This window comes from Roseibium sp. HPY-6 (assembly GCF_040530035.1).
Classification (GTDB): Bacteria; Pseudomonadota; Alphaproteobacteria; order Rhizobiales; family Stappiaceae; genus Roseibium.
Genome location: NZ_JBEWCD010000001.1, coordinates 1,423,375 through 1,479,360 on the forward strand (window position 1 = coordinate 1,423,375; position 55,986 = coordinate 1,479,360).

At 57.2% G+C, this 55,986-nt stretch carries 55 protein-coding genes (2 of these 55 cut by a window edge); 25 read left to right on the forward strand and 30 right to left on the reverse strand.

The features are described from left to right. The 8 genes from ABVF61_RS06765 to ABVF61_RS06800 all read left to right on the forward strand — a co-directional run. A protein-coding gene (locus ABVF61_RS06765; protein ID WP_353992755.1) for a MarR family winged helix-turn-helix transcriptional regulator crosses the window boundary here: on the forward strand, positions 1-16 show its 3' end. The gene continues 539 nt to the left of window position 1, outside the view; only the last 16 of its 555 coding nucleotides appear in the window; its start codon lies off the left edge, out of view; it ends in the stop codon at positions 14-16. A 13-nt stretch (positions 17-29) separates the two neighbouring features. Beyond that, positions 30-716, forward strand: a complete 687-nt coding sequence (locus ABVF61_RS06770) for an MOSC domain-containing protein (RefSeq protein WP_353992756.1) — start codon at positions 30-32, stop codon at positions 714-716. A gap of 185 nt (positions 717-901) precedes the next feature. Further along, complete coding sequence (locus tag ABVF61_RS06775; RefSeq protein ID WP_353992757.1) at positions 902-1,537, forward strand: 50S ribosomal protein L25/general stress protein Ctc; 636 nt, start codon at positions 902-904, stop codon at positions 1,535-1,537. Between the two features lie 106 nt (positions 1,538-1,643). Then, a complete protein-coding gene (gene pth / locus ABVF61_RS06780; protein ID WP_353992758.1) occupies positions 1,644-2,384 on the forward strand; it encodes an aminoacyl-tRNA hydrolase in 741 nt (246 codons plus the stop codon). Between the two features lie 134 nt (positions 2,385-2,518). After that, on the forward strand, positions 2,519-3,538 hold the full coding sequence (locus ABVF61_RS06785; protein WP_353992759.1) for a ribonuclease T2 family protein: 1,020 nt from the start codon (positions 2,519-2,521) through the stop codon (positions 3,536-3,538). 137 nt (positions 3,539-3,675) lie between these two features. Beyond that, positions 3,676-4,776 carry a redox-regulated ATPase YchF gene (ychF, locus tag ABVF61_RS06790; protein ID WP_353992760.1) on the forward strand — a complete coding sequence of 367 codons (1,101 nt, stop codon included), beginning with the start codon at positions 3,676-3,678 and terminating at the stop codon, positions 4,774-4,776. 289 nt (positions 4,777-5,065) lie between these two features. After that, complete coding sequence (locus tag ABVF61_RS06795) at positions 5,066-5,551, forward strand: hypothetical protein (protein WP_353992761.1); 486 nt, start codon at positions 5,066-5,068, stop codon at positions 5,549-5,551. A 14-nt stretch (positions 5,552-5,565) separates the two neighbouring features. Beyond that, positions 5,566-6,249: a fumarylacetoacetate hydrolase family protein gene (locus ABVF61_RS06800; protein WP_353992762.1), complete on the forward strand. Its 684-nt coding sequence runs from the start codon at positions 5,566-5,568 to the stop codon at positions 6,247-6,249. Between the two features lie 469 nt (positions 6,250-6,718). Here the strand turns inward: ABVF61_RS06800 and ABVF61_RS06805 are convergent, their stop codons facing one another. Further along, entirely contained in the window at positions 6,719-6,886 is a 168-nt protein-coding gene (locus ABVF61_RS06805; RefSeq protein WP_353992763.1) for a hypothetical protein, read from the reverse strand. A gap of 152 nt (positions 6,887-7,038) precedes the next feature. Here ABVF61_RS06805 and ABVF61_RS06810 point away from each other — a divergent pair, with 152 nt between their 5' ends. Next, positions 7,039-8,814, forward strand: a complete 1,776-nt coding sequence (locus tag ABVF61_RS06810) for an SLC13 family permease (RefSeq protein WP_353992764.1) — start codon at positions 7,039-7,041, stop codon at positions 8,812-8,814. Between the two features lie 16 nt (positions 8,815-8,830). On the opposite strand, the gene ABVF61_RS06815 is transcribed toward ABVF61_RS06810, so the two are convergent. After that, positions 8,831-9,730, reverse strand: a complete 900-nt coding sequence (locus ABVF61_RS06815) for an AraC family transcriptional regulator (RefSeq protein WP_353992765.1) — start codon at positions 9,728-9,730, stop codon at positions 8,831-8,833. A 143-nt stretch (positions 9,731-9,873) separates the two neighbouring features. Between ABVF61_RS06815 and ABVF61_RS06820 the strand changes: the two genes are divergently transcribed. From ABVF61_RS06820 to ABVF61_RS06835, 4 genes are all read left to right on the forward strand, one after another. Beyond that, complete coding sequence (locus ABVF61_RS06820) at positions 9,874-10,773, forward strand: NAD-dependent epimerase/dehydratase family protein (protein WP_353992766.1); 900 nt, start codon at positions 9,874-9,876, stop codon at positions 10,771-10,773. Between the two features lie 143 nt (positions 10,774-10,916). Beyond that, positions 10,917-11,375: a MaoC family dehydratase gene (locus ABVF61_RS06825; RefSeq protein WP_353992767.1), complete on the forward strand. Its 459-nt coding sequence runs from the start codon at positions 10,917-10,919 to the stop codon at positions 11,373-11,375. Next, on the forward strand, positions 11,372-11,848 hold the full coding sequence (locus tag ABVF61_RS06830; protein ID WP_353992768.1) for a MaoC family dehydratase: 477 nt from the start codon (positions 11,372-11,374) through the stop codon (positions 11,846-11,848). Before ABVF61_RS06825 ends, ABVF61_RS06830 begins: the two co-directional genes overlap by 4 nt. A gap of 114 nt (positions 11,849-11,962) precedes the next feature. Then, on the forward strand, positions 11,963-12,373 hold the full coding sequence (locus ABVF61_RS06835; protein ID WP_353992769.1) for a DUF6636 domain-containing protein: 411 nt from the start codon (positions 11,963-11,965) through the stop codon (positions 12,371-12,373). 63 nt (positions 12,374-12,436) lie between these two features. On the opposite strand, the gene ABVF61_RS06840 is transcribed toward ABVF61_RS06835, so the two are convergent. From ABVF61_RS06840 to ABVF61_RS06895, 12 genes are all read right to left on the reverse strand, one after another. Continuing rightward, positions 12,437-12,916 carry a GNAT family N-acetyltransferase gene (locus ABVF61_RS06840; RefSeq protein WP_353992770.1) on the reverse strand — a complete coding sequence of 160 codons (480 nt, stop codon included), beginning with the start codon at positions 12,914-12,916 and terminating at the stop codon, positions 12,437-12,439. Between the two features lie 10 nt (positions 12,917-12,926). Then, positions 12,927-13,589: a 5,6-dimethylbenzimidazole synthase gene (bluB, locus tag ABVF61_RS06845; protein WP_353992771.1), complete on the reverse strand. Its 663-nt coding sequence runs from the start codon at positions 13,587-13,589 to the stop codon at positions 12,927-12,929. A 6-nt stretch (positions 13,590-13,595) separates the two neighbouring features. Next, positions 13,596-14,144: an adenine phosphoribosyltransferase gene (locus tag ABVF61_RS06850; RefSeq protein ID WP_353992772.1), complete on the reverse strand. Its 549-nt coding sequence runs from the start codon at positions 14,142-14,144 to the stop codon at positions 13,596-13,598. Between the two features lie 124 nt (positions 14,145-14,268). Further along, positions 14,269-15,150: an S-methyl-5'-thioadenosine phosphorylase gene (locus ABVF61_RS06855; RefSeq protein WP_353993680.1), complete on the reverse strand. Its 882-nt coding sequence runs from the start codon at positions 15,148-15,150 to the stop codon at positions 14,269-14,271. Positions 15,151-15,450: 300 nt separating this feature from the next. After that, the gene (locus ABVF61_RS06860; protein ID WP_353992773.1) at positions 15,451-16,290 is read right to left on the reverse strand and encodes a cytochrome c1; all 840 of its coding nucleotides are present in this window, start codon (positions 16,288-16,290) and stop codon (positions 15,451-15,453) included. Between the two features lie 30 nt (positions 16,291-16,320). Then, entirely contained in the window at positions 16,321-17,586 is a 1,266-nt protein-coding gene (locus ABVF61_RS06865) for a cytochrome b (protein ID WP_353992774.1), read from the reverse strand. A 25-nt stretch (positions 17,587-17,611) separates the two neighbouring features. Next, entirely contained in the window at positions 17,612-18,175 is a 564-nt protein-coding gene (petA, locus tag ABVF61_RS06870; RefSeq protein ID WP_353992775.1) for a ubiquinol-cytochrome c reductase iron-sulfur subunit, read from the reverse strand. A gap of 303 nt (positions 18,176-18,478) precedes the next feature. After that, the gene (locus tag ABVF61_RS06875) at positions 18,479-20,317 is read right to left on the reverse strand and encodes an ABC transporter ATP-binding protein (protein WP_353992776.1); all 1,839 of its coding nucleotides are present in this window, start codon (positions 20,315-20,317) and stop codon (positions 18,479-18,481) included. A 2-nt stretch (positions 20,318-20,319) separates the two neighbouring features. Beyond that, complete coding sequence (locus tag ABVF61_RS06880; RefSeq protein WP_353992777.1) at positions 20,320-20,748, reverse strand: hypothetical protein; 429 nt, start codon at positions 20,746-20,748, stop codon at positions 20,320-20,322. Between the two features lie 383 nt (positions 20,749-21,131). Next, a complete protein-coding gene (locus ABVF61_RS06885) occupies positions 21,132-22,994 on the reverse strand; it encodes an EAL domain-containing protein (RefSeq protein WP_353992778.1) in 1,863 nt (620 codons plus the stop codon). A 269-nt stretch (positions 22,995-23,263) separates the two neighbouring features. Beyond that, positions 23,264-23,671, reverse strand: coding sequence for a DUF2177 family protein (locus ABVF61_RS06890; protein WP_353992779.1), 408 nt, complete (start codon positions 23,669-23,671; stop codon positions 23,264-23,266). A gap of 89 nt (positions 23,672-23,760) precedes the next feature. Beyond that, complete coding sequence (locus ABVF61_RS06895) at positions 23,761-25,554, reverse strand: ABC transporter ATP-binding protein (protein WP_353993681.1); 1,794 nt, start codon at positions 25,552-25,554, stop codon at positions 23,761-23,763. 219 nt (positions 25,555-25,773) lie between these two features. On the opposite strand from ABVF61_RS06895, the gene ABVF61_RS06900 reads away from it, so the two are divergent. Next, positions 25,774-26,244, forward strand: coding sequence for a tRNA (cytidine(34)-2'-O)-methyltransferase (locus ABVF61_RS06900; RefSeq protein WP_353992780.1), 471 nt, complete (start codon positions 25,774-25,776; stop codon positions 26,242-26,244). A gap of 47 nt (positions 26,245-26,291) precedes the next feature. After that, entirely contained in the window at positions 26,292-27,218 is a 927-nt protein-coding gene (gene hemF, locus ABVF61_RS06905; protein WP_353992781.1) for an oxygen-dependent coproporphyrinogen oxidase, read from the forward strand. Between the two features lie 19 nt (positions 27,219-27,237). Here the strand turns inward: hemF and ABVF61_RS06910 are convergent, their stop codons facing one another. From ABVF61_RS06910 to ABVF61_RS06930, 5 genes are all read right to left on the reverse strand, one after another. Next, the gene (locus ABVF61_RS06910; RefSeq protein ID WP_353992782.1) at positions 27,238-28,332 is read right to left on the reverse strand and encodes an HD-GYP domain-containing protein; all 1,095 of its coding nucleotides are present in this window, start codon (positions 28,330-28,332) and stop codon (positions 27,238-27,240) included. A 106-nt stretch (positions 28,333-28,438) separates the two neighbouring features. Further along, positions 28,439-29,683: a CCA tRNA nucleotidyltransferase gene (locus ABVF61_RS06915; protein ID WP_353992783.1), complete on the reverse strand. Its 1,245-nt coding sequence runs from the start codon at positions 29,681-29,683 to the stop codon at positions 28,439-28,441. A 3-nt stretch (positions 29,684-29,686) separates the two neighbouring features. Beyond that, the gene (locus ABVF61_RS06920; RefSeq protein ID WP_353992784.1) at positions 29,687-29,947 is read right to left on the reverse strand and encodes a DUF6111 family protein; all 261 of its coding nucleotides are present in this window, start codon (positions 29,945-29,947) and stop codon (positions 29,687-29,689) included. Further along, positions 29,947-30,543, reverse strand: a complete 597-nt coding sequence (locus tag ABVF61_RS06925; protein ID WP_353993682.1) for a CoA pyrophosphatase — start codon at positions 30,541-30,543, stop codon at positions 29,947-29,949. Before ABVF61_RS06925 ends, ABVF61_RS06920 begins: the two co-directional genes overlap by 1 nt. A 108-nt stretch (positions 30,544-30,651) precedes the next feature. Then, positions 30,652-31,251, reverse strand: coding sequence for a DUF1285 domain-containing protein (locus tag ABVF61_RS06930; protein ID WP_353992785.1), 600 nt, complete (start codon positions 31,249-31,251; stop codon positions 30,652-30,654). Between the two features lie 270 nt (positions 31,252-31,521). Here ABVF61_RS06930 and ABVF61_RS06935 point away from each other — a divergent pair, with 270 nt between their 5' ends. The 4 genes from ABVF61_RS06935 to ABVF61_RS06950 are packed head-to-tail and all read left to right on the forward strand — an operon-like array spanning position 31,522 to position 38,404. Next, the gene (locus tag ABVF61_RS06935; RefSeq protein WP_353992786.1) at positions 31,522-32,541 is read left to right on the forward strand and encodes an AAA family ATPase; all 1,020 of its coding nucleotides are present in this window, start codon (positions 31,522-31,524) and stop codon (positions 32,539-32,541) included. A 31-nt stretch (positions 32,542-32,572) separates the two neighbouring features. Next, on the forward strand, positions 32,573-33,496 hold the full coding sequence (locus tag ABVF61_RS06940) for a DUF58 domain-containing protein (RefSeq protein ID WP_353992787.1): 924 nt from the start codon (positions 32,573-32,575) through the stop codon (positions 33,494-33,496). Positions 33,497-33,500: 4 nt separating this feature from the next. Next, positions 33,501-36,320, forward strand: a complete 2,820-nt coding sequence (locus ABVF61_RS06945) for a DUF4159 domain-containing protein (protein ID WP_353992788.1) — start codon at positions 33,501-33,503, stop codon at positions 36,318-36,320. A gap of 8 nt (positions 36,321-36,328) precedes the next feature. Further along, positions 36,329-38,404: a hypothetical protein gene (locus ABVF61_RS06950; RefSeq protein ID WP_353992789.1), complete on the forward strand. Its 2,076-nt coding sequence runs from the start codon at positions 36,329-36,331 to the stop codon at positions 38,402-38,404. A 121-nt stretch (positions 38,405-38,525) separates the two neighbouring features. On the opposite strand, the gene ABVF61_RS06955 is transcribed toward ABVF61_RS06950, so the two are convergent. Then, complete coding sequence (locus ABVF61_RS06955) at positions 38,526-40,907, reverse strand: bifunctional diguanylate cyclase/phosphodiesterase (protein WP_353992790.1); 2,382 nt, start codon at positions 40,905-40,907, stop codon at positions 38,526-38,528. 391 nt (positions 40,908-41,298) lie between these two features. Then, entirely contained in the window at positions 41,299-41,793 is a 495-nt protein-coding gene (locus tag ABVF61_RS06960; RefSeq protein ID WP_353992791.1) for a GNAT family N-acetyltransferase, read from the reverse strand. Between the two features lie 372 nt (positions 41,794-42,165). Here ABVF61_RS06960 and ABVF61_RS06965 point away from each other — a divergent pair, with 372 nt between their 5' ends. After that, positions 42,166-43,140, forward strand: a complete 975-nt coding sequence (locus ABVF61_RS06965) for a glutathione S-transferase family protein (protein ID WP_353992792.1) — start codon at positions 42,166-42,168, stop codon at positions 43,138-43,140. A gap of 22 nt (positions 43,141-43,162) precedes the next feature. Here ABVF61_RS06965 and ABVF61_RS06970 read toward each other — a convergent pair whose 3' ends face one another. Beyond that, positions 43,163-43,648 carry an NUDIX domain-containing protein gene (locus tag ABVF61_RS06970; RefSeq protein ID WP_353992793.1) on the reverse strand — a complete coding sequence of 162 codons (486 nt, stop codon included), beginning with the start codon at positions 43,646-43,648 and terminating at the stop codon, positions 43,163-43,165. Positions 43,649-43,990: 342 nt separating this feature from the next. On the opposite strand from ABVF61_RS06970, the gene ABVF61_RS06975 reads away from it, so the two are divergent. Further along, positions 43,991-44,116, forward strand: coding sequence for a hypothetical protein (locus ABVF61_RS06975; RefSeq protein WP_353992794.1), 126 nt, complete (start codon positions 43,991-43,993; stop codon positions 44,114-44,116). A gap of 81 nt (positions 44,117-44,197) precedes the next feature. Further along, on the forward strand, positions 44,198-45,127 hold the full coding sequence (locus ABVF61_RS06980) for a metallophosphoesterase family protein (RefSeq protein ID WP_353992795.1): 930 nt from the start codon (positions 44,198-44,200) through the stop codon (positions 45,125-45,127). A gap of 178 nt (positions 45,128-45,305) precedes the next feature. On the opposite strand, the gene ABVF61_RS06985 is transcribed toward ABVF61_RS06980, so the two are convergent. Then, entirely contained in the window at positions 45,306-45,887 is a 582-nt protein-coding gene (locus ABVF61_RS06985) for a hypothetical protein (protein ID WP_299472740.1), read from the reverse strand. Positions 45,888-46,124: 237 nt separating this feature from the next. On the opposite strand from ABVF61_RS06985, the gene mtnA reads away from it, so the two are divergent. Continuing rightward, positions 46,125-47,231, forward strand: coding sequence for an S-methyl-5-thioribose-1-phosphate isomerase (gene mtnA, locus ABVF61_RS06990; protein WP_353992796.1), 1,107 nt, complete (start codon positions 46,125-46,127; stop codon positions 47,229-47,231). A 115-nt stretch (positions 47,232-47,346) separates the two neighbouring features. Here the strand turns inward: mtnA and ABVF61_RS06995 are convergent, their stop codons facing one another. After that, positions 47,347-47,961 (reverse strand): GNAT family N-acetyltransferase, encoded by a 615-nt coding sequence (locus tag ABVF61_RS06995; protein WP_353992797.1) that lies wholly within the window; start codon positions 47,959-47,961, stop codon positions 47,347-47,349. Between the two features lie 146 nt (positions 47,962-48,107). Between ABVF61_RS06995 and ABVF61_RS07000 the strand changes: the two genes are divergently transcribed. Next, entirely contained in the window at positions 48,108-48,383 is a 276-nt protein-coding gene (locus ABVF61_RS07000; protein ID WP_353992798.1) for a flagellar biosynthesis protein, read from the forward strand. 527 nt (positions 48,384-48,910) lie between these two features. Here the strand turns inward: ABVF61_RS07000 and ABVF61_RS07005 are convergent. Further along, positions 48,911-49,540: a hypothetical protein gene (locus ABVF61_RS07005; RefSeq protein WP_353992799.1), complete on the reverse strand. Its 630-nt coding sequence runs from the start codon at positions 49,538-49,540 to the stop codon at positions 48,911-48,913. Between the two features lie 363 nt (positions 49,541-49,903). Between ABVF61_RS07005 and ABVF61_RS07010 the strand changes: the two genes are divergently transcribed. Continuing rightward, the gene (locus tag ABVF61_RS07010; RefSeq protein ID WP_353992800.1) at positions 49,904-50,305 is read left to right on the forward strand and encodes a nuclear transport factor 2 family protein; all 402 of its coding nucleotides are present in this window, start codon (positions 49,904-49,906) and stop codon (positions 50,303-50,305) included. A 52-nt stretch (positions 50,306-50,357) separates the two neighbouring features. Here ABVF61_RS07010 and flhA read toward each other — a convergent pair whose 3' ends face one another. The 5 genes from flhA to fliG all read right to left on the reverse strand — a co-directional run. Beyond that, on the reverse strand, positions 50,358-52,541 hold the full coding sequence (gene flhA, locus ABVF61_RS07015) for a flagellar biosynthesis protein FlhA (protein ID WP_353992801.1): 2,184 nt from the start codon (positions 52,539-52,541) through the stop codon (positions 50,358-50,360). A 73-nt stretch (positions 52,542-52,614) separates the two neighbouring features. Continuing rightward, the gene (gene flbD, locus ABVF61_RS07020; protein ID WP_353992802.1) at positions 52,615-53,967 is read right to left on the reverse strand and encodes a sigma-54-dependent transcriptional regulator FlbD; all 1,353 of its coding nucleotides are present in this window, start codon (positions 53,965-53,967) and stop codon (positions 52,615-52,617) included. A gap of 12 nt (positions 53,968-53,979) precedes the next feature. Further along, positions 53,980-54,315 carry a flagellar motor switch protein FliN gene (gene fliN / locus ABVF61_RS07025; RefSeq protein ID WP_299472710.1) on the reverse strand — a complete coding sequence of 112 codons (336 nt, stop codon included), beginning with the start codon at positions 54,313-54,315 and terminating at the stop codon, positions 53,980-53,982. Further along, on the reverse strand, positions 54,312-55,043 hold the full coding sequence (locus ABVF61_RS07030) for a FliH/SctL family protein (protein WP_353992803.1): 732 nt from the start codon (positions 55,041-55,043) through the stop codon (positions 54,312-54,314). The genes fliN and ABVF61_RS07030 overlap by 4 nt, the downstream gene beginning before the upstream one ends. Continuing rightward, positions 55,043-55,986, reverse strand: partial view of a flagellar motor switch protein FliG gene (fliG, locus tag ABVF61_RS07035; protein WP_353992804.1) — the 3' portion only. It continues 106 nt past the right edge of the window; 944 of the gene's 1,050 nt are visible here — the last part of the coding sequence; the start codon falls outside the window, past its right edge; the stop codon is at positions 55,043-55,045. Before fliG ends, ABVF61_RS07030 begins: the two co-directional genes overlap by 1 nt.

Consider the following 55,986-nt stretch of genomic DNA (forward strand, 5'->3'; position numbering starts at 1 on the left):
ACACGAAGCCGCGTAGGAACGCTAAGATCATGGAAATCACTGCCAGTATTCTCGCTCTTTACGAAGGAAGCCCGGAACACCGCTGGGAAGGAAAAGCACCTTCCGCGATACGCAAGAGCCGCCGGCAAGGACCGCGGGAAGTAACGCCGACGGGTCTCGCCGGAGACCGTCAAGCGGATCTGGAAGCGCATGGGGGCCCTGACAAAGCCCTGCACATCTATCCCTCGGAACATTACGAAGACTGGCTCGAGGCTTTTCCGCAAACACCTCAAACCTTCCGGCCCGGCGGCTTTGGCGAAAACATTTCTAGCACTGGCCTCACCGAGGAAAACCTTTGTATCGGTGACGTTCTGGAAGCCGGCCAGGTGCGCCTGCAGATCTCGCAGGGCCGCCAGCCATGCTGGAAGCTGAACCTTCATACAGACAATCCGGCCATGGCAGCATCCTTCCAGAAGTCAGGCAAGACCGGCTGGTACGTCCGGGTGCTGGAAACAGGGGTTCTGCAGGAAGGGGACAGATTATCGCTCGTGGAACGCCCCTGCCCTGAATGGAACCTGCGTGACGTCATCCTGGCAAGGTTCAATCCCCGTCTCGACCCTGCTATCGCCAAGACCCTTTCGCAGCTCGAACAATTGGCTGAACCCTGGCGCGCGTCGTTTGCCAAAAAAGCCGATACGAAATTCGTTGAAGACACCAGCCGCAGGCTGGAAGGTTAGGCCGCGTGGAAACAGAGAAACCAAGCAGAATCCTTTGCAGCGCTTGCATCCTCTGAGCTTTTCCGTTATACGCGCGCTCGCGCCTGCACCCCTGGAGGAGGCGCACCTGGACCGATCCCGGACAACTCAAGTCAACACGATGCGGTGGTTCGCCGGTCCGTTACCATACACTCAAGGAGTTTGCCATGGCTGCCAGCTATGAGCTGAAGGCGTCGGCACGGGACCGGGTGGGCAAGGGGGCCGCACGGGCACTGCGTCGCGAAGGCCTTCTACCTGCCGTGATCTACGGCGACAAGAAACCGGCAATGCCGATCACCATTCCGGTGAAGGAAACCACCATCACCCTTCACAAGGGTGGTTTCACCGCACAGATCGGCATCATCAATGTCGACGGTGAAAAGCACCAGGTCATCGCCAAGGACTATCAGCTGCACCCGGTGCGCGACGATGTCCTTCATGTCGATTTCCTGCGCGTTGCAAAAGGCGCAACACTCACAGTCGAAATTCCGGTTCAATTCCTGAACGAAGAAGACTGCCCAGGCCTCAAAAAGGGTGGTGTTCTGAACATTGTTCGTCACACCGTTGAAATGACAGTTCCGGCGGACTCCATTCCGGAATCCCTCGAGCTTGACCTTGCGAATGCAGAGCCGGGTGACAGTCTGCACATTTCCGCAGTTACTCTTCCGGAAGGCTGCCAGCCGACGATCACCGATCGCGACTTCACCATCGCGACGATCGCTGCACCGGCCGGCATGAAGGAAGAAGAAGAAGGCGAAGCTTCGGAAGAAGAAGCAACCGAAGAAGAAGCTGCCAGCGAGTAAGCTTACGCTTTGACCGGATTTTCACAGAAGGCGGCCACCGCCTTCTGTATCGGGGCAGCCGTTTTCGGCTGCCTTTTCGTTTCAGCCATGATGTTGAAGGTGCGAGATGAAACTGATCGTCGGACTTGGCAATCCCGGCTCCAAATACGAGGGGCACCGGCACAACATCGGGTTCATGGCTGTTGACGAAATTCATCGCCGCCATTCCGGCTTCCAGCCCTGGCGCGCCCGGTTTCAGGGACAAGTATCGGAAGGCAGACTCGGAAACGAAAAAGTCCTTCTCTTGAAACCATCTACCTACATGAATGAATCGGGCCGCGCGGTCGGGGAAGCAGCGCGGTTTTACAAGATCGACCCTGAAGACATCGTTGTTCTCTACGATGAGCTCGATCTGCCACCGGCCAAATTCCGGATGAAAAAAGGCGGTGGTCACGGTGGTCACAACGGGCTGAGATCGCTTACCGCCCATATTGGCGCCGACTACCGCAGACTTCGTCTAGGCATTGGTCATCCGGGCGACAAGAAACTTGTTTCAAATTATGTGCTCGGCGACTTTGCCAAGTCGGACCGTGACTGGCTTGAACCGTTGCTTTTGAACATCGCGGATCACGCCGATTTGCTGGCCGAGGGCAAGGACAGCCAGTTCGCAAACAAACTGACGCTTGCATTGGCACCTGAGAAAGCGCAGCGGACGGACCAAGGCGGCACACCCCGCAAGGACAAGGGTGGAACGCAAAAACCCAAAGGGCAAAGTCACATCCGCCAGGCACGTCAGAAGAAACCGGTTGACTTGCCCAAATCCGGACCGATGGCCGAGATGCTGAAAAAACTTCTGGGTGGAAAATAGGGCCCGTCCAGGCTCAGGAATTCAGCCTCGAATTGCAACCTTAACGAGAATAAAAAGTGTGATTCGCGTCACAAAATCGACACGGCTCATCCATGATGATACAATGTTTTTCATTGTAGCTTGGGAGATGAACCATGCTTAAATCTCTAATATTTGCAGCAATTTCAATAACTTTTACAGCTTCCGCCTTTGCCTTTGTGAAGCTTGAAGGCTATTTCATAGCCGAAAAAGCTTGCGAGGCGTATCAGAGCAAGAACAAGCAGACTAATCCGGGCAATATCGTCACGCGCCCGGACAGGGCTTACAAGATGCTTGGCATCAACAAGGAAGGTGGAGACTTCTTCCAGGTGCAGGTCGACGACGCGCCCGTCACTGCGTCGCGCTGGGTCAGCACAGCCTGCGGTCTCCACGTCGTTGAAGCCGATACCCGCACCAGCGGAACGGGTGAAGACACGGACGACGTCGTCATTGACCAGACCGGAACGGAGTCGACCGAAAACCTGCTGACGCTGAGCTGGCAGCCGGCGTTTTGCGAAACCCGTCCGGGCAAAAAGGAATGCCGGGATCTCAACGACGGCCACCTTCCGCACACCACGCGGCAACTGTCGATCCACGGCCTCTGGCCACAGCCGAAGGGCAACGACTATTGCGGCGTCCCCAACACGATCAGAAACCTCGACAATCCCGACAATTGGCACCGCCTGCCCGCACCGGACATAGACACGGAAACCGCCGACGCACTTGAAGCTGCTATGCCGGGATTTGCGAGCTTTCTGCACCATCATGAATGGATCAAGCACGGCACCTGCTATTTCGGTGAGGGCGGCGCCGACGAATACTACGATGACACGCTTTACCTCACGGGGCTCGTCAACGACTCCGCAGTCGGAGACCTCTTCTTCAACAACGTCGGCAACGAGATCACCGGTGCGGAAATCAGGGCCGCTTTCGATTCAAGTTTCGGAAACGGCAGCGGGGAACGGGTCCTGATCAAGTGCAAATCGGATTCCGGCCGCACGCTGATCAACGAAATCTGGATAAGCCTGCAGGGCACGATTTCACAGACCTCCGATCTCGGCGACCTGATGCGTTCAGCTGATGCCACAGGCATGGGATGCAAACGCGGTATCGTCGATCCCGCCGGGCTACAGTAGACCGACCGGTATTAGGCATAGATTATAGGAAGCGAGGCTTGTTTTGCGCTCCCGCGCAGGCCAAGCCTTGACCTGCTGGGCGTGCTCGGGCATGTAGCGCGGCAACAGTTTCACACACGAACCGAAAGCGATCTCCCATGGGATTCCAGTGCGGCATTGTCGGGCTGCCGAATGTCGGCAAGTCCACGCTTTTCAATGCGCTTACCAAAACCGCGGCAGCCCAGGCCGCAAACTATCCGTTCTGCACAATCGAGCCGAACACCGGCGAAGTTGCGGTTCCTGATCCGCGCCTTTACGCCATTCGCGACATTGCCGAATCGAAAGAAGTCATTCCGACCCGCATTACCTTTGTCGACATTGCAGGCCTCGTCCGCGGTGCCTCGAAGGGGGAAGGCCTCGGCAACCAGTTCCTGGCCAACATCCGTGAAGTCGATGCCATTGCCCATGTGCTGCGTTGCTTCGAAGACGACGACATCACGCATGTGGACGGTGCCATTGACCCGCTCGCCGATGCCGAAACGGTCGAGACCGAACTTATGGTCGCGGACATGGAGAGCCTGGAGCGCCGCATCGCTCCCTTGAAAAAGAAGGCGACTGGCGGTGACAAGGAAGCCAAGGCGGTTCTGCCGATCATGGAAGCTGCTCTTGCTCTCCTGCAGGATGGCAAACCGGCCCGTACGCTTGAGACAGCCGATGCCGAAGAAGCCAAGATGCTGAAGGGGTTGAATCTGCTGACCTCCAAGCCAGTGCTTTACGTCTGCAACGTCGACGAGGCTTCAGCAGCGGACGGCAACGACCTGTCGCGGAAAGTTGCCGAAAAGGCCAAGGAAGAAGGGGCTGTCGCAGTCGTCATTTCCGCGGCCATCGAGGCGGAAATCTCGCAGCTCGACAAGGAAGAGCAGGACGAATTCCTGGAAACAATCGGACTGGAAGAACCCGGCCTCGACCGGATGATCCGCGCCGGCTATGACCTTCTTGGTCTGATCACCTACTTCACCGCCGGTCCGAAGGAAACCCGCGCCTGGACGATTACAGAGGGCACCAAGGCGCCGGGGGCTGCCGGGGTCATTCATACCGATTTTGAGCGCGGCTTCATCCGTGCCCAGACAATCGCCTATGATGACTACGTGACGCTCGGAGGCGAAAACCCGGCCAAGGAAGCGGGCAAGGCAAGGGACGAAGGCAAGGAATACATCGTCAAAGACGGCGATGTTTTGCTCTTCAAGTTCAACACTTAGACGGATCCAACGAGCAGAGGTCTCGCCGTTTTCATGAATGTAAAGAAATTTGCCTGAAGGTGCAGATCAAGTCCCTGAAGCGGACCTGCGCCTTTGGTCTGTCTGCGCGTGAATGAGGCTGCATCCGATGAGAATTCTGCTGACAATTTGCATAATCCTATCAGCACTGTCTTCCGGGCAAGCAGCCGGGTTTAGCAAAGTCCCCGACAAGATCGATCCGGAGTGCAGGCGCGGACACGCGCGGATCTACGATGAATGCTCCGATCAGCGCTTGCTTTTTGAAATGGCAATGCAAAAAGCAGCAGACGAGGACAAAGTGGTACTTGTCTCCTACGGCGCAGAGTGGTGCATCTGGTGCCATGTCCTGAATGCCTATCTTGCCGGAGAGAAAACAAAGTTCGACTACGTCTATGCCGATCCGAGCGCGCCGGACGAGATTTATGAGGCGACCTTGTATGAGCGCGAGAAGCGCGACATGAGCGACGAAGCTTCGGCTTTGAATGCCTTCGTTCGGGATCACTTCGTGGTCGTGCACATAGACTACTTCTTCGCACCGAACGGAGACCGGGTTCTGGAAACGTCGGGTGCCTTGGAACATCTGGGAGATGGAATCCCATTCGTGTTTGCGGTGAGTGCATCAGGTAAGTTCCGCGCGGTCGTGGATACCGACCTGGCGGAAACGCGCCGCGATGAAGATTTTGACTGGTACCGCGGCTATGACCGGACGAAGCTGTTATCGTCCCTGAAAAGAGCCTATCAAGCGGCGCTCCAATAACGCAAGGATACTCAATGTCTTATGCAATCACGCCCCCGTCCATTCCTTCTCTTCCAATCCAGGGGACTGAAGATCTCTTTCCGGTGCGCAGGGTCTATTGCATTGGGCGCAACTACGCCGCGCACGCAGTCGAAATGGGACACGACCCGGACAAGGAGCCACCGTTCTTCTTCCAGAAGAACCCGGATAACCTCGACACGTCGGGCTCGTTCCCCTACCCGCCCCAGTCCGAAGATGTTCACCATGAAGTGGAACTCGCCGTTGCGCTGAAGTCCGGTGGAAAGAACATTCCGGTCGATGAGGCCCTGGGCCACGTCTTCGGTTATGCGGTGTCACTGGACATGACACGCCGCGATCTGCAGGGCGAAGCGAAAAAAATGGGCCGCCCCTGGGAAATCGGCAAGGCCTTCGAAGCTTCGGCCCCGATAACCCCAATTGTTACAGCCGCCGAGTGCGGACATCTCTCGAACGGAGAGATTGTCCTGAGGGTCAACGACACCGTCCACCAACAAGGTGATTTGAACCAGATGATCTGGAAAGTGCCCGAAATGATTTCGTATCTGTCGAACTATTTCGAACTGGCAGCAGGCGACGTCATTCTGACCGGGACCCCAGCAGGAGTCGGACCGGTTCAACGCGGCGACACGATGGAAGCAGTCATCACGGATTTGCCTGCACTTCACGTCAAGGTCGTTTGAAATCAGGCAGAAGACAAAAGAAAACCCCGTTGGTGCATCCAACGGGGTTTTTCTTAGCTACGGTCCAGACCCATCATCATCAGCGGATTGGGACCCTTCTGGTCTAACCACTTCCGGTTCTTCTTAAGATCCGTGCGCGTACTGGAGCTTGTAGCCGGAGCACCATATTCGCGAAGCAAGTGGCTTATTTCGTAGTATGCGCGATTGTTGTATTCCATCGTTTTCTCCTCTTCTGTTCAAAAGGCTTGGAAGCCTCGTGCCTGAAGAGAATATGGTGAGCACCTGTGTCCGGCGTCTGAACGGAAGATTACAAAACGTCCACCCTCTCAATTGGGCAAATCGGAAGGGACACCCGCCGGTTTTTTGGAGGAGAAGCGCGGCAAGCTTTGTGCCGCTCCGCAGTGGCGGGATACGGTTTGCGGAACGCTCAAACAAAAAAACCCGCCGGCGAACCGGCGGGGGTTTTTTCTTAGCTGCGGTCCAGGCCCAGCATGGTCAGCGGGTTGGGACCTCTGTTGTTCTTCCACTTGCCACGTTGCTTGCCGAAACCAAACAGGGAACTCAGGCGCGCCTGTTGATCTTGTGACGCACGCGCCATGATGTCGACAGTGTCAAGCGGGCTACTTTTATACTTCATCTCATTCACTCCCTTCTATGCAAGAGCATCATTGCCTTGCTGCTGAAAGGGATGTGGTGACGGGAGATGTTCGCAACGTGGCCTTGAGATTAACGATCTGTCATGTTCAGATTCGGCTGATTTGACTGATTTGTATTTCGAGGACTTTTTTCGTGACCTTTGACCAGATCGCATTGTTTGTACTTTTCGGGATTGTCTTCGCTCTGCTCGTCTGGGGCCGCATCAGGTTCGATCTCGTTGCCTTCGCTGCACTGATCGTTGGCGCTTTTTTAGGGCTCGTTCCCTCTGATCAGATATTTGCCGGCTTCGGCCATTCAGCTGTCATCATCATCGCGCTCGTCCTCATCGTCTCCAAGGGACTGATGAATTCCGGAGCTGTCGAACTGATTGCAAACCGTCTTCTCTCCGCGTCCCGGGGCCTGGCGAAACATATCACGCTGATGTCGGTTGTCGGAGCAGGTCTGTCCGGCATCATCAACAATGTTGCCGCCCTGGCGCTGCTGATGCCTCTCGATCTGGAGGCGGCCAAAAAGGCCGGAAGATCGCCTGGCCTGTCGCTGATGCCGCTCTCGTTTGCGACGATCCTCGGCGGCATGATCACGCTCATCGGAACGCCCCCGAACATCGTGATTGCCGAGTATAGGTCCGATGCGCTCGGCACGCCGTTTTCCATGTTCGACTTTGCGCCGGTAGGCCTGACAGTCGCGATTTTCGGGATTGCCTTTGTGGCCCTCTTCGGCTGGCGCCTGCTTCCGGCGCATTTTCGCGAGAGACCAAAGGACGAGGGCTTTGCCGAGAGCCTCTATTCCGCGGAGCTGAAAGTCAGCAAGGTTTCCGAGGAGAACCCGGTTTCGGTCGGCGACCTTTATCCGGTGGCCGAGGACAAGGATGTCACGATCATCGGCCTGATCAGAAACGGGCGACGCATCAAAGGTTTTGCCAGGCGTGAGCCGATCAAGAGCGGTGATTTCCTCGTTGTCGAGGGAGACCCGAAGGCAATCGAGAGCTTCATGGGTACTGCCAAGCTCGACTTCGCGGGATCCGAGAGGCACAAAGGCGGTCTTGGTGGTTCCGCATTGTCGCTTGCCGAGGCAATCGCGCCGGACAGTGCCCGCATAACGGGGACCAACGCTTTCAACCTGCGGCTTCTCTATGGCCATGGCGTAACGTTGCTTGGGATTTCCCGAGAAGGCCGCCGGATCCAGAAACGGGTGCGGCATGAGATCATCCGTCCAGGTGATGTGCTTTTGCTGATCGGCACACCCGAACGTCTGGAGAACGCGTTCAACTGGTTGGGAGTTCTTCCCCTGGAAGGACGCCAGACCGGCATGATCCAGCGCAACAAGGCGTGGCTCGCGATTGTGGGTTTTATCCTGGCAATTGCCGTGGCGGTCGCCGGCTTCGCCTATCTCCCGGTGGCCCTGGCTGCTTGTGTGGTGCTCTACGCGGCGACTGGCCTCGTCAGCGGCTCGGAAGTCTATAACGCAGTCGAGTGGAAGGTCATCGTCCTGCTCGGCTCTCTGATCCCGCTCGGTCAGGCCTTCGAAAGCGCCGGCAATGCGCAATTGATTGCCGACGGTATCGTTGCGGTAACGGCGGGAGCGCCCGCCTGGGTCACACTCACCGTATTGATGATCGTCACAATGACTTTGTCGGATTTTTTGAACAACGTGGCGACTTGCCTGATCGCTGCTCCCATCTCCGTTCAGATTGCCGGAAGCCTCAATGTCAACCCGGACCCGTTTCTGATGGCTGTGGCCGTTGCCGCATCCTGCGCATTCCTCACGCCGATAGGACACAAAAACAACACCATCATAATGGGGCCCGGGGGCTACAGGTTCGGCGATTACTGGCGCATTGGTCTGCCCCTCGAAATCCTGGTCCTGGCAGTTTCCATACCGGCAATCCTGGTCTTCTGGCCGCTGTGAACGAACGCCATGCCCGTCAGGCAGCCGGTTTCAGTGGCAGGCAAATGTCGGTCAGAAGATCCGCGGGCGCCGTATCCCTCGGATTGTTGAGGTAGACTTCCATGCAAGGCGCATCTGCCGGTTCCCGGCCCGACTGGGTCAGCCATTCGCCATAGAGCCACTCGTAGGCCCATTTCATATCGGCGTAGGGCCCCTTGTAGTGAAGGACAGCATAGTCGCCGCCATAGGTTTCAACCCCTTCAAAAGGGGCCTCGATGGGAAAGCCCTCCGAGACCGACACGCCCGCCGCCGAAAGTAGCTCGTCTTCCGGCACGTGCGTCGGATCGGAATAGTACAAACCTTTCATCATCCCGACCTGTCCCATCAGATTTCGGCTGGCAAGAACACCGATGGCCTTTTCAAAGGCCTTGCCGATTTCCATGTAAGGACCCTTGTGGGGAATGACGGCGAGCGTGTCGGGCGCAATAGCTTTGATTTCTACTTGATGCATGAGAAGTGATCCTCTGGTTCGGGGAATGGGAGCACCGCCATTGGCGGGCTCGAGTCGGCCTTCAACACCTCCCTCACGGTAGCTTGAGGGAGACTGGCCATAGACTTTCTTGAAACTGCGGCTGAACGCTTCCTGGCTGCTGTAACCGGCCCTCGCGGCGATTTCGGCAATCGGCATCCGGGAATAGGTAAGATCCGCGGACGCCCTGTGCAGCCTCAGTCGCTTGACGGTCGCAACGACCGATTCGCCATAGGCGGAATGCCACACGCGATGCCAGTGCCATGGAGACAGCGCGGCAACCTCCGCCAGAACGGTCAGATCAGGATCTTCGTCGAGATGCGCGTAGATATACTCGATAACGCGCGTGAAGCGCCGCAAATAGCCATCGTCTTTCGGCGAAATCGATTGTTTTTCGTGATGTGTCATTCGGAACCGCCCTTGCTTGATTGAGGTGAACCTAGCACCGGCCCATCTGACAAATCTTGCGGACTTGTGACCGGCAGGCACTTTGTCTTGCGAGCCGCCTCCCCTATGGTCGCACCGCACGCCAACCAACCGGGATCGGAAACATGAACAACACCAAACGAATTCTTTTCACCGGCGGTTCCGGCAAGGCGGGGCGGCACGTCGTGCCGTATCTACTGGGCAAAGGACACAGGGTGGTCAATGTTGACCTGACGCCCCTTGATCATCCGGGCGTCGACAATCTCACGGCAGACATCACCCAGTCAGGCGAGATGTTCAATGTCATGACCAGCTACGCCAATTTCGACGAGCTGGAACCGGGAACCGGTGTGCCAGCATTCGATGCCGTCGTGCATTTTGCAGCCGTTCCGCGCATCCTGATACACCCGGACAACAAGACCTTCGCGGTCAACACCGTTGGCACCTACAATGTGATCGAGGCAGCCGTGAAACTCGGCATCCGCAAGATCGTGATCGCCTCTTCCGAAACGACCTATGGCGTCTGTTTCGCCGATGGAACAGTCGATCCGGACGTCCTGCCGGTGGAGGAAGACTACGACGTTAATCCGATGGACAGTTACGGTCTCTCCAAGGTCGTCAACGAACAGACCGCGCGGTCCTTCCAGCGCCGCTCAGGAGCCGACATCTATGCGCTGCGCATCGGCAACGTCATTGAGCCGCATGAATATGATCGCTTTCCGGACTTCTTTGAAAACCCTGCGCAGCGGCGGCGGAACATTTTTTGCTATATCGACGCGCGGGATCTCGGACAGATCGTCGATTTGTGCCTTGAGAAGGACGGTCTCGGATTTCAGGTCTTCAATGCCGGAAACGACACAAATTCGGTCAACATGCCGAACGCGGAAATTCTGGCGCGCTTTTTCCCGGACGTTCCACTAAGCCGCGACCTGGAAACACACGAAGCCCTCTTTTCAAATCGCAAGATCCGGGAGGTGCTCGGCTTTCGTGAGGAGCACAACTGGCGAAACTATGTCGACGGCTAGATCGGGCCACAGGAGGGATCGAAGCGAACCGCGCGGCATCTGTCTTTCGGGCGCTGGCGGGTTCGTGTTACGAAGCATTGACTGCATCATTTCCCCAGAGCCCTCACGAGGCACTCCCAAGAACAACCGAGCAAACCGCTTTCATGACAACACCACGATATTTCGAAGACTTTGAGGCCGGGCAAGATCTTGACCTTGGCTCGATCGAAGTCACCAGGGACGACATTGTCGAATTTGCGACAGAGTTCGACCCGCAAGACTTTCACGTCAGCGAAGAGGGTGGAAAAGCGTCTATGCTCGGCGGGCTGGCAGCCTCAGGCTGGCATACGGCAAGTATCGTCATGCGCCTTCTGGCCACAAACCTCTTCAACAAGAGCTCAGGCCGTGGGTCGCCAGGCGTGAGCAGGCTGAAATGGAAACATCCCGTGTTTCCGGGAGACGTCCTGTCCGCCAGTGCCAAGATCCTGGCCACAAAGGAGCTGCGTTCCAAACCGCTCCTTGGAATGGTCTTTATCAAGATCACGGCAATCAATCAGAATGGCACAGAGGTTATTGAATGGGAAAACCCGGTCCTGTTTGAAAAGCAGGAGGCCAGCGAATGATTTCGTTTTTTGAGGACGTCACCATCGGCGAAACCCTGGAGCTCGGCAGTTACACCTTCAACAAGGACGAGATCATCCGCTTTGCCGAGAAGTACGATCCGCAGCCTTTTCACTTGAGCGAAGAAGAGGCTTCAAAAACCCATTTCGGGCGTCTTTGCGCGTCCGGTTGGCACACCGCTTCGATTTTCATGAAGCTGTTCGTTGCAAAGATGCGGGAGCTGCAGGAACAGGCTGGTAAATCAGACACGCCGATTGCAAAGATCGGTCCCTCCCCGGGGTTTCAGGATCTGAAGTGGATCAGGCCGGTTTATCCTGGGGATACGCTCCGCTACACCCGCATCGTTACAGGCAAGACCGAGAGCCGCAGCCGTCCCGAATGGGGCCTGATCCATTCGGACATGCTGGCACACAATCAGGATGGAACGCTGGTGTTTTCCTTCAAGGCAACGGTGTTTGTCGAGAGAAAGCCGTAATAGTTACAGAACGCCGTCGCACAGCTTCGAGACGCGCAGGCAGGGCTCTGCGGCGCTGAGCAGTGAGATGACTGTTCGGATCGAATTTTCAAGTTAAGGAATTGAATGGGCCTCATGTTCATACGTTACGCCATTTTCGCCATCATGCTCGGAGCATCGGCAGCGCACGCCGATGTGTGGACCTTTGAAACACCGTCTGAGAACATTCAATGCGTTGTCGGGGAAGGCCCAGACTCGTCTGACCTCACGTGTACGATTATTGAGCGCGGTGGCATCCCGCCGCTTCCCAAGCCGGCGACCTGCACGTCGGACTGGGGCCACACGTTTTTCATGACCGACAGAGGACCGGCCGAAATTCTGTGTCAGCAGACAAGCCGGGACAAAGGCGGCTTTGACCGGGCCGACTACGGCGTTACCGGAGAATTTGGCGGGTTCACCTGCTTCTCATCGAGAAAGGGCCTTCGGTGCGAGAACCTTGACGGTCACGGTTTCTTCCTGTCACGGCGACGGCAAGAGGTGTTCTGAGAAAACCGTCGTCGCTCGGTACGTGCCTTCAAACATTGTTGAGACTAAGTTTCCAGGCTCGGTCTAGAGGGCTCTGGCAAAGAGCACTTCATCGCGGATTTCGATACCGTAATCGCCGCGTAGCGGGATGCCCGGCTTCTGTTCGCGTTCCTTGTCAATAACGCCCTGCCCAATGCGCTCGAAGCGGAATCCGCGCCGCTGGTAGAACCGGAACGCATCCAGATTGTCATTGGACGTTCTGACCGTGAGTCGCGGTACGTTTTGCGAGCGCGCCTCCGTCACGACAGCATCCAGCAACTGGCTGCCCACGCCGCCCCAGCGATTGATCGAATCCAGTGTCAGGATTTCCCACTCTCCGTCACGCTTGATCAGCGTCACGAGGCCGACCAGATCGTCTCCGTCAAAGGCAACATAGCCCGGTAGCCGGGGCGCATCGAACACTTCATTGTCGAGCATGATCTCCGGCGCGGTCCAGCGATCCGTCAAGAGCTGACGCACAGCGTCATAGTCTCTTTCTTCCGTAGGTCGAATGATCACAGGCATTTAGGGGCTCCTAGCGGGTAAATATCCGGTTTTTTAGAGGACTGCGCGCCTGCCAGCGCGCGCGTTCCAGTTCCGGGTCGACATGTTCTTCTTCCGGATAGCCAACACATAGATAAGCCACGAGCTGCCAGTTGGCGTCAACCTGAAGGATTTTCGAGATGCTCTCAGGTTCAAGAATTGATACCCAACCGACGCCTATGCCCTCGCTCCGGGCGGCCAGCCAGAACGTGTGGATCATGCCGACAGCAGAGTAGGCAAGCGTTTCGGGCATCGTTGCCCGCCCAAGCCCCGCCCCCTGCACCGGATCGGTGTCACAGTAAACGGCAATGTGGATCGGCGCTTCGCGAAGCCCGGCAAGCTTCAACTGTTTGTATTGAAGTGCTTTTTCCTGTTCGTACTTGTGGGATGCAATCTCATTCTGCGTCTCAAAACACGCAATAACGTCATTCCGTTTATCATCGCTGCCGACAATCACAATGCGCCAAGGCTGACTGTTGCCGACAGAAGGTGCAAGATCCGCCAATCGGAGCAGATCGTCGAGCTTGCCCTCCGGCAGCGGATCTCGCCGAAAACGGCGCACATCCCTGCGCCATCTCAAAAGGGTTTCGAAATCACGACGAAAGTCATCTGTGAACTGTGGCCGGTCAACCGGACAATCGGCTTCATCTGCCATCGGCTGTCAGTGCCCGGGGAATTCCACCAGCGTGCGGACGGGAACATTCAGCTCCTCCAGTTTCTTGCGTCCGCCCAGATCCGGCAGATCCACAATGAAACAGGCTGCCTCGATATTCGCACCCATTGACTTCAGAAGCTTGCAAGCCGCTTCCGCCGTGCCGCCTGTCGCGATGAGATCGTCGACAAGGATGACGCGATCACCCGGCTGGATCGCATCCTTGTGCATTTCCATCTCATCCAGGCCGTATTCGAGCGAGTAGGCAATCCGCACGGTCTCGTGTGGCAGCTTTCCCTTTTTGCGGATCGGAACGAAGCCGGCAGAAACCTGATGTGCTACAGCGCCACCCAGAATGAAACCGCGTGCTTCGATACCTGCGATCTGATCAACCTTGGACCCGGCCCAGGGCTGAACGAGCGCATCAACGGCACGCCGGAAGGCGCGAGCGTTTCCAAGAAGCGTCGTGATATCGCGAAACAGAATGCCCTCTTTCGGATAGTCCTTGATCGTGCGGATCGCGTGGATCAATTCATCCTGGATTGTCTGTTCGGTCATCGAGCTCTCTTTCTTCGGCTGATCGTTCCGGCACCTGCCCCGACCGTCGCTTATATCAAGTTTGCGCCTGTGATCGAAGCGAATTCGCCTGTGTTCAATGAATGTTGTGGCGATCCCGGAGGCTCTAACCGGCCTTGTTGAGGACACGTCCGGCAACAGCATCCAGCTTTGCCACGAGCTCCGGATCACGTTTTTCAGGTGCAGTCATGAAAGCGAATTCCAGCGCCGTATCTGACCCGGCTGGGCATGACTGGTGCTCTCTTGGCAAGTCACGCGCGACACGCGCCACCAGGCGCTGAGCGTTCTCCGCATTGTCATGCAGGACCTTGATGATGGCCTGAATGTCGACCTCACCGTGATCGGGGTGCCAGCTGTCGTAGTCGGTCACCATGGCAACGGTTGCGTAGCAGATCTCCGCTTCGCGGGCGAGCTTCGCTTCAGGCATGTTCGTCATACCGATCACGTCACAGCCCCAGGACCGGTAGAGGTGGCTCTCTGCCAGCGATGAGAACTGAGGACCTTCCATCGCCAGGTACGTCCCGCCACGGGCATAGGCAAGTCCTTCCGCTTCTGCGGCAGCTGCAACGGCATCGATCAGTTTGGGGCTCACCGGTGTCGCCATGGAAACATGCGCGACGCAGCCGGTCCCAAAGAAGCTCTTTTCGCGCGCGATTGTCCGGTCAATGAACTGATCGACGAGAACGAAGGTTCCGGGCGCATGTTCTTCCTTTAGCGAACCGCAAGCGGAAACGGAAAGGAGATCGGTGACGCCGCAGCGCTTCATCACGTCAATATTCGCACGATAGTTGATCGTTGTCGGCGAATAGACGTGTCCTCTGCCGTGTCGTGGCAAAAACACAATCTTCAGGCCGTCAATCTCGCCGATACGGACCTGGTCGGATGGCGTCCCCCAAGGGCTTTCGACGCTAATCCATTCGGAGTTTTCAAGTCCGGGAAGGTCGTAGATGCCGGACCCGCCGATTATCCCAAGCACCGCATCAGCCATTTCCAAGTCTCCAGTCATGCAACAGTCCGACCTGCTGATTAACAAGCGGCATGCATGTTGAACAGGTCAAAAAGAAAAAAAGCGGGCCCACTCAACATCAGCGCAGAAACAAACACAAGCCATCCTGAGGCGGGCCATAAGGTCCGTCGCGAAGGATGGACAAGCCGGCCAGACTTTGCCGCCCCTCTTTCAAGGAACCGCTGCGCTCGGCACCTCAAGACGAGGTGCATGTTCAGATTGCAAGCCAACAAAAAGGCGGGCACAAGGCCCGCCTTTCGAGATCTGTCCTAATTGGACCAATCAGTGTTCGACGTTGCGCCACAGCTGCTTCTTGGTGAAGTAGAGCAATCCTGCGAACACGATCAGGAAGATCATCACGCGGAAGCCGATCTTCTTGCGGTCTTCAAGATGAGGTTCTGCGGCCCACATCATGAATGCCGAGACGTCTTTTGCGTATTGCTCGACCGTCATCGGGGTCCCGTCGGTGTATTCAACAGCCTCATCAAACAGCGGCGGCGCCATCGAAATGAACTCACCGGCCAAGAACGAGTGATTGTAGTACTGGCCATCCGGCACCGTCACGCCCTCGGGCGGATCCACATAACCCGTCAAAAGCGAGTAGATGTAGTCGGGACCGTTCTCCTGATACTGCGTAAAGATGTCGAACACGAAGGCCGGGAAGCCACGCTGTGCCGCACGCGCTTTCGCAAGAAGCGAGAAGTCCGGCGGATAGGCGCCGTTGTTGGCCGCACGGGCGGCCTGCTCGTTCGGGAAGGGAGACGGGAAACGGTCTGCCAGGATCGCCGGGCGTTCGAACATGTCGCCAAAGTCGTCCGGCCCGTCGATTACTGTGTATTCAGCCGCGACGGCCTTTGCCTGATCTTCCGTGAAGCTTGGGCCACCGTTTTCAGCAAGGTTCCGGAATGCGACCAGTCGCAAACCGTGGCAAGCAGAACAGTTTTCACGATAGACCTTGAAACCGCGCTGCAGCTGCGCCCGGTCATAGAAACCAAACGGGCCGGCAAAGGACCAGTTCTGATAATCGATTTCCACCTTGGCACCAGCGGCGAGCGCCGGCGTTGCGATGGCGAGAGACGCCACCGCCACAAGGGAACGAACCATTTTGATCATGGTGCTCATTGTTTCAAATAACTCCTGATCCGGTTCGCATTATTTCGTTTCCGGCGCAGCAGCCGCGCCGGCAGGTTGACCTGACCCGCCCTTAAGCACGGCTTCCGAGATCGACGCCGGCAGCGGCTTCGGTTTTTCCAGGAAACCGAGCATGGGCAGAATGATCAGGAAGTGCGCAAAGTAGTAGGCGGTGAAGATCCGGGACAGCGTCACGTAGATGCCCTCGGCGGGCATGGCGCCCAGGTATCCGAGCGCAACGCAAACAGCTGCAAAAATCCAGAAGAACTGCTTGAACAGCGGACGGTAAGCGCCGGAGCGGACCTTCGATGTGTCGAGCCAGGGCAGAATGAACAGAACCGCGATGGCACCGAACATCAGGACAACACCGCCGAGCTTGTCCGGAACCGCGCGCAAGATCGCGTAGAACGGCAGGAAGTACCATTCAGGAACTATGTGTGCCGGCGTGACCAGCGGGTTCGCTTCGATGTAGTTGTCCGCATGCCCGAGGTAGTTGGGCAGATAGAAAGCGAACCACGAGAAGAAGATCATGAACACGACGATCGCGAACAGATCCTTCACCGTGTAGTACGGATGGAACGGCAGCGTGTCCTGTTTGGTCTTCGGCTGAACGCCTGTCGGATTGTTGTTGCCTGTCGTGTGGAAGGCCCAGACGTGCAGGATGACAACACCGAAGATCATGAACGGCAGCAGGTAGTGAAGCGAAAAGAAGCGGTTGAGTGTCGGATTGTCGACCGCAAAGCCGCCCCAGAGCCATGTCACGATGCTTTCGCCGACGAGCGGGATAGCCGAGAACAGGTTGGTGATAACCGTTGCGCCCCAGAACGACATCTGGCCCCATGGCAGGACATAGCCCATGAACGCCGTTCCCATCATGATCAGGAAGATGATCACGCCGAGGATCCAGGAGATCTCACGGGGTGCCTTGTAGGACCCGTAGTACAATCCGCGGAAGATGTGGATATAGACGGCAATGAAGAACATCGAGGCGCCGTTGGAGTGCAGGTAACGCAGCATCCAGCCGAAGTTCACATCGCGCATGATGTGCTCAACGCTGTTGAAAGCCGCATCAGTGCTGGGCGTGTAGTGCATCACCAGCACGATGCCGGTCAGGATCTGCGCGATCAGCACGAAAAACAGGATCCCGCCGAACGTCCACCAGTAGTTGAGGTTTTTCGGGGTCGGGAAGTCGACGAAGGAACCGCGCATGAGCGAAATGACCGGCAGGCGGCTTTCCAGCCACTTGGCCGCAGCGCTCTGCGGTACGTAGTTTGAATGTCCAGCCATGGCTGTCTCCTAAAAATTTTTGCCGTTAGCCGATCTTGATCGTCGAGTCGGTGACGAACTCGAGCGGCGGAATCAGCAAATTCTCGGGAGCCGGGCCTTTGCGAATGCGGCCGGCCGTGTCGTAGTGCGAACCGTGGCATGGGCAGAACCAGCCGCCGAATTCACCAGCATCTCCAATTGGAACGCAACCGAGATGCGTGCAGATGCCGATTTGAACAAGCCAGTTTTCCTTGTCCTTGACACCCCGGTTCGGATCGGTTGCTTCCGCATCAGCTGGCAGGTTCGCGTTGCGCGCCAGTTTGTCCGGGAGATCGGAAAGCGGCACATCTGTGGCCTCGGTGACTTCCGTTTCGGTGCGGTTGCGGATGAAGACCGGCTTCCCGCGCCATTTGACTGTGATTGACTGCCCTTCTTCGACGGCAGACACATCAACCTCAATGGAAGCCAGCGCAAGTGCGGAGGCATCCGGGTTCATCTGATCAATGAACGGCCATGCCAAAGCGCCGGCGCCCACAACGCCCATTGCACCGGTCGCGATGTAGAGAAAGTCACGGCGGTTCGGTTCTTCCGCATCCGTGTTGTGTGCCAAGGTCGCGTCCCCTCAAAAGTTCTACCTGTACCGAAAGCCCGCATCATGTCCGGGCCGTCCTTTGCCATAAAGGATAGCCGGAACCATGCCGGGCTCAACGGTGGCCGGGTGCGGCAGTTTTCCGCATCGGCCAATCGGCTTGTCTTTTTGCACCCTTCGAAACGCTTGTCCAGATCAACAAACGCCACAAAACGCATATGTCGCAGGCAAAAAAAACACCCCGTCGCTTTTCTGCCCTTTTTTGGGGAAAGAGCGCAAGAGCGGATTTCAACGGAATCCCGCTCCTGCTGATTGTAAGGACGGTTACGCCGCCTGCACCGGCGCCAGGAAGCCGCCGGACTGGTGCTGCCAAAGCTGCGCATAAAGGCCGTTTTTTTCCAGAAGCTCCTGGTGTGAGCCCTGCTCAATGATTCGCCCCTGATCCATGACGATAAGCCTGTCCATTGCCGCGATGGTCGACAGACGGTGCGCAATCGCAATCACGGTCTTGCCCTTCATCAATTCGAACAGACTCTCCTGGATCGCAAGCTCCACTTCTGAATCAAGCGCAGATGTCGCTTCATCAAGAACCAGGATCGGAGCATCCTTCAACAAGACACGCGCAATGGCAACGCGCTGGCGCTGGCCACCGGAGAGCTTGACGCCCCGTTCACCGACATGAGCGTCGAGGCCGTTGCGTCCATTGAGATCGGTCAGTCCGGCAACAAACTCGATGGCGTGCGCTTTTTCCAATGCCGTCTCGACATCGGCGCGCATGACATCCGGTTTGCCGTAAGCAACGTTCTCAAAGATCGAACGGTGCAGCAACGAGGTGTCCTGAGTGACGACGCCGACATTTGCCCGGATGTCGTCCTGCCGAACACCGGCAATATCCTGGCCATCAATCAGAATGCGACCGCGCTCCAGATCGTAAAAGCGCAGCAGCAGATTGACGAGTGTCGACTTGCCAGCTCCGGATCTGCCGATCAGTCCGATCTTCTCACCCGGTGCAATCGTGAGGTTCAGCTCCTCGATGACACCTGTTTTCTTGCCGTAGTGAAAACCAATCCCATCGAACCTGATTTCACCATTCGGCACGGACAGCGCCTTTGCATCGGGAGTATCGACGACATCCCGTTCTCTGGAAATCGTGTTGATGCCGTCCTGGACAGTACCGATGTTCTCGAAAAGGCCAGACACTTCCCACAAGATCCATTGCGACATGCCCTGAAAGCGCAGGACAAGAGCGACGGCAACCGCGATCTCCCCCGTCGTGACGCGGCCGGCCTGCCAGAGCCCCATCGACATTGCCGAAACGGCGAAAAGCAGAACCATGTTGAGCGTCGTCAGGGTGATGTTCATCCCCGTTACCAGCCGCATCTGCAAAAACACGGTCTTCAGGAACGACATCATGGACGACTTGGCATACTCCTCCTCGCGCTCGGCGTGAGAGAAGAGCTTCACTGTCGAGATGTTCGTATAAGCGTCCACGACGTGTCCCGTCATAACGGAGCGCGCATCTGCCTGGTCTCTTGATACGTTCTTTAGGCGCGGAATGAAGACGCGCATCGTTATGAGATAGCAGACGAGCCATCCGATAAACGGGATCGCAAAATAGGGACTTGCCTCGGCCACGACAAACAGCGCCGCAAAGAAATAGACGACCACATAGACAAGGATGTCGGCAATCCGCGTGACGACTTCCCTGACTGCCAGTGCCGTCTGCATCAGCTTGTTTGCGATCCGGCCGGCAAAATCGTTCTGATAGAACGAAATGCTTTGCCGCAGCAGGTAGCGGTGAACCCGCCAGCGCACCGACATGGGATAAGTACCCATGAGCCCCTGGTGAAAAAGCATCTCCCAGATCGCTGCAAAACCCGGCAACAGGACAAGCACGACCACTGCCATCCAGACCAGCTGGCCCCAGTTGTCCTGGAAGAATGTTTCAGTGTTTTCCGTGCTGAGCCAGGTGACCAGCTCGCCCAGAAACGTGAAAATCAAGACTTCCAGAACCGCTATGATCGCGCCGAGGATCGAAACGACAAGAAGGATCGGCCAGACAGGCTTTGTATAGTACCAGCAAAAAGCCCAGAATCCCTTTGGCGGGACGTCCAGCTCCGTTTTCTCAAACGGATCAATGAGCTGTTCGAAACGGTCAAACATGACTACCTCTCAGAGCGGCTCAAACGTAGCACGGTAAGATGCATCAGGGCATCTTCGTTGCCGAGCGATTGCGAGCGCGGTCGAATGGTTGCACCGGCGGACATGAACAAAAGGCCGGTCATAAAGCTTGTGAACGCAAGGGCAATGATTGCAGTGCCCCAGAACAGTGCGCCGAGTTCGTCAACGAAAACAGTCACTGGCATATATTCTCCAGCAACCTCAAGAGCTTCGACGCGGCTCAGGTTGAAGGCCAGCACCGGCACGAACAATAGAACTGCCACCGCGAACGTGGCTCCGAAGAACATGGCGATCGCTGTCAAATAGCGGGCAAGTCTGCGCCCGCCTCCGGGGCTCGTCTGGCGGGCCGAAGGCATTTCGATATCCGGACGGTCTGCACGCACAGACGGGTCCTGCACAAAAAACGAATTCATCGGAACAGCTCCGAAAGGGGATCAGGATCGATGGCGACGGCGGACACGCTTTGAATGGCGTGCAGCACACACAGCGGCTTGAGCCGTTCACCGCAAAATTATTGAGAAAGAGAAGGTGCGACGGCGCCTAACGCTGCCGTGGGGCGACCTTGCTGCAACCGGCATGGGCGAAGCACGGGTGGATCATGCAAAGATCTATCATGTATGCCCTCCTGGTTGCGCGACCCGATTGCCGCAGGGAAAAACGTCAACACTCTTGAGTTGACAAGCCGATGTCCTAACCGTTTTCGGTGAAAATGGGAAGGGGCAACACGAACACAGACGCTACGAAGCTGACATCTGTTGCCAATCGGACACATCGAACCGGCGGATCTGCAACAGATTCAGTCCAATTCGTTCCCGTCCGTAAAGTCTTGCAAGTGAATTTCGGCTTCTCTGGCAGACATGGGCGCGGCAATCAGATCGCCTTGAATGAATCGGCACCCGAATTCCTGCAAGATCTCGCGCTGAGCTTTGGTGACCACGCCTACTGCCATCACCTGGCACCCGAACTTGTGGGCAAGTTCGATGACCGCCTGGGTCAGGTGCCGCTTTTTCGCGTCCGTTTCCAAATCGCTTACCAGCCAGGGACTGATTTTCATGACATGCGCACTGACCTGAATGAGTTGTGCAACACCGCCATGAACACTACCGACATTGTCGAGTGCAATCCTGCAGCCGAGTTTTGAAATTCTGTCGATCGCGTTTTGAAGGCAGTCGGGTTCGTCGAAGTGAATCGCTTGCGGCTTGAATTGAACGATCAGGTCTTCCAATGGAAAGTCCGCATCTTCGCACAACTGCCGCAGTTTTTCTTCGAAACCCGGTGTGCTGATGCTTGCGCCCGTCAGATCAACTGTCAGCGTATAGAACCCGCCCGTTGCTTCGCGCAGCCGTCTGATCTCGGCAAGGCCCTGTCGCAAGCCAAACCGTTCGATGCGTGCCATGCGCACTACGTCTTCCTGCTCGGAGAGCATGTTCGCCGGGTCGACAAGCCCTTCGGACGGGTGCAGCCAATGTGTGGACACCTCGTAGCCCATCACCTTACTGTCCTGAAGATCGAACTGCGGTTGCATCAACAGTGTCAGGTTGCCGCTTTCAAGATCCTGGTCCAGTTGCGCCATGCTCATGCGCCTGTGCCGGTGGGCAGCCCCAAGCGCGTCGGTGTACCAGGACAAACGCCCTCGTCCAGATTTCTTTGCCGCATATAGCGCAATGTCGGCCTGGTTGATGAGTTCAGCCAGGCTGGTCTTGTCTGTATCGGCAAGAACAAGTCCAACGCTCCCGGCGACCTTCAACCTTTCCCGCTCGATGGTGATCGGTCTGGTCAAATCATCGAGCATCTGTTGCGCGAACTGCTCCATCTGATCCGGGCCGGCCGGATCGGAAATTGCCGCCAGAAACTCGTCACCACCAACCCTTGCGACGACACCATTGTCTGCAACAACCGTCCTGAGCACGCCGGCCACATGTCGCAGCACCGTGTCACCCGCGCTATGACCATGGCTGTCATTGATATCCTTGAAATGATCCAGATCGAAATGAATGACGCCGACCCTGCGTGCGTCGCCTCTTTGCGACGATAGCCGCTCCTGCAGGAAAGATGTGATTTTCGCGCGGGTCGCAAGACCGGTCAGTTCGTCGTGCTCGGCCTGATACTTTAATCGCTTGCGCGTTTCCTCAAGTTCAGCAAAACGCTCCACCTCACGTGTTACGTCCTGGCACAGGATGATCATGCGGGTCTTGTCGTCGGTATCGCCTTCAACCTGTGCGAAAGTGAGTTGATTCCAGAACAGTTCACCGTTCTTGCGCTGGTTCTGGATCAACTCCTTGAAGCCGGAAGAAAACTTTCCCAGATCGAACTTGAAATTATTCAGGTCTTCAGCTGTCAGTTGATTGTTCGGAGGGAGGACGAATTCCTGTGGGCGGCGCCCCCGAATTTCTTCTGCGCTAAACCCGGTGATACGCGTATAGGCAGGATTCGACCACTCGATCCGGCCGTAAATGTCCTGCATCACCAAGCCTTCATGAGCATGTTCGACCACGGTTTTCAGAACAGCAGCATCGTTTCCGAAATTCGAAGCTGCATCATATGCGGTTCGTTTACCTGTAAAGCGCCCAACAAGAAACACCGCGAACAGGAGCAGCGCTCCCATCCCGACAAACAAAATCAGGTTCAATGCGGTCAGGTCGGCCGTGTAGTCATCCATTTGTTTTTTTCGTCGATTGGTCTAAGCACCAAAGACTAAGCTGCCAAAATACATTGAAAAAAACACTAAACAGCTGGCCTTCATGATTTTATTGAGAAATATGACAATAAAATTCTTCCTAAAATATCAGGAAGCTACGCAACTTTGACAGTATGCGCTTCGGGAATACAGGCGATGCCATGAATTTAAGACGTTTGGCGCTTCGCCAGTAACGAAGCGCCCAATTGGCCGACTGGCTCAAAAGAGGCTGACAAGAACGCCCCCTGGTGCTAGTGCGCCGTCACAAGCCGGGTAAGCACATAGCCCATTCCGGCTGAAAATGCGGACAGGACTGTTCCCCAGGCGACGTCAACGATCGTGACGATGACGGGCCAGTTTCTGAGCGTTGCATAGTTAGTGACATCGTAAGTCGCGTACGTGAAGAAACCGAACATGGCTCCGTAAACGATCGCCGTGGCCATGCTTTCCGATTTCAGCGCCGGTGCAACCGCGAACACCACAATTCCGACCACATAGATTATGTAGAAGGCGCCTGCTGCCGCCATATTCGGCTTGTCCATCAGCAAGTGACCGATGCGGTCGAAATAGAACCGCGTCGCCACTTGTGACAACCAGACATAGTCGACAGCGAGAAAAACGAGCGCTGTCGCAAAATAGGCAGTGGTGTACTGAACCATGGGATCCTCAGCGGTTTGACCCCTTCATTACGTCCGCCTCGGTGTTTCGGATCAGCAAAATCGCATTGCAAACCGTTCCACCTTTTCACTCAGGCCGGAACTGCATCTGTCCTGAGAAACCCGCCTGATTGCCGTTGCCAGAGCTGTGCGTATAGCCCGGTTTTGTCTTGTAGAAGCACGTCATGCGTGCCCTGTTGAACGATCTTTCCTTCGTCCATCACGACCAGCCGGTCCATTGCGGCAATCGTCGACAGACGATGCGCGATGGCAATGACCGTTTTTCCAGCCATAAGGCTTTGCAGGTTCTCCTGGATCGCAGCCTCAACCTCCGAATCCAACGCGGATGTCGCCTCGTCAAGGACCAAAAGGGGCGCATCCTTCAATAGGACGCGTGCGATTGCTATCCGTTGCCGCTGTCCCCCCGACAATTTGACACCGCGTTCGCCAACATAAGCGTCAAACCCTGTCCGGCCCTTCTTGTCTTCCAGTTTTTCAATGAAGTCGAGCGCGTGCGCCTTGCGCGCCGCCTCAATCAAATCCTCTTCCCGCGCAGAGCTTCGTCCGTAGCGGATATTTTCACGGATGGAGCGATGCAAAAGGGATGTGTCTTGTGTCACCATTCCTATGGAGCGGCGTAGAGACTCCTGCGCAACATGTTTCACGTCCTGGCCGTCGATCAGTATCCGCCCCGCTTCCAGGTCGAAGAACCTGAGCAGCAGGCTCACAAGCGTCGTCTTGCCCGCACCGGACGGTCCCACCAGACCAACGCGCTCGCCCGGTTGGATGGTAAGATCCAGATGATCGATGACGCCGCCGTCCTTACCGTAGTGAAAGCGGATGTTTTCAAATCTTATCTCGCCGTGACTGACGCCGAGCTCTTTTGCCTGCGGAGTGTCGGTCAAGGCAATTGGCTTGACGATTGTTTCCATGCTGTCCTGAAGCGATCCGAAGTGGCGGAACAGACCGTTGAGCTGATTGAAGAGCCGGTTGAGAAGTATGTTCAGCCGCAAGATCAGGCTGAGCGCAAATGCAACATGCCCGGTGCTGATACCGCCGTCCTGCCAGACCAAAAGTGCCATCGCGGTAATCGAAACGATCATCACGCCATTAATCGACGACATGATTATTCTGATCGATGTCAGGTAACGCGTGAACCTCTTGAGTTTCGCAATGAACCCCTCAAGTGATTGCCTGGCGCCCCGGCTTTCCTCCAATGTTGATCCAAAAAGTTTCACCGATTGAATGTTGGTGTAAGTGTCGACGAACCGCCCGGTGACGCCAGAGTAGCTATTTGCCGTTTCCTTGGAGGCAACGCGGATCCGCGGCACGAAATACCAGGCGGTCACCGCAAAAAGGCCAAGCCAAAGCGCGACGAGAGCTCCAAGCCTGCCATCCAGTTCCGTGACGAGGATTAGCGTTGTCACCGCATAGACAATGATAAACCAGGCAACCTGTAACAGGTTGATCATGAAATCGCCTGCTGACATGCCCGCCTGCATGACCTTCTGCACCAACCTGCCCGCCAGGTCATCCTGAAAATAACTCAGGCTCTGCCGCATGACGCGTTGGTGGCATTGCCATCTGACCAGGTTGAAAAATCCGGGAACAACCGTCTGTTCCTCAACGAGAGCCATCAGCGCAGCAACCAAGGTCCGCAAGACAAGAACCACCAGTCCCATCAAGAAGAGAGTCCAGGCATGATCACTGAAGAAGGTGGCCCGGTCCCCGGTTTCCAGCAGATCCACAATTCTTCCCAGGAAATTGAAAATCGTGACTTCGACGAAAGCAGAGAGGCAACCGAGAAAAAGCATTGCCACGAAAGGCCAACGGACTTGCGTTATGAAATAAAGGAGAAAGCGGAGGCCGCCGCGCGGCATTTCCATGTCCGGTGGGTTTCGAAACGGATCAATCCAGCTTTCGAACAGGCGAAAAAGCGCGGACACGGGGAATCTCCTGATGCATGGGAGCGAATCTGATGACTATTCTATGCTCGCCGTTTCAAATCGGACTATCAAATAAACACGTCAAATGAGGCAGAAGGCATGACAATCGCCGGTCAAACTGCTATCCACCGCCGCCTGTAATCCGAGATCTTTGAAGCGATGCCAGACATAGCGCTCTACCAACCCGATATACCTCAGAACGCTGGAACGATACTGCGCCTAGGGGCCTGCATGGGTGTTACGGTACACTTGATCGAACCGGCCGGATTTCCGATTTCCGACAGCGCTCTGAAACGTGCCGGCATGGATTATCTGGAGCGGGCCACGATGCGCAGGCATCGAAGTTTCGCGGATTTCGAACTGTTTCGCTTGACGCAAAACAAGAGACTTATCTTGCTGACAACCAAAGCTGAAGTCAGATACACCGACTTCGAGTATCGGCCGGATGATGTACTGTTGATGGGCCGTGAAAGCACCGGCGTTCCTCAGAGCATCCACGATCTCGTCGACGCACGATTGACCATTCCCATGATGGAGGGCATGCGTTCAATCAACGTCGCCGTCTCCGCAGGCATGGCGCTCGGTGAAGTCTTGCGGCAAACCGGCACTTTCCCTAAAAATCCAGATTGAACACCTCTTGCACGCCGCCGCGTGGCAAACCGTTGAAAGCCAGTCTCATGAATGCTCCTTCCATGCCAAACCGTGGCGGTCCGATCCCGGACGAAATCGAGGAAAAGAAGCGGATCGCACCTGCCTGGTTCGAAGCTCTCCGCGACCGGATCTGCAAGTCTTTCGAAGATCTGGAAGACGAGATCGGCTCCCTGTCCGGGCCACTGTCAGACAAGCCGGCGGGACGGTTCGAGCGCACCCCCTGGGAACGCACGGACAGCACGGGCGCAAAAGGTGGCGGCGGGGTCATGTCCATGATGCATGGCCGGGTCTTTGAAAAAGTCGGCGTTCATGTGTCCACTGTTCACGGCGAATTCTCGCCAGAATTTCGCGAACAAATACCGGGAGCATCCGATGATCCCAGGTTTTGGGCCTCCGGTATCAGTCTGATCGCACATCTGCACAATCCGCATATACCTGCCGTTCACATGAACACCCGGATGGTCGTGACGACCCGTCAATGGTTTGGCGGCGGCGCCGATCTGACACCCGTACTTGATGCCCGCCGTACCCAGGACGACCCGGATACCCAGGCCTTTCACCTGGCAATGCGCAACGCATGCGAAGCACACGATGTCGCCGACTACGATGCCTACAAAGCGTGGTGCGACGATTATTTCTTCCTGAAGCACAGGAACGAAGCGCGCGGTATCGGAGGTATTTTCTACGACTATCTTCACAGTGGTGACTGGGATGCCGATTTTGCGTTCACGAAATCGGTCGGAGAGGCTTTTCTCGGCGTCTATCCGGAACTCGTTCGTAGGAACTTCGCCAAAAGCTGGACAGAAGCGGAGCGCGAGGAACAGCTCATTCGCCGTGGCCGCTACGTCGAATACAACCTTCTCTACGACAGAGGCACCATCTTCGGTCTCAAGACAGGCGGCAACGTGGCTTCAATCCTGTCGTCGATGCCACCGGTCGTGAAGTGGCCCTGAACAACGCCGCTGCAGGTTTCTAAGCTGCTGGCGCTTCGCGCGTGACCGCTCCGAAGGCGCGGCCGAAAAGCATGTCGGCCAGTTTCGCGACGATTTTCTGGTCGAGTTTTGGCCCCATGTTTTTCATCATTTCGAGGGCCGTACGTGCGGGCACGCTCTGACGGTAAGGACGCTCTTCTGTGAGAGCGGCAAAGATGTCGCAGATGGTGATGAGACGTACTTGGGGGATCAGCTGGTCACCCTTCAACCGGTTGGGATATCCCGAGCCGTCAACAAATTCGTGGTGCTGGATCGCCATGCGCTTGATGTTCGGCGACACTTCCAGTCTCGTTTTCAATATATCGCGCCCGAATTGAGGGTGCTTGTCGACTATTGCACGTTCTTCGGTCGTGAGTTTGCCCGCCTTGTCCAGGATCGTAAGGGGAATACGCATCTTGCCAATATCGTGGACGAGGCCACCCGCGATGACCTCTTTGCAATCGTCTTCGGACCACCCAAGATGCTTCGCGAGCATTCCAGCGAGACCGGCAACCTGCAGCGAATGGCAATATGTTGCGCTGTGATGCGTTTCAACGGCATTCATCCAACAGGACAGACCGTCCTGTTTCAACGCACCCAACATGTCCTCGGCGCTCTCATTCATCAGGTTGATGCGAATTTTCGCACCCTCAACCGTCGACAAGCAAAGGCTTTCCAGAAATATGTTGCTCTTTTTGTAAGCTGCAGTCGTAGATGCTGGCGTTTTTCGGGGAAGAGCTTCCAGGATATCTCTTCCGATGAGCGCATTGACCCGTTTCAGGAGAAGCGGAAACGGCGCATCACGCTCGATTATTTCCGTCTTGCCCAGTGCAGCCGCCTGAATGACTTCACGCCTGTTCTTCTGGGACACAAGGCAGATGACAGGGATCTCGGCGATACTGTCCCAAGCAGTCTTAAGCGCTGTAAGCCCGGCGTCCGATGACCCCAGCAATTCAATAACAGCGATCTTGCCTTCGGCGACGGTGTCGGGCGAAACCTTGTCCATCTCAATCAGACGGGCCGGAAGGAAAAACGGGAGCTTCCTGACCGGTGAATCCAAGGAAAGTTGCCCGTCTGAAATAAGTACAAGTTCCATCTAATGTCTCGTTTACGCGCCCGAACAAGTCTTGAGACTTTCATCTCCCGGCTTAACTCTGGGGAAAAACATCAGATATCTTGCCGCAATTTCCTTTAAAAAAACGCTAAGACGAGCTGCCGGAAAGGTCGATCAATTGCTGTTTCGACATAGCGAAATCGCTGTCTTTCCATTCGGCTTCAAGGCGTTTCAGAACGACACCGAGTGCAGGACCGGGGGTGTGGCCGGCGGCGATGAGGTCAGCGCCCTTGAGGGGAAATTCGGGCACAGCCAGCTCGCGCAGCGAGATCAGCAGCTTTTCTAAGCTGAAAGTCTCTTCTGACTTCCTGGCAATACGGGTCGCCCAGACCGCCAGCGCACCATCAATCGCTCCCTGCCTGCCGAAATCATAGATCAGAGAAGGTGCGCTTGAGACCGCATCCGTTTGCTTGACGCGTTTCTTGGCTGACCAGGCTGTCTGCATGCGCTTGCGTTCCGCATTCGAAAGCCGAAAACGCTCGCTTATCCGCTCGAGATCCTCGCGCACGAACCCGGCAAGCACCACCAGACCAAGTTCGGGGTCGCGTGTTTCATCTGCGGTCCTCTCCAGCTGCCTGAGTGCGGCGTAGTCGTCGACGCGTGCCAATCCGCCCGTGGCGATTTCCCAAAGACCGCAATCATTCATCAGTTTGATAGCATCCGGCGCCAGAGGAGCTCTCAGCAAGCGTCGCATTTCATGTCCGATCCGCTCGGCGGACAATCTGCGCAAGCCGTCGCGTTGCCGTAGGCACGCGCCAAGACCTTCCCGGTCAAGCTCGCCTCTTCCATACGCTGCATAAATCCGGAAAAACCGAAGGATTCTGAGATAGTCTTCCCGGATGCGGCTGTCCGGATCGCCGATAAACCTGACATGCCGGGCAAGACAATCTTCCAGTCCCCCTAACGGATCGTGCAGTGCGCCGTGCCGGTCGACATATAGCGCGTTCATTGTGAAGTCGCGGCGTTTGGCGTCCAGTTCCCAATCCCGGCCGAAGACAACGCGCGCTTGCCGGCCGAAGGTTTCCACATCCTGACGCAGGGTCGTCACTTCATAGGGGAAGCCGTCACTGACAATCGTGATCGTCCCATGGTCGAGACCTGTCCCGATCGGCTTCAGGCCGGCTGTGCTGGCGCGCCGCATGACATCCTCGGGCCGCGCGGTCGTCGCAATGTCCACATCGGAGACGGGGTGTCCCAGCAGCGTGTTTCGAACCGCACCACCGACAGCCCTTGCCGTGTCGCCATCCTGTTCGACAGCGGAAAAGACGGCCTGCAAGCCGGGCTCGTGCAGCCAGCCGGCGGCACGAAGCGTATCTTCAGGCCCTTCAGACATATCTTATTCGAACCCGCCGGGGACGAAGACACCGTCTTTCATTTGGGTTGGCCGGTAGTTCGAGCCCTCGGGGCCACGATTTAGGGTCGACATGACGATGAAGCCGATAATGACGAACGCAAGACCCGTCACCGTTAACCACGCAAGTGGTCCCTTTGCCCAGCGATCGGGATGCTTGCTCCGCTTTGTGAGCCAAAGCCAGATCGCGTAACAAATGAATGGGAGTAAAAAGAGGACCAGGTGGGTCAGTGCGACACGCAGCATTAGCGATAAACCGTCTCGTAGAATGATCGGATGATTCCGGCGGTGACACCCCAGATATAGCGCTCGCCAAATGGCATTGCATAAAAATATCGACGCTTGCCCTGCCACTCCCGGCTCAATTTCTGATGATTGGCGGGATTCATGAGAAAACCGAGCGGCACTTCGAAGACATCGTCGACTTCATCGGGGTTGGGACGGAACGCGGTCACATCATGAATGGCTCCGACGACGGGTACGACGCGATATCCCGAGCCGGTCAGATACGGTGCGAGGTTTCCAAGCGGTTCGACTTGCCTGGGCGAAAGCCCGATTTCCTCATCCGCTTCCCTAAGCGCAGCCTCAACGGGTCCATTGTCCGTCGGGTCAATTTTTCCGCCGGGAAAGGCAACCTGACCGGCATGTGACTTCAAGTGCCCTGTCCGCTGGGTCAGGACGACACTTGGCCCCTCACTCCTCTCGACGATACCGATGAGCACCGCCGCCTCTCTGGGTGGGCCCTCCCACCTGGCATAGGGTGGAAGGTCGGGGTTGAGAACATGATCTCCGGTCTCCGAACGGTTGCTTGAGTGCTCTGCGGCGCGAAGCAGGGAACGCATGGTCTCCGGCCACGCGCCCTCTTCAAGCGGGTTCTGCGTCAGTGTAGCACTCATCAGGCCTGCTGCTCAGTCTCGGTTTGCTGTCGCACTATCAAATGGTTGCTCCATTCATTTAAGCAAATCCTGACCGATTTCAAAAAACTGTCCGCCGCCCCAGATACCGGTCTCGGATCGGTCAGATCCGCTGCGGTCCACGATCAAGTCAGCTAGCTGATACATCAGAGCACGTGTGAAGAGTGCTTCCAGCCGCCCTCTCACCAGAACATAAGGTTTCAGTCCTCCGCTGTCCGGTTCTTTTTCAAAACGCAGCGGGTGATCTTCATCGACTTTCACCACTTCACCGAGATTTGTCCGAAGCGTCAGCTGCTGGTCCTCTCCCTCGCCCGCAGCCACCATCTCCACAGCCAGAAAAGGGGCATCATCGACTGTAATTCCGATTTTTTCGACAGGTGTCACCAGATAGTGCTTGCCGTCTTCATCCTTGCGCAGGACGGACGCAAACAACCTGACAAGGGGTTGCCGCCCAATCGGTGACCCTAGGTAAAACCAGGTCCCGTCACGGGCAATGCGGATGTCGAGATCCCCGCAAAACGGCGGATTCCACTTTTCTACCGGCGGCGGCGACTTGTCTGATGCATCCGCCCGGCTCATCAAGGCTTTCAGGCCCTCGGGCATGGGCATTGGGGCCGGTGCGGTGTTGTCTGACATCAAATTTACCATCCTGATCAGAATAATCCGGACCTCCGGATTTTTGCCAAGTCCTTGCCTCTCGGCTCACACTACAGCCTGAGCGCACTGCCGACAGGTCCACTCTTTTCCCCAGCACGCGGAAAGAATCTTGGACCTTTCCACTGTATGGCGCACAATTGCGCCTTATCTAGTGAATTATATGGTGTCAGACTGCATGAGTCGCAGCAACTAAAGACAATGCCCCGGCCAGCCCCTAGGTTCGGGATAAACATTCGGGAAAGGTGATTCATGAGCGTTGTTTCTCCCTCCAGCCCCAGCGATGAAGATCTCGCGGCCGTTGCCGAAAACGCAGAGCGCGCGGTTGCGCGTATCAGCGATGCGAAAGTTGATATCGCGAGAATCATTTTCGGCCAGGAAACGGTCGTTGAACAATCGCTTGTGACAATCCTGGCCGGCGGCCACGGTCTTCTGGTGGGTGTTCCCGGTCTTGCAAAGACCAAACTTGTCGAAACCCTCGGCACCGTGCTGGGTCTCGACGCGCGGCGCATTCAGTTCACGCCCGACCTGATGCCATCCGACATCCTGGGCGCGGAAGTGATGGAACAGGCCACCGATGGCGGCAGGTCGTTCCGCTTTATCCCCGGCCCAGTCTTTTCCCAGCTGCTGATGGCCGACGAAATCAACCGCGCCAGCCCGCGTACGCAGTCTGCTCTTTTGCAGGCCATGCAGGAGTACCACGTGACCGTCGCGGGTCACCCTCATGACCTGCCCCGCCCTTTCCATGTTCTGGCAACACAGAACCCGCTTGAGCAGGAGGGAACTTATCCTCTGCCCGAAGCGCAGCTCGACAGGTTCCTGATGCAGATCGACGTTCATTATCCGGACCTGGAAGCCGAGCGGCGCATTCTCACGGAAACGACCGGTGCGCAGCAGGCCGAGGCGCAGGTTGCGATGAATGCTGACGAACTGATGGAATATCAGCAGCTCGTCCGCCGCATGCCGGTCGGGGAATCCGTTGTTGAAGCCATCTTGAAGCTTGTTCGCTCGGCACGCCCCGACGAAGCTTCGGCAGACAGCGACGTGACAAAGCTTATTGCCTGGGGTCCTGGACCGCGTGCAAGCCAGGCCCTGATGCTGACAGTGCGCGCAAGGGCGCTGGTCGATGGCCGTCTGGCACCGTCCGTGGACGATGTGCTTGCGCTGGCGGAGCCGGTTCTGCAACACCGCATGGCACTGACATTTGCAGCAAGAGCCGATGGTCATACTGTGAGAGACGTCATTCAGCGCGTCAAAGAGACAATCGCCTGAGTTCAAGTCTTTCGCAGGAGCCCCGCACCATATGGATCCCCGGACACCAAAGGCAGGCATAGATCAGGACACATGGCCGAACGTTATCGGCGAGGCAAGATCCGTCGCCGATGCGCTGCCGGACCTTCTCGTTGAAGCAAGTCATGTCGCCAGTTCGATCATCGCTGGCTGGCACGGACGCCGCCGGGCAGGTCCCGGCGAGAGCTTCTGGCAATTCCGGCCGTTCAACATGGGCGAGCCGGCTAAACGCATCGACTGGAGGCGTTCCGCGCGCGATGATCATCTTTATGTACGCGAACGGGAATGGGAGGCGGCACACACTGTCTGGCTCTGGGCCGATTTGTCCTCCTCAATGGTGTTCCAGTCGCGCCTCGCGGATGTTTCCAAGCGGGACCGATCCATCGTCCTGATGCTCGCGCTGGCGGATATGCTTGCTGAAACCGGTGAACGTATCGGCCTGCCTGGCCTTACGCGCCCTTTTTCCGACCGGCGCGCTGCCGAACGCCTTGCGGACGCTCTTGCGCATCTGTCGAAACCGGTTGCCCTGCCCGACACGATGTCGATCAAACGGTTTGCCGATGTGGTCCTGGTGTCCGACTTTCTGGACCCACTGGACGACATCGCCGCTTGGGTCTCGCGCGTTGCCAGTACAGGAGCCAAAGGTCACCTCGTTCAGGTACTTGATCCGATCGAAGAGACTTTTCCGTTTGATGGGCGGATCGAGTTTACCGATCCTGAACGCGGCACGCGTCTCACCGCCGGGCGTGCTGAAAACTGGCGCGAAGACTATCAAAACAAACTTCAGGCGCATCGCGCTGAAATCAGGGACATGGCCCGGCGTGCCGGATGGACCTATGTGCTGCATCATACCGACCGTCCCGCAGCCGAACCGCTCCTCGTGCTCCACAGCGCCTTATCCGGTGCTCTCGACGTTATGAACAAGGGAGGCTTGTAGCCAGATGTTTGCAGGCCTTCCCCTGACGTTCACAGCACCGTGGATCCTTGCCGCTCTCGCGCTTTTGCCCGTGATCTGGTGGCTTTTGCGTTTGACGCCCCCCCGCCCACGCGAAATCGCTTTTCCGCCGACCCGGCTGCTTTTGGATATCGACCAGCACGAAGAGACCCCCCAGCGCAGCCCCTGGTGGCTGACGCTGCTGCGTCTGCTGCTTGCCGCCATTCTGATCATCGCGCTTGCAGGCCCTGTATGGCGTACCGCAGAGCCCGTTGAAACGGGTGAAGGCGTGCTCTGGCTCCTTGTCGACAACGGCTGGACCTCAGCTCAAAGCTGGGACGCGCAGGTCAGCGCGGCCGAACAGCTCCTGACCACTGCGGAACAATCGGGCCAACCGGTTTTGTTTGCAGCGACGGCGGAAGGTCCTTCCCAAAGCTTCGTTCCGGAGGCCGCCGCAAGTGCTCTTGAAAAACTGCGTGCCCTCGAGCCGCGCCCCTATGCCCCCCGGCGCAGTGAGCTGAGCATCGGTCTTCGAAAGGCAGTGCAGGAAGCACCTCCCGGTTCTATAGTCTGGCTGTCCGACAGCACGCATACCGATGATGCCTTTCTGGCAGATCTGGCCTCGATGACCGGCGACGTTCCGGTTACCGTTCTTTCAGGCTTGGACACGCCACTTGGTCTGAAGGACCTCAAGAACGACGCAGACGCGCTTTCCTTGACAGTCGTCCGGCATCCCGATCAACAGCGGAGCACGGCCAGCGTCCAGGCTCTGGATCTGAAAGGACTGGTTCTGGGCGAGGTGCAGGCACGCTTCGATGCGGGAACTTCAGAAACCACGGCACGTTTCGAATTGCCGAGCGAACTGCGCAACGACATCGCGCGTGTCGAAATCTCAGGTGAGGCTGCAGCCGGCGCCGTGCAACTGGTAGACGACAGCTGGCGCCGCAGGATCGTTGGTTTGATCAGCGGTCAATCGGGTGATCTTGACCAGCCCCTCCTTTCACCGGTCTATTATCTTGAGCGTGCGCTGTTACCGTTTTCCGATATCCGCCAGCCCAAGGATGGCGACATCGCTCTGGCGGTTCCGGCACTGATCGACCAAGGCATCTCGGTTCTTGTTCTGGCTGATGTCGGCCGATTGCCGGATACGACAGCCGCAGAACTGCGCGAATGGGTCGAAAACGGAGGCACGCTGGTGCGCTTTGCCGGACCGCGCACGGCCGGCGGCAGTGATGAGCTGATACCGGTAAGGCTGCGTGAAGGCGATCGTTCGCTTGGCGGATCACTCTCCTGGAAACAGCCTCAGCATCTCGCTGCCTTCCCGGACGACTCTCCATTTTCCGGCCTCAGGATTCCCGAAGAGTTGACCGTAAATCGCCAAGTGCTGGCTGAACCGACTTCGGATCTTCCCGAACGGACCTGGGCCATGCTCGAAGACGGCACGCCGTTGGTGACCGCTGCCCCGCTCGGGGCAGGAAGCCTTATTCTGTTCCACGTTACCGCTGACAGCGCATGGTCGAACTTGCCTCTGTCCGGCGTGTTCTTGAACATGCTGCGCAGGATCCTTGCCGTCTCCAATGTTGCGGCAGCTTCTGAGACTGCAGCCGACAGCACTCCGACCAAGAGTGTTTTGCCGCCGCTACGGCTTCTCGATGGTTATGGACGCTTCGGTGCGCCTCCTGTTGAAGTCACACCGGTGAACGCGGCCGAATTCAGAGACGCTGAAGCGAGCCGGAGAACACCGCCCGGTCTTTATGGCACTGAAGACGGTTTCAGGGCTCTGAATTTGATGCATGCCGACGATGCCCTGCTGCCGCTCAACCTGACAGAACTCGGGTCTCGCGCAACCCTGACGGCCTACCCGGCATCCGATCCCGTCGACCTCAGAGCGTTCTTCTTCACGGTCGCCTTCCTGCTGCTCATTGCTGATGCGATCGCCGTCTTCCTGCTTGCGGGCGGGCTCAGCCGGATAGGTCTGCGCAGCCGTGCGGCCGGTATTGCAGCCTTGATGGCGATTTCGCTCGCTGGAGCACTGACAATCGCACCGGAGCGAACCTACGCGCAGTCGACGTCAAATGAGCTGCAGGCACTTGAATCGACACTGGAAACAAGGCTCGCCTATGTGTTGACGGGAAATCCGGAAATTGACGATGCAAGCGCTGCTGGCCTTTCTGGCCTGACCCGCTTCCTCGCCGAACGTACCGCACTGGAACCGGGCGCCCCCGTTGCAATCGACATTGCCCGTGATGAACTCGCCTTTTACTCCCTGCTCTACTGGCCCATCGACCCGGCCGCGGACAAGCCGGGCGACCAGACGATCGCGCGCATTGATACATTCATGCGCAATGGCGGCACGATCCTGTTCGACACGCGCGATCACATCAATGCCTCGGCTTCCGGATTTTCCTCAACACCGGCAACGCTGAAACTCCGCGAGATCCTGGAAGACCTGGATGTGCCGCCGCTCCAGCCCGTGCCGCCGGATCATGTTCTGACTAAGGCCTTCTATCTTCTCGATGCCTTCCCTGGCCGATATGCCGGCAGCCCGCTCTGGGTGGAAAGCCTTGAGGAGATCGCAGCGCGTGGCGATCGGCCGGTCCGCGCCGGCGACGGCGTGTCTCCGATCATGATTACCGGCAACGATTTCGCATCGGCGTGGGCAATTACCGAAGATGGCGAGTTCATGTATCCGACAGTGCCGAACAACCCGGTACAGCGGGATTATGCATTCCGGTCCGGCGTTAATATCGTCATGTACAGTCTGACCGGCAACTACAAGGCCGATCAGGTGCACATCCCGGCACTGCTTGAACGGTTGGGGCAATAGGAGCGCATATGGTCTGGTCACTCTCCTTCGACCCTCTGCTGCCGCTCTGGGCTCTGATCGCCGGCGGTATAGTCGTGTTTTTGATTGCCGGATTTTCGGGCTATCTCAGTTTGCGAGGCTGGGTTCTAAGAACCCTGACGATGGCGTTGTTGCTGTTCGCACTCGCCAATCCGGCTGTTGAACGGGAAGATCGCGAGCCGCTGTCGAGCGTCGTCGCGCTTGTCGTCGACAAAAGTCAGAGCCAGCGGCTTGCCGAACGCGAGGCCACGACCAACGAGGCGGCCGCAGAAATCCAGCGCCGCGTGGAGGCGCTCAAGGGCTTTGACCTGCGTGTCCTTGAAGCACGCAATTCAGGCTCCGGCAACGGGACGGAGCTGTTTCAGGCCCTCACGAACGGACTGGCCGATGTTCCGCCGGAGCGGGTTGGTGGCGCGATCATCGTGACCGACGGCCAAATTCATGACGTTCCGGAAAATGCCGGTGCGCTCGGGTTCGACGCGCCGGTGCACGGCGTCATCACCGGCACGCCCGAAGAACGCGACCGCCGGATTGTGCTCGACAAGGCACCAAGGTTCGGTCTTGTCGGATCTGAGCAGACAGTCAGCCTGACAGTTGTTGATCAGGGCCAGGGCACGGGTCCAGGAGATCAGGTGCGCCTGACTGTAAAGCGCGATGGCACCATTGTCAGCGAGCGCACTGCCCGCACCGGCGAAAAGATCGACATACCTGTCGAGATTGCCCATGGCGGCGACAATATTTTTGAGTTTGAGGCAGAGCCCCTTCAGGACGAATTGACAACCCTGAACAACCGGGCCGTCGTCACCATTGACGGAATTCGAGAGAACCTGCGCGTGCTTCTGGTGTCCGGCTCGCCGCATTCAGGCGAGCGCACGTGGCGAAACCTACTGAAGTCCGACGCGTCAGTGGACCTTGTTCATTTCACGATCCTGCGTCCGCCAGAAAAGCAGGACGGAACGCCGATCAACCAGCTGTCGCTGATCGCCTTCCCGACCCGCGAACTCTTCTCGGTCAAGATCGACGAATTCGACCTGATCATCTTCGACCGCTACGTGCGCCGCGGCGTTCTGCCAATGCTTTATTTCGACAACATCGCCCGCTATGTGCGTGACGGTGGCGCCGTGCTCCTGGCAGGAGGCCCCGACTATGCCGAGGCCGGCAGCCTTTACCGGACGCCGCTGGCACCGATCCTGCCTGCCAGCCCGACCGGTGGCATTCTGGAAGAACCGTTTTACGCAACTCTTGCCAACCTTGGCGAGCGGCACCCGGTCACGCGCGGCCTTCCGGGCTCCGAGCAGGACCCTCCGGCCTGGAGCCGCTGGTTCCGAGCTGTCGACACACAGCTTGATGCCGGGCATCAGCTGATGTCCGGTCCGAGCGACTCCCCGCTGCTGGTGCTTAACCGCGAAGGCGAAGGCCGTGTCGCGATGCTCCTGTCCGACCATGTGTGGCTCTGGGCGCGCGGGTTTGAAGGCGGCGGTCCACACGTCCCGCTCCTGCGACGCCTCGCCCATTGGCTGATGCAGGAGCCCGATCTTGAGGAAGAAGCGCTCAACGTTTCAATACTCGGTGGCGACCTGGTCGTTGAACGTCAGACACTTGGCGACTCTGTCGGCGAAGTGACCGTGACAGCCCCGACCGGGGACGCGACGCAAATCACGATGGAAGAACGGGACCCGGGTCTCTGGCGCGGCGACATGCCCGTGGAGCAGACCGGCCTCTTTTCCGTGACCGACGGGGTCTTGAGCGCGTTGATCCACGTCGGCCCGCAAAATCCACGAGAGTATACGGATGTCCTGTCAACGACCGAGGTCCTATCGCCGATCAGCGAAGCGACAGGTGGCAGCACGCAGCGGCTGAGGGATGTCGGCGGTGACATGGATGTTCCCCGTGTCGTCTCGATGCGCACCTCGGCAAGCTACGCAGGAAACGGCTGGATCGGCCTCAAGGCGACAGAAGCAAGCGTGCTCAACGGTGTCGACCGTTATCCACTCATGATCGGTCTTCTTGGCCTCGCCTTGCTGCTTGGCATGCTGTCGCTGACCTGGTACCGCGAGGGCCGCTAAGACAGGACCAACCTTGGCGCCACGGCAACCGCATGCATTCAGCGGCGTCCCGGTATTCGTCAGGGATAGCGTGCGCATGCGCGCGGAAAAGATCTTCTGAGCTCGCTGATTGTTCCGGCTTTTAGTTCGGTTGCGAGTGTTTTTTCAAAAACGCGCCAAGCTCATCGATCCCCATCGGCTCGGCCAGTGCATAGCCCTGCGCAAAATCGCAGTTCAGTGCTGCAAGCCTTTCAACCTGCTCCATCCGGTCCGCGCCTTCGGCTATCAGGGGTATGCCGAGAGAGTGCCCCATGCCGATGATTGATCCAACCATCCGCTCGAAGATATTGCCTTCCTGGATGCCGCAGATCAGATTGCGGTCGATCTTGATGTGTGCAGGCTGAATATTCATCAACCCCAGCACCGACGCATTCGCAACACCGAAGTCGTCCAGATCCAGGCTGCAACCGGCCTGCCTGACCTCTTCGAGAATGTTCGCTAGTTGCTCGTCCACCGTGTCGAGAGCCATGGTCTCCACAAGTTCAAATCGCACGTCAAATGGCAAATCGCCGAGTGACCGAAGACTTTCAAGAAACTCCGGTGAGGACAAGCGTTCCTCGGACAGATTGACGGCGAGTGCGGGAACGCTGACGCCATTTTCGCTCAGGTCGCGCAACTGAGCAACAGAGCGGTCCAGCATCAAGGCATCGATGTCGGCGAGCAAATTCAACTCTTTCACCATGTCCAGAAAGTCCGGCGGGGCCAGCAGTCCGCGCTCTGGATGGTTCCACCGGACCAGGGCTTCAACCCCGGTCACGGTTCTGTCCGGCAAGCGAAACTGAGGCTGAAAATGCGGAAAGAACTGTTCGCTTTGAAGGCCTGCCTTGATTTCCCCTCCGAGCTTTCGCTCCTCAAGGATCGCGGTCAATAGTGCCGGCGAATAGGCAACAAACCGATCCTTGCCCGCCTTCTTGGCGTCATACATTGCAAGATCGGCCGCCTTCATGAGGCTGGATCGGTCGCCTCCGTGTTCCGGATACAGAGCAAGACCAACGCTGGCGCCAATGATGGTCTGCGTGCCATAGACAACAATCGGTTCCCTGATCCGTTCCACGATTTCCGCGGCCAGCCCGGGTGCCCGGTCATGGTCTTCTGATGGAAGCCAAATTGCGAACTCGTCACCTCCAAGACGGGTAACCAGCGGACGACGGAAGGCAGCTGATGGCCCTTGCTTGAACTCATCATCTTCATGTTCTGCGAGTTTCCTGACGCCCAGAACGGCGCACAGCCGTTCGCCGACTGCTTCCAGGACCTTGTCGCCGACATCATGGCCATACATGTCGTTGACGGACTTGAAGCCATCAAGATCGATAAGCATCAAGGTTCCGCGCCGGCCTTCCGATATGGCTCCGTTCAATTGCTTGTGCAAGTAAGTCCGGTTGCCCAGACCGGTGACCAGATCCTGATAGGCAAGCGCATTGATCGTCGACATGTTCTCGCGCAAGCGCAACACCATTTCTCTGAAGCGCTGGCTGAGTTCATTGAATTCGATCGGCAGAAATCTGCTTGAGCCCTGAACTTCCGGCAAGCTCATTTCCCCTCCCGCTATCCTGGAAGAAGCGCGGGTGATCTGCTCGATCGGCCGAACCACGCGCAACGAAACCAGGAGTGCGAGCGCAAGCGCCGACGCGACGCCAATCACCAGGACAATGACGGCCGACCGGCGGGCATCGTCGGCTTTTTGCTGCAGCTCGGCGATCGGTTGCGGGATCATCACACCCCAGCCGACTGGGTGAACATAGGTGAAACCGGCAATCATGTCGCCCTTGAGCGCCGGCGAATAGAAGGTCTCAACGCCGGTCTCGCGTGCAAGCATCCTTTGCACCGCCGAAATCATGGACATGTCCCTGCGCGTCGCGACCCAGTCGGGAAGCGGATGGGAGAGCGCCCGACCGTGATGATCAACAATTGCAGCATGACCGCGAACGCCGAAAGAGATCGCCTCGCCCAGCTCCCGGAAATAGGTGGTCTTTACGGCACCAATGGCCAGTGAATCGCCCGTACGCTTGACCATGTGAAGCACATTTTCACCGTCCGGCGTTTGAACGACCGGGCCAAAGGCAACACCTTCGGGCGTTACGAGTGACTTGAGACGCTCGAACTCCGATTGCGGGATCACTGCCGGACAGGGCGCAGAAGCCGACGCCAATGTGAGCGTCACGCGACCCGTCTCCCAGTCGGCAATGCAAACATGCCTGAAGCTCAGATTGTCGAGAACGCGAAGCATCGTGCTTGCGTCGGACCAGGTCTCCGGTGTGTCGAGCAACATGTCAAACGTCGTCACGACGTCCCGGTAGTAACGCTCCAGTGCGGCCGCAAGGTTTCTTGCCAGCAGCAGATGACGTTCATGCACTTCGTCGAGTTCACCCTCGAGCACTTCGGAATGAGGCCAGGCCTGAAACAGCAACAGTGGGGTTACCGACAGGAAGAGAAACAGTGTCAGTAGAAAATATCTGAGCTTCATAAATCAATGCGCCTCAAGCAATGCCTGCCCTGGCATCTATACTGCGCAATTCTTAATTCGAAGCGAACTGAACTTTTCGAGATGTAACCAGTTCTGTAGATTTTACGTGAACCGTAGGTCTTTTCGATCTGTGTTTCGCCGCTTATCCACTTATGCCGTCCCGGCCTCGTGCCGGATCCTTAGTTGCTGCAAGGACCGCAAGTTCCAGGATCTCCGCTACGCTGCATCCGGACAGGCAGTTTCCTTCAATCATGGCACTGGCTTCCAGGTTCAAATTCGTAAGGTAATCATCCCTAAGCGAGGGTTTTCCCAAAGACGAACCCACTCAGCATCTCGTTCTTTGTTGCCGTCCAACCAAACGCACAGAGTACAGCGAAATGCAGCGACGATTTCACAAACCGCCGCGTACTGCACCTTCTGGCATTTCCGCCCCGTTCATCAGAGCGACCAGCAAACGCGCCGGATCGACGGGCCCAGGCAGCGAGATATGTCCGAGAGGAACCTGCTGAAAGCCGAAGGGCCCGTAGTAAGGCGCATCGCCGACGAGAAGAACGACCTTGTCGCCTGCCATCGCCGCTGCATTCATCGCCGTGCGCATGAGCGCCTTGCCGAGCCCCCGGTTCTTGAAATCGGGAGAGACTGTAAGCGGACCCAGCAACAGCGCCTCTGTATCTCCGATCAGGATCGGCGAGAGCCGGATCGAACCGGCAATGTGCGGACCCACCATTCCGACGAAGGACAGATCCGGCCGGTGCGGCACGTTCTCGCGAATACGAAATGCAGTCCTCGCGAACCGTCCCGGTCCGAAAGCTTCTGCCTGGAGGTCTTCAATGGCGGTATTGTCGGCGGTGTCTTCGAGCCGGATGACCCACGTGGTCTGTTTCATGAGGCTGTTCCTGAACAAGCGGTCTTTATCGGAAAGCGCGCCTGCCAATAGCCCAGATGAGGATGGTTGTGGTCCGGGATCAGGTCAGCCGCGACGAAGCGGACGAGAGCTTTCTCGTCGGTCGGTTCGTCGTCGGAGCATCAGACCTGCGGTCATTGATCCCAGTCTTTCGGTTGCGCCGGAAATTGAGAAAAGTCCGGCGGTTCATTCGTGAGGCAAAGCGGTTAGCACGCAAGCCCCTTCCGGTCCAGCGCTTTTTTGCATCGTTCATGACACAAGCCATTGTTCACGCATCCCGAACACAGCATTCAGTTGATTGATTTTCAGCTTCGGCGCACAACCTTCAGCTAAAGGAAAGTCAAGGAGCGCACTATGGGATTGCTGGTAGACGGTGTCTGGAAAGACCAATGGTACGATACGAAATCCAGCGGAGGCCGGTTCGTCCGCAAGGACGCAGCGTTTCGCAACTGGATCACTGCAGATGGATCTGCCGGTCCAAGCGGGACAGACGGGTTCAAGGCGGAAGCGGGGCGCTACCACCTGTTCGTTTCCTACGCCTGTCCCTGGGCGCACCGGGCAATGGTCTTCCGCAAGCTGAAAGGCCTGGAAGACGCAATCGGTCTTTCAGCAGTTCAACCGCTCATGCTTGAAAACGGTTGGGAGTTCGCAGAACAAGAACCTTTGACGGGAGCGAAATACGCCTGGAACATCTACGCCAAGGCGGATCCGACCTATACCGGCCGCGCGACGGTGCCGATCCTGTGGGACAAACACCAGGAAACAATCGTCAGCAACGAGTCGTCCGAGATCATCCGGATGTTCAATTCCGAATTTAACGCCCTGACGGGTTCCAATCTGGATTTTTATCCTGAAGACCTGCGCGCGGACATAGATGCAATAAACGAGCGTATCTATCACTCGGTCAACAACGGCGTTTACAAATCCGGCTTTGCAACGTCACAGGAAGCCTACGAGGAAGCGGTCACAGCCCTTTTTGAAACGCTGGATTATCTGGAAGATCTGCTGGCGTCAAACCGGTACCTAACAGGCGACCGCCTGACCGAAGCAGACTGGCGGCTGTTTACGACACTTGTGCGCTTCGATGCCGTCTATGTCGGGCACTTCAAGTGCAACATCAGACGGATCGTCGATTACCCGAACCTGCAGAACTACCTTCTGGAGCTCTACCAGGTGCCGGGCGTCGCAGAGACTGTCGATATGACGACAATCAAGCAGCACTATTACGGCTCTCATGAAAGCGTTAATCCGACCCGGATTGTTCCAGTAGGACCGGAGCTTGATTTCCTGCAAACTCATAACCGCGATCGGCTTCCGGCAGCCGCATAAGGCCTTAAACCCGGCGCCTTGATTACCAGTAGGCGCCGGACGGAAAGTCCCCACGTCTGAACTCTGTCAGACGACGTTCCGTTGCCGGGCTCAAAGCGTCCGGCAGCGCATCCGGAGCAAAAAAGCCTGCTTCGGCGATTTCGGAGTTGGGTTCCAGATATGCTGCAGTCTCGCTCCAGTCCGTCAAGTGGAACAGTCCGACATGATCGCGGCCCGTCGCCTCGCGATTGAGGTACATGCCGAGCAGATCGGGAGTGCCCCCAGCCGCAATGCCCGCCTCTTCGCGCACTTCGCGGGCTGCAGCTTCCGCGAGCGTTTCACCTCCATCGACGGCACCGCCTGGAAGATACCAGCCTTCCAGATACGTATGACGCACCAGCAGAATTCGGTGCTGGTCGTCTTCAACAAGCACGCGGACCCCCAGAATATAAGGGTTCCGGATCAGCACCGCGCTCTGGACAATTCGTTTCGTCCAGGGTGTTGGAAGGATCGACAGAAGTTTCAACATACCGGCAGATTGCACGCCTAATTCGTGAAGTAAAACTTTATTAACCCATGCATTTTCTGCAGGGCAGATGCGACGGAATATCGCTCGTAACGCTCCGAGCCAATGCCTATATAACGTGCACAGTGATGAATTCGAAGGCAGCGCAAACGCTGCCGGACCGCTAAAAGGATAATGACAATGTTGAACGCACTCTTCGGCAAAGGCCGCAAACGTCCTTCCCACTACCAGTGGAAACCGGCTGTTGATCTCAGCAATCCGCGCATTGTTGCTGCACTGACCACGTTCCCAACGAACTGACAACCGTCGATACGGGGCTTCAGCAAACCGCAAACGGAGCAGCACATGATCGGTTTCGTAAATGTTGTGAACGCGACGCTGCGCGAGACGACGCGCACCGCAGGATCAAACGCCAAGAAACACGTCGTACCTGCGGATGCCAAAGCCAGACGGCCGAAAACAAAAGCCTGATGGTTCAAAAAATTTGAACAGCCTTGAGCGCGCCGCGTTATTTTCTTGACGCGGCGCGTTTTGATTTGAAGATGCGCCCTCATGTTCACGCTCGCGCATCTCTCGGACCCTCATCTTGGTCCCCTGCCTGACCCGAAGCTTCTTCAGCTCGTTTCAAAGCGCATTCTCGGTTACCTCAACTGGCACCGGAACCGATCCAAGATCATGGGCGCAAGCTATCTGGATCAGCTTGTCGAAGACATGAAAGAAAAAGCGCCGGACCATATCGCCGTCACCGGCGACCTTGTGAACATTGCCCTTCCGCTCGAGATCGCCGGAGCACGCACATGGCTTGAGGAAATCGGCGACCCTCAGGATGTTTCTGTCGTGCCCGGAAACCACGATGCCTATGTGCCCGGTGCCGTTCGCCGTGCACGCGCGGCGTGGTGGCCCTATATGTGCGCCGACGAGGCCGGCACGGCGCCACCTGAAGACACCAGAACGGAAGCAACCTTTCCCTATGTCAGGCGGCGCGATGATATCGCGCTCGTGGGCGTGACAACAGGCCGTGCGACGGCACCCTGGTTTGCCACCGGCCGGGTCGGGAGCAACCAGGCGAAACGCCTGCACACGGAATTGGAGGAACTTGGAAAAGAAGGTCTCTTCCGCGTGGTGATGCTTCATCACCCCCCCTTCAGGCAGGCCACCGGGTGGCACAAGCGCCTGTCGGACGCGTCGCGTGTCCGCGCGGTGGTCAAGCGCGCGGGCGCCGAACTGATCTTGCACGGGCACACACACATTGACAGCTTTGAGGAAATCGACGGTCCGGACGGCCCTGTCCCGGTGGTTGGCGTTCCCTCAGCAACAAGTGTCCCTGGCGGACATAAACCGGCGGCCTGCTACAATCTCTTCAAAATCGAAAAGACCAATGCCGGCTGGGCCTGTCGCATGGAAGAACACGGCTTCGATGCTCCGAACACACCGGTTGTTTTGCTTCGAGAGCGGGATGTCATAATTCCGGGAGGGGGTTGAAGCATCGATAGACGCACGTTCTCAAAAAACTCGCCTCCCCGACCGTGTCATGGCTGAGATGACAAGGGTTCAGCAATCCAAATCGCATCAAGGCATTATTCGGACCAGAACCATGCTGGATCCTGGTGCTGGTTCCACCAGGTCGGACATTCCAAGGTTGAACGAAATTGACGCGCGCTCAAAGTGGATTGGCAAACCAGGCGAATGCGACGAGGCCGACGACACCGGCAGCAATCCCGATGCCGAAAGCGCCCAGAACAGCCAGCCAGGATGTTCGGCTTTCACGCACCCGGACGACTTTGGACTCGTTGGCAACCTGCTTGAGACGGTTGTTGAGCCAGTCGCCTTCCAGCGCTTTTTCCCGTTCGATCACCCGCTCGGCAATATATTCGGTCAGGCAGTCGGCCATGTCGTCGATGTTTGCCGTCTCCAGTATAACAACCCGTCCAAGGCGCGTGTCCTTCAAGAACCGGTAGGTCTTGCGGTCGCCGCCGACAGCGACGTGGCTGGTTGCGTCAATCCACAACCGCGGGGTCGAACCGGATATGATCTGCAGTGAAAACTGGTCGTCATCCTCCGGGATCTCTTTGAAAACATCCTTGAGTTCGTCTGCCAGCATATCGAGCCGTGCCCGCTCCGTATCCTGGAGTTCGACGACAACGTCGGAGCGTTCGACTTCACCGAGCTGCACCTTGCGAATGGCATCGCGCAGGGAGCGAATGCGCGTGTGTGGGACGACGTTATCCTGCATTTCAGACATATGGTGCCTGGCTCCTTTTTCAGCCGTTCGTGAACCAAGTCTTAACCGACTCCCTTCGGCGCGAAACGGCCACACGGCCCTTGTCCCCGCCTATCCACCGGCAATGATCCGAATTTGGTTAACAGACTTTAAGAGATTTTTAACCCTGAGGCCAGCAAGGCAGCGCTGGCCACACCCCAAATCATGGGTTATGCAAAGTTAGAACATACGTGTCCGCCCTGTACGGGAGATTGCCCCATGAATGTCGACGGCAAGAAGTACCGCACGATCTGGCTCGCAAAGGATGGCGAAAGCGTCGAAATCATCGACCAGACCAAGTTCCCCTACGCTTTCGAGATCGCAAAGCTGCGCACAATGGAAGATGCCGCGCACGCGATCCGGGTCATGCAGGTGCGTGGCGCGCCGCTCATCGGGGCAACGGCGGCTTACGGGGTCGCGCTTGCGATGCGGGCAGATTCCTCGGACGAAGCGCTGCACAATGCCTGTTCGGCGCTTCTGGAAACACGGCCGACTGCCGTCAATCTTCACTGGGCCCTCGACCGGGCGCGCAAGAGCCTGATCCAGGTGGAACCGACGCTCCGCGCCGCTGCCGCATTCACGCTTGCCAACGACATCTGCGATGAAGACATCGGGATCAACATGGCAATCGGCATGCATGGCATGGAGCTGATCGCCGCCATTTCCGAGACGAAGCGCAAGGGCGAGCCCGTCAATATCCTGACCCACTGCAATGCCGGCTGGCTTGCAACGGTGGACTGGGGAACCGCCACGGCACCGGTCTACATGTCGCATGATGGCGGTATTCCCGTGCATGTGTGGGTCGACGAAACCCGTCCGCGCAACCAGGGAGCCTTTCTGACCGCCTGGGAGCTTGGGCATCACGGCGTGCCGCACACGGTGATCGTCGACAATGCAGGTGGGCATCTGATGCAGCACGGCGAAGTCGATATCGTCATCACAGGCACCGATCGAACGACGGCAACCGGCGATGTCTGCAACAAGATCGGGACGTATTTGAAGGCGCTCGCAGCGAGGGACAACAACGTGCCTTTCTATGTCGCCCTGCCCTCGCCAACCATCGATTTCTCGCTGTCGGACGGTGTTCGCGAAGTGCCGATCGAAGAACGCGACGGTAAGGAAGTCAGCCAGATGACCGGCAGGACCGACCGCGGCGACATTCACACGATCAATATCGTTGCCGAGGGCTCGCCAGTTGCCAATCCGGCGTTCGACGTGACCCCGGCGCGCCTCGTGACGGGTCTTATCACCGAACGCGGCGTTCTGGAGCCGAGCCGCCAGTCCATCGCGGAAGCCTTCCCGGAACGGGTCAAAATGAGTGCCTAGGATCTGAGAACCGAAAAAACGGTTCTGGATCTTGCGATTTGTTTTACCAGACCTCTGTCGGGATAGCGCTGTTGAAACTGAGGCGTTGAGACGACAAGCGCAGGACCTTCCCGCCCTAACCTTCAATCACGGGCACATGCGGCGCTCTTTCACGGGTGTGAAGGCCCAGAAGGCGCGGGTCATCGGCAACTTCAATGGAGCGTTTGTAGGGCTTGAACCCGCACGACATGTAGAACCGCAGGGCCTGCGGACTGTCACCTGTGCAGGTGTGCAGCCAAAGGCGCCTGGTTTCCGGACGAGACCAGGCCATTTCGACCGCCTGTGCCATCAACCACCGCCCGAGACCATCGCCAATGGCATCCGGCACGAGGCCGAAATAAGAGACCTCGGGTTCCTGCGGGTCAGTGAAATCCAGTTCAAGCGTCCCTATCGGTTTTCTGCCCATCATGGGCAGATAGTTTTCCCGTGCCGGATCGTTCAACATTTCCGTGAGCGATTCATCGTCATGGATCAGCCGGCCGAACCACATCCAGTCCTCGCCCACCTGCCGGAAGAGGCTGCGATAGGCAGCAAGGTCAGGCGCGTTCCATCTGAGCAGATCAACATCGTCCCGCGCAGGAGCTAACGGAGATGGCGGCGGCGCCAACATTTCCAGAAACGTGACCACGAACGCAATTTTCCCGTCCGGAACATCTGTATAGCCGTTCAGATCAAGCACGCGGTTGGTCATCTCAAATCCAGGGATAGATCGCAGTTCAGCTCCGGCTTAGCAGTTGCCTTGAAAAGCACAAGGGCGCGTTTTGCGTATTGCACCGCTTTAACACCCTGTTAACCACAACTTGGGACACTGTGTCGGTATCCAGGAAAGATGCATTGATGCCAAAGGTCGGGAACTACATCCAAAGAGACTATCACAACAAGTTCCGGTCCCAGGGCAAGTCCACCTGGTCGGACTTCAATCAGGCATGGGCCCAGAAGCGTCAGGCCTCCGCTGAAAGGATGCAGCAACTGCGTGCGATAGCCAACAACTTCGCGACAATCGGCACCCAGGCCTCACAGGCAAGCACTGCGTTTATCTTCCAGAACCAGAATCAGGCCGGCCCATACGCCAACGCGACAGCCGTCGCAGCACGGATCAACGTACTGGTCTGAGCCTTCAGAAAACGGTAGCTGAGTTTCCGCGAGCGGCGTCACCCCTATTATAGTCAATTGCGATTGGATACACGTTTTGTTTGAAGGGCATTCAAGCAAAACCGCAGGGGCTGCAAGGAACAGATATGACCGACTTCGCCTGTTAATTGCTTCGCAGGCTGGCTGTGACGCCTGTTGCAATTGGCGTCCTTGTCTTTGTTGCCCGGGCGGATATCGAGTTCATTTTGTCGTGTGTCACGATCGCTATCCTGACCAGGTGCGATGCCGGAACTATTTGCGATAACAGGAAAAGGCAGTCTTGAGAGATTCTGGTCGCCCCTTCGGTCAGCCAAAAATGGTGATCGTCAGGCCTTTCGGTTAAGCATTCAAATCCACATATATACAGGCTAAAGCGGCTCGCTCTTCCGAGGACTCGTGGCGGATTAGAGAAGGCGCAACGGGAGCACACGGCTTGTCAGCGATACACGTGGCCCAAGTGGCAAAAAGCGGCTCGTAAGCCGCTTTCCTTTCATTTAATACCTGTCTCTTCAGGCCGTCTTCCGGCGGCGAAATCCTGCCAGTCCAAGAACTCCGAGCCCACCGGCCAAAAGCGGCAACGCTGCCGGCAGCGGAACCACTGTTGGCGGCTTGTCCGAGATTTCCACCAGTCCAGTCAAAGTCTCACCCGGATCACCGCTTACCTCGCCCGCAAAGAGAAAGAGCGAGGAACCAACCGCGATCTTGGGATTGAAGATCGCCGTCAGGATGCCTCCGTCGCCAAGCGTAAGGCTGCCTGGCCCGAAGAAGATCCCATCAATGTCGTTCAAAGTCGCGGCAGTTTCATCAACTGTTGTCGTGTCGATCGAACCATTGGTGGGCCCTCCGGACGGTGACGGACCTTGAAACCCTCCCGGGCGTGTTGTTCCCGCCGTAAACAGAAAACTGTCGGCGAAGAAGCGATCGCCGTCCGTCGTCAACAAACCATCGACATCAAGAAAAATAGCATCAAGGTCAAAGCCGGAGTAAATCCCAGTGGATCCCCCAACACCGGAGTTGGAATCGGTCAGCGTGATCGCACTGATTTCTGTCAAACCCAGACCCGTCAGATCTGCTCTGTACATACGCGTTGACGTCGCTGTACCGGAAGTATCAATACCCTGATCGGTAAAGGTTGGCATGACGGATGCGGCCTGCGACGAGACAGACGCTAATAAAATTGCCCAGAAAGATAAGCCGGTATAAATTGTTCGCAACATATCGCAACCTCTTGATTACAAATCATAAAATATTGAATTTTGTCAGACGCAATATAAAATACTAAGAAATTACAAATAAATTGGATCATAACAAAATCCAACTCTACGTTAACCATATGCTGGTGTAATTTTCAAGGTTTCAATCTCAAATAATTACACACCACTACTTTGCTTGATTACTGTCTCGTTGAGTTTTGCACGTAGAATACGGTACACATAACGGCGGTACCGGCACGGTAGCAGACTGAAACCGGGTATAGTTTCGGCTCGCCGTGGGAGGTTCTGATGACAAAAGCCAGTCCGTCAAATATTGAGATCGTCACGTCGTTCATCGAAGCGTTCAATGCCGGCGATCTTCCGGCCATGGCGGAATGCCTTGCCGAGGATCTGGTGGCAGATGTCACGCAGGGCGACGGCAGTACGCGGAAGGTCAACGGCCGCGATGCCTACATGGGCCTCATCGAACAGCTGGACATTCCAACAGTGCAGCCCAAGCTCACGATAAGCCAGATTGCGGAGATAAGCGCGGAACAGGTCATGCTCATGATCGAGGTCAGAGCCTCTCGCAAAGGTCGCAAACTACACAATTTCGCCGCCTATCTCGTCACAGTAAAAAGCCAAAAGATGCAACAGATCTGGATGGTCGAAGCACTGCCTGCCGAAAGCGATGCCTTCTGGTCTGCCTGAAGAGATTGCAGTTGCACATATCAAGAAAGCAAACGCGCAGACGATATTGTCGTTATACCGACCCAACCGTCTTCAGCTTGATGCGCGGATGAACTTCTGCCTGGCTCATGATGGTCGTGTGCGCACGGAAACGTTCAACGATGGAGCGGACGAACGGGCGCGTTTGCGGCGAGGTCAGGAGGACTGGGACTTCACCTTGCTGGGCAGCAGCCTCGAAGGCATCGCGTACCTTGGCCACGAAGTCCTGTAGCTTGCTCGGCTGCATGGCAAGCTGGCGGTCATCGCCCTCGCCCACAATCGATTCAAGGAATGCCTGCTCCCATTGCGGCGAGAGCGCGATCAGCGGCAGATAACCTCCGGGCGCAAGATTGGCAGCACAGATCTGACGGCCGAGCCGCGAGCGTACATGCTCGGCGATCGTATCGGTGTTCCGGGTCATGCCGGTCGCCTCTGAGACGCCTTCCAAAATGGTTCCGAGATCGCGAATGGAAATCCGCTCGTCGAGCAGGGCCTGAAGGACCCTTTGAAGACCCGAGACCGTGATTTGCGAGGGAACAAGATCCTCCACCAGCTTGGCCTGTTCGCCCTGCAGCTCCTTGAGCAACTTCTGCACGTCGCCATAAGTCAGGAGCTCTGAGATATTGGTCTTGATCGTTTCCGTCAGGTGCGTGGAAAGAACCGTTGCCGGGTCGACCACCGTATAGCCGCGCAGCGACGCGTCTTCGCGGTATTGTGCTTCGACCCAGGTTGCCGGGAGCCCGAATGTCGGTTCCGTGGTGTGAGTACCGGGCAGCTTCACCTGGCCACCCGCCGGGTCCATCACCATGAAATGGTTCGGATACAGAATGCCCCTGCCCGCCTCGACTTCCTTTACCTTGATGACATAGTCGTTGGAACCGAGCTGAATGTTGTCGAGAATGCGCACAGGCGGCATGATCACGCCCATGTCGCCCGCAACCTGCCGGCGCAGCGCCTTGATCTGTTCTGTCAGAACGTCGCCGTCGCCCTGCGCCTTGCCGTTGATCAGCGGCAGCAGCGCGTAGCCGAGTTCAATGCGCAACTCATCCATCTTGAGCGCATCAGTGATCGGTGGCTCAGGTGGCGGTTTCGGGGCCGCTTCGACAGCCTTTTTCTGCTCCGCCTTGGCGGCTTCCTGTTTCTTGCCAGCGCTAACTCTGTACGCCAGATAACCTGCAATACCTGCCAGTGCGAGAAACGGCACCATCGGCATGCCAGGCAGCAGCGCCAGGATCACCATCACGGCGGCAGACATGCCGAGCGCTTTCGGATAGCCGGTAAACTGGCTAGCAAGGGCCTTGTCGGCTGCACCATGAACGCCCGCCTTGGACACCAGAAGACCAGCTGCTGTCGAGACGATGAGTGCCGGGATCTGGGACACGAGCCCGTCACCGATCGTCAGGAGCGTGTAGTTGTTTGCAGCTTCCGAGAAGCTGAGATCCATCTGTGCGACACCGATGAAGATCCCGCCGAGAATGTTGATAAAGGTGATGAGAAGACCGGCAATCGCATCGCCGCGCACGAATTTCGAAGCACCGTCCATGGCTCCGAAGAAGGAGCTTTCATCCTCGAGTGCTTTGCGCCGTGCCTTGGCTTCCGCCTCGTCGATGAGCCCGGCGGAAAGATCCGCGTCGATCGCCATCTGCTTGCCCGGCATGGCGTCAAGGGTAAAGCGCGCGGCAACTTCCGCAATACGGCCGGAGCCCTTGGTGATAACGATGAAGTTCACGATCACCAGAATAGCAAAGACGATGATCCCGATGACGAAATTGCCGCCCATGACAAGATTGCCGAACGACTGAATGACATTTCCGGCCGCTGCCGTGCCTTCATGGCCATTGGACAGGATCAGGCGTGTCGAGGCGATGTTGAGCCCGAGCCGCAGCATTGTCGCGATCAGAAGCACGGTCGGAAAGGACGAAAACTCAAGCGGCTTTTGAATGAACAGCCCCGTCATGAGGATCATGACGGAAAAGATGATTGATACCGCCAGAAACGTGTCCAGCATCATCGGCGGCATCGGGAGAATGAGCAACGTCAGGATGACGAGAATGCCGGTGGCCAGACCGACATCGCCCTTGCGCAGGGTATCGATAAGCTCCTGAAGGCCTGGCAGACCCGAAAGGCTTACACCCGGCTGCTCACCTGCTGCCGGCCCCGGTTGTTTCGGTGCCGGGTCCGGTGTCCCGTTCTGTCCGCCTGCTGCCGTGTCCGACATTCTGATTTCCGGTTCTTCAAGGGCGCTCTAAAGACCTACAAACGCACCCGGGTCTGACTGATTTTACGCGTCTTCAAGCGCGGGCTTCTCCCGGTCCGGGAACGCTAATCCCTTCATCGGTATACTGATTCAGCTTGTTGCGCAGCGTTCGGATGGAAATTCCCAGAATTTTCGCTGCGTGCGTTCTATTTCCAAGGCAATGGTCCAGCGTATCGAGAATGAGGTCCCGCTCCACATCGGCCACCGTACGTCCGACAAATGAGCGTGTAACCGCTTCTGCCGTCTGGGCAGCGCGCTCGGCCGGGCCGCCGGAGATGGCAAGCGGCGAGCCGTCAGGCATCCGGATCGCCTCAACACCGATCTCCGCACCTGAAGCGAGCAGGATCGCCCTGTGCATGGTGTTTTCAAGTTCACGGACGTTGCCCTGCCAGGGATTGGACATCAGAGCCTGACGGGCATCCGGTGACAGCGGACGCTGCGGAACACCGTTGGCCTCGGAGTAGTGCTTGATGAAGAACTGGGCGAGTTCCATGATATCGGCAGGTCGTTCGCGCAGCGCCGGCAGCTTGAGGTTGACAACATTCAAGCGGAACAGAAGGTCCTCCCGGAACTGTCCCTGCCGGACGCTGTCGGCAAGATCCCGGTTTGATGTCGCCAGGATCCTGATATTCACGGCAACCGGGCGAGTGCCGCCGACCCTGTCAATCACGCGCTCCTGAATTGCGCGCAGCAGCTTTGCCTGCAGCCGGACATCCATCTCGGAGATCTCGTCGAGGAGCAACGTTCCGCCGTCTGCCTCCTCGAACTTGCCGATCCGGCGCGCAACGGCGCCGGTAAATGCACCCTTCTCATGTCCGAACAATTCGGATTCAAGGAGGTGCTCGGGGATCGCTGCGCAGTTGATCGAGATAAACGGCTTCGATGCGCGATTGGAACACTTGTGCACATGCCGTGCGATCACTTCCTTGCCCGTGCCAGATTCACCCGTAATCAGGACCGACGCCTCTGACGGCGCGACCTGCTCGGCAAGCTTCACGACAGTCGCCATCGCCTCGTCGCGGTAAATCAGATCACCGCGCTCCTGGGCGACCGCCTGCAGCACCGCCGCGATCATTTCGGGGTCGGGCGGCAGCGGGATATATTCCTTTGCGCCGGCTCTGATCGCCGACACCGCTGCCTGCGCATCGGTTTCAACGCCGCAAGCCACCACGGGAACATGCACCCGCTCGTTCTGAAGCTTGCCGATAAGACCGGCAATATCCAGGTGGACTTCCACCATGAGCAGATCGGCACCGCGACCGGACCGCAGAACTTTCAGCGCCCCTTCGACATCGTCCGCATGGGTGACCTGGGCGCCGCCCTGCATTGCGATCTTCGATGCGGTTGTGAGTTGCCCACCAAGTGTTCCGACAATTAAAAGGCGCATCTGATCCCTTCCTTACCGGTCCGTCTTGATGATTTCAGTCATGGTCACGCCCAGCTTGTCCTCCACCAGGACGACTTCGCCGCGTGCCACGAGCCGGTCATTCACGTAGATATCAATCGCCTCACCGACTTTCCGGTCGAGTTCCAGGACCGTGCCGGAAGCGAGTTTCAACAGTTCCGAAACGTGCATCCTGGAATGTCCAAGCACGGCAGAAATCCTGACCGGCACATCGAATACGGCTTCAAGATCCGCCGCAGAATCCGGTGAATGTGTGTCTTCCTCTTCGAGACTGCGCTGCGGCGCTTCCAGCTCATCGAGAGGAATGTTTGTGTCTTGTTCGTCGCTCATACGTCAGGTTCCTTCTTCGCCGACGCGTCGGACACGGTGCCGCGCGTTTCTTCGCGGCGTGCGCGCAGATACGCGCGAATGCTCGTGTCTATTTCGTTTTCAAGGGCCTTGCGGTCGCGCTTGATGCCGCCGTCCGCCCACTCGATATGGCAGTCTCCCCGCCCGATGTCGGGCTCGCCCAGAATGACGAGCCGGCCATCAAAACCCTTTTCAAGGACAATAGGATCGACCCTAGCCTTCAACGCCTCGACGTCCTTTTCAGCAATCCTGATCACCAGGTGCGGTGCTTTTCTGAGCGGCCCAAGGCATTCGGAAACCAAGGCAACTGTCTCCGCCAGCGGCTGACGCGCAATCAAGTGAGCACACAAGCGTCTGGCGACCAGAAAGGCGAGGCTGACCGCATCGTTTTCCTGCTTTACCAACTGTTCATCCAGCGTCTCGACCACTTGCCCGACCACATCCACAAGCCGGTCGACCTCCGTGGTCAAAAGCGTCTCTTGCTTTGTCAGATGGTCCTGCTGCGCCTGTATGCGTCCTTCTTCAAAGGCCTTGGCTTTGGCGTCCGCCAGCAGTTTCTCATGGTCGGCCAGCGGGATCATCGGAATTTCCGGTTCAGGCGGCAAAACCTCTTCCGGCTCCTCCGGCGCGGAAAAGTCCATGTTGAACAGAAACTTCGACGGGTTGGTCATGCTGCCCATTCTGCTGTCGTTACCTGCCGGTTGAACCATTAGTAGATGATTTCCTCGTCACCCTTGGACTTGGAGATCATGATTTCGCCTTTTGCAGCCAGGTCCTTGGCTTTGTTCACCATTCCCGTCTGCGCCTCATCAACGTCACGCAAACGCACCGGTCCAAGCGCATCCATGTCATCTTCCAGCAACTTGGCCGCACGCGACGACATGTTGCCGAAGAAGAAGCCACGTGCCGTATCCGTCGATCCCTTGAGCGCGATGGCAAGCTGATCCTTCTCCACATGGCGTAGCAGGGTCTGACAGCTTGCCGCATCCAGCTTCAGGAGGTCGTCGAAGGTGAACATCAATGTCTTGATACGGTCTGCTGCCTCGCGGTTGTCCTCTTCGAGCGCGGCCAGAAAACGTGCCTCCGTCTGACGGTCGAAATTGTTGAAGATATCGGCCATCATTTCGTGGCTGTCCCGGCGCGACGTGTTTGTAAGGTTGGACATAAACTCGACCCTGAGTGTCTGCTCCACCTTCTCCAGGACCTCCTTTTGAACGGCGTCCATGCGCAACATGCGGCTGACGACCTCCAGCGCGAGCTCTTCGGGGAGAATGCCAAGGACACGCGCAGCGTGATCGGAGTTGATCTTGGACAGAACCACGGCAACGGTCTGCGGGTATTCGTTCTTCAGATAGTTCGCAAGAACATTCTCCTGAACATTGGAGAGTTTTTCCCACATGTTACGACCGGCCGGACCACGGATTTCTTCCATGATGACCGACACTTTGTCTCCAGGAAGAAAGTTTGCCAGCAGCCGCTCCGTTGCATCCACATTGCCTGTCAACGCGCCTCTGGAGCTGACCCTACGAACGAAATCCTTGAAAAGATTCTCAAGCATGTTCGGTGTCACCGGGCCAAGATTTGCCATCGCTGCCGAGACCTGGCGAACCTCGATCTCGTCGAGCTTTTCCCAGATTGGGGATCCGTGAGATT

Excerpts from the sequence above, each read along its gene's own strand:
- ABVF61_RS06770 (WP_353992756.1), top strand. The coding sequence starts at position 30 with ATGGAAATCACTGCCAGTATTCTCGCTCTTTACGAAGGAAGCCCGGAA.
- ABVF61_RS06775 (WP_353992757.1), top strand. The coding sequence starts at position 902 with ATGGCTGCCAGCTATGAGCTGAAGGCGTCGGCACGGGACCGGGTGGGC.
- pth (WP_353992758.1), top strand. The coding sequence starts at position 1,644 with ATGAAACTGATCGTCGGACTTGGCAATCCCGGCTCCAAATACGAGGGG.
- ABVF61_RS06785 (WP_353992759.1), top strand. The coding sequence starts at position 2,519 with ATGCTTAAATCTCTAATATTTGCAGCAATTTCAATAACTTTTACAGCT.
- ychF (WP_353992760.1), top strand. The coding sequence starts at position 3,676 with ATGGGATTCCAGTGCGGCATTGTCGGGCTGCCGAATGTCGGCAAGTCC.
- ABVF61_RS06795 (WP_353992761.1), top strand. The coding sequence starts at position 5,066 with ATGCAAAAAGCAGCAGACGAGGACAAAGTGGTACTTGTCTCCTACGGC.
- ABVF61_RS06800 (WP_353992762.1), top strand. The coding sequence starts at position 5,566 with ATGTCTTATGCAATCACGCCCCCGTCCATTCCTTCTCTTCCAATCCAG.
- ABVF61_RS06805 (WP_353992763.1), bottom strand. The coding sequence starts at position 6,886 with ATGAAGTATAAAAGTAGCCCGCTTGACACTGTCGACATCATGGCGCGT.
- ABVF61_RS06815 (WP_353992765.1), bottom strand. The coding sequence starts at position 9,730 with ATGACACATCACGAAAAACAATCGATTTCGCCGAAAGACGATGGCTAT.
- ABVF61_RS06820 (WP_353992766.1), top strand. The coding sequence starts at position 9,874 with ATGAACAACACCAAACGAATTCTTTTCACCGGCGGTTCCGGCAAGGCG.
- ABVF61_RS06825 (WP_353992767.1), top strand. The coding sequence starts at position 10,917 with ATGACAACACCACGATATTTCGAAGACTTTGAGGCCGGGCAAGATCTT.
- ABVF61_RS06830 (WP_353992768.1), top strand. The coding sequence starts at position 11,372 with ATGATTTCGTTTTTTGAGGACGTCACCATCGGCGAAACCCTGGAGCTC.
- ABVF61_RS06835 (WP_353992769.1), top strand. The coding sequence starts at position 11,963 with ATGTTCATACGTTACGCCATTTTCGCCATCATGCTCGGAGCATCGGCA.
- ABVF61_RS06840 (WP_353992770.1), bottom strand. The coding sequence starts at position 12,916 with ATGCCTGTGATCATTCGACCTACGGAAGAAAGAGACTATGACGCTGTG.
- bluB (WP_353992771.1), bottom strand. The coding sequence starts at position 13,589 with ATGGCAGATGAAGCCGATTGTCCGGTTGACCGGCCACAGTTCACAGAT.
- ABVF61_RS06850 (WP_353992772.1), bottom strand. The coding sequence starts at position 14,144 with ATGACCGAACAGACAATCCAGGATGAATTGATCCACGCGATCCGCACG.
- ABVF61_RS06855 (WP_353993680.1), bottom strand. The coding sequence starts at position 15,150 with ATGGCTGATGCGGTGCTTGGGATAATCGGCGGGTCCGGCATCTACGAC.
- ABVF61_RS06860 (WP_353992773.1), bottom strand. The coding sequence starts at position 16,290 with ATGAGCACCATGATCAAAATGGTTCGTTCCCTTGTGGCGGTGGCGTCT.
- ABVF61_RS06865 (WP_353992774.1), bottom strand. The coding sequence starts at position 17,586 with ATGGCTGGACATTCAAACTACGTACCGCAGAGCGCTGCGGCCAAGTGG.
- ABVF61_RS06875 (WP_353992776.1), bottom strand. The coding sequence starts at position 20,317 with ATGTTTGACCGTTTCGAACAGCTCATTGATCCGTTTGAGAAAACGGAG.
- ABVF61_RS06880 (WP_353992777.1), bottom strand. The coding sequence starts at position 20,748 with ATGAATTCGTTTTTTGTGCAGGACCCGTCTGTGCGTGCAGACCGTCCG.
- ABVF61_RS06885 (WP_353992778.1), bottom strand. The coding sequence starts at position 22,994 with ATGGATGACTACACGGCCGACCTGACCGCATTGAACCTGATTTTGTTT.
- ABVF61_RS06890 (WP_353992779.1), bottom strand. The coding sequence starts at position 23,671 with ATGGTTCAGTACACCACTGCCTATTTTGCGACAGCGCTCGTTTTTCTC.
- ABVF61_RS06895 (WP_353993681.1), bottom strand. The coding sequence starts at position 25,554 with ATGGAAATGCCGCGCGGCGGCCTCCGCTTTCTCCTTTATTTCATAACG.
- ABVF61_RS06900 (WP_353992780.1), top strand. The coding sequence starts at position 25,774 with ATGCCAGACATAGCGCTCTACCAACCCGATATACCTCAGAACGCTGGA.
- hemF (WP_353992781.1), top strand. The coding sequence starts at position 26,292 with ATGAATGCTCCTTCCATGCCAAACCGTGGCGGTCCGATCCCGGACGAA.
- ABVF61_RS06910 (WP_353992782.1), bottom strand. The coding sequence starts at position 28,332 with ATGGAACTTGTACTTATTTCAGACGGGCAACTTTCCTTGGATTCACCG.
- ABVF61_RS06915 (WP_353992783.1), bottom strand. The coding sequence starts at position 29,683 with ATGTCTGAAGGGCCTGAAGATACGCTTCGTGCCGCCGGCTGGCTGCAC.
- ABVF61_RS06920 (WP_353992784.1), bottom strand. The coding sequence starts at position 29,947 with ATGCTGCGTGTCGCACTGACCCACCTGGTCCTCTTTTTACTCCCATTC.
- ABVF61_RS06925 (WP_353993682.1), bottom strand. The coding sequence starts at position 30,543 with ATGCGTTCCCTGCTTCGCGCCGCAGAGCACTCAAGCAACCGTTCGGAG.
- ABVF61_RS06930 (WP_353992785.1), bottom strand. The coding sequence starts at position 31,251 with ATGTCAGACAACACCGCACCGGCCCCAATGCCCATGCCCGAGGGCCTG.
- ABVF61_RS06935 (WP_353992786.1), top strand. The coding sequence starts at position 31,522 with ATGAGCGTTGTTTCTCCCTCCAGCCCCAGCGATGAAGATCTCGCGGCC.
- ABVF61_RS06940 (WP_353992787.1), top strand. The coding sequence starts at position 32,573 with ATGGATCCCCGGACACCAAAGGCAGGCATAGATCAGGACACATGGCCG.
- ABVF61_RS06945 (WP_353992788.1), top strand. The coding sequence starts at position 33,501 with ATGTTTGCAGGCCTTCCCCTGACGTTCACAGCACCGTGGATCCTTGCC.
- ABVF61_RS06950 (WP_353992789.1), top strand. The coding sequence starts at position 36,329 with ATGGTCTGGTCACTCTCCTTCGACCCTCTGCTGCCGCTCTGGGCTCTG.
- ABVF61_RS06955 (WP_353992790.1), bottom strand. The coding sequence starts at position 40,907 with ATGAAGCTCAGATATTTTCTACTGACACTGTTTCTCTTCCTGTCGGTA.
- ABVF61_RS06960 (WP_353992791.1), bottom strand. The coding sequence starts at position 41,793 with ATGAAACAGACCACGTGGGTCATCCGGCTCGAAGACACCGCCGACAAT.
- ABVF61_RS06965 (WP_353992792.1), top strand. The coding sequence starts at position 42,166 with ATGGGATTGCTGGTAGACGGTGTCTGGAAAGACCAATGGTACGATACG.
- ABVF61_RS06970 (WP_353992793.1), bottom strand. The coding sequence starts at position 43,648 with ATGTTGAAACTTCTGTCGATCCTTCCAACACCCTGGACGAAACGAATT.
- ABVF61_RS06975 (WP_353992794.1), top strand. The coding sequence starts at position 43,991 with ATGATCGGTTTCGTAAATGTTGTGAACGCGACGCTGCGCGAGACGACG.
- ABVF61_RS06980 (WP_353992795.1), top strand. The coding sequence starts at position 44,198 with ATGTTCACGCTCGCGCATCTCTCGGACCCTCATCTTGGTCCCCTGCCT.
- ABVF61_RS06985 (WP_299472740.1), bottom strand. The coding sequence starts at position 45,887 with ATGTCTGAAATGCAGGATAACGTCGTCCCACACACGCGCATTCGCTCC.
- mtnA (WP_353992796.1), top strand. The coding sequence starts at position 46,125 with ATGAATGTCGACGGCAAGAAGTACCGCACGATCTGGCTCGCAAAGGAT.
- ABVF61_RS06995 (WP_353992797.1), bottom strand. The coding sequence starts at position 47,961 with ATGACCAACCGCGTGCTTGATCTGAACGGCTATACAGATGTTCCGGAC.
- ABVF61_RS07000 (WP_353992798.1), top strand. The coding sequence starts at position 48,108 with ATGCCAAAGGTCGGGAACTACATCCAAAGAGACTATCACAACAAGTTC.
- ABVF61_RS07005 (WP_353992799.1), bottom strand. The coding sequence starts at position 49,540 with ATGCCAACCTTTACCGATCAGGGTATTGATACTTCCGGTACAGCGACG.
- ABVF61_RS07010 (WP_353992800.1), top strand. The coding sequence starts at position 49,904 with ATGACAAAAGCCAGTCCGTCAAATATTGAGATCGTCACGTCGTTCATC.
- flhA (WP_353992801.1), bottom strand. The coding sequence starts at position 52,541 with ATGTCGGACACGGCAGCAGGCGGACAGAACGGGACACCGGACCCGGCA.
- flbD (WP_353992802.1), bottom strand. The coding sequence starts at position 53,967 with ATGCGCCTTTTAATTGTCGGAACACTTGGTGGGCAACTCACAACCGCA.
- fliN (WP_299472710.1), bottom strand. The coding sequence starts at position 54,315 with ATGAGCGACGAACAAGACACAAACATTCCTCTCGATGAGCTGGAAGCG.
- ABVF61_RS07030 (WP_353992803.1), bottom strand. The coding sequence starts at position 55,043 with ATGGTTCAACCGGCAGGTAACGACAGCAGAATGGGCAGCATGACCAAC.